Raw genomic sequence first — 57,671 nt, forward strand, 5'->3', positions numbered from 1 at the left:
GAAGGGGCTGAACCTCTATGTAGGCGGCACCCCGGCGCTGGAGCAGGACAGCATCCACAGCCTGTTCGACAAGGCTCCGCTGATGCTGGTGCTGTTGCTCGGCGCCACCATGCTGTTGATGTTCCTGGCGTTCGGCTCGGTGGTGTTGCCCGTCAAGGCCGCGGTGATGAGCGCTCTCACGCTGGGATCCACGATGGGAATCCTGACGTGGATCTTCGTCGACGGTCACCTGTCGGGGGTGCTGAATTTCACGCCGACCCCGCTGATGGTGGTGGTCATCGCGCTGGTTGTCGCCGTCGGTTTCGGCCTGGCCACCGACTACGAGGTGTTCCTGGTCTCGCGCATGGTCGAGGCGCGCGAACGCGGCATGTCGACCGCCGAGGCCATCCGGATCGGCACCGCGACCACCGGCCGCCTGATCACGGCCGCCGCGCTGGTGCTGGCCGTGGTCGCGGGCTCGTTCGTGTTCTCCGACCTGGTGTTGATGAAGTATCTGGCGTTCGGTCTGATGGCGGCGCTGCTGCTGGACGCGACGGTCGTCCGGATGTTCCTGGTGCCGTCGGTGATGAAGTTGCTCGGCGACGACTGCTGGTGGGCGCCGCGCTGGGCCCGGCGCCTGCAGAACAAGATCGGGCTGGGCGAGATCGATCTGCCCGACGAGCGCAAGCGGCCGACGCTCAACGGGCGCCCCGCGCGGCCGCCGGTGGCGGCCAGCCTGGTCGCCGCCGCGCCGCGTCCGCCGCACGACCCCACCCACCCCGCGCCGCTGGAGCCGTCGCGACCGGCGCGCCCGGCGCCGGAACCCAGGCCCGCAAAGGAACCCACCCCGAGCGCGTCGACCACCCGGGCCGACGACAGCGTGGACACCACCCGCATCCCGGCGCGGCCGAACCAGCCGACCGAAGCCAAGACCACACGTTTCGCCGCGCAGGGCGCCCCGGGCCGGGACCGGCCGGCCGAACCGCGCCCCCCGGCCAAGCCCTCGCCGCCGGCCCCGCAGGCACCCCAGCGTCCGCCGACGGCGCCGCCGTCCGGCGATCAGACCCGGGCCATCCCCGTCCCCGGCAACCGGCCCGACGACCCCGACAACGACGCCCCCGGCAACGCGGTGAACCCCCGCGGCCAGGGCGAGAACGGCGACCCGGCGCGGCAGCGGCGCCGCTCGGGCGGCGGGCTGTCCGCGGCGGATCTGCTGCGCCGCGAGGGACGGTTATAGGAAAGCGCCCCGGCGCCCCCTGACGCTGGTATCAGTCGGAGCCCGGTTTGTCCGGCTCGGCCTGCAGGATGGCGTTCTTCTCGTCCGCCTCCTCGGTCTGCTTCTCGGCTTCCGCCTCGGGATTGGGCGCCAGCAGCACCTGGAACGCGTTGTTGAGGAACGCGACCGTCGGGACGGCCAGCAGGGCGCCGACGATCCCGGCGAGCACGCCGCCGGTGGAAATGGCCAGCACCACGGCGAGCGGGTGGATCGAGACGGCGCGGCCCATCACCAGCGGTTGCAGCAGGTGGGCCTCCATCTGGTTGACCGCGATCAACACCCCCAGCGTGATGAGCGCGTACACGATGCCCTTGGCCAACAGGGCGACCACCACGGCCAGCAGGCCGGAAATCAGCGCACCGATCAGCGGGATGAAGGCACCCAGAAACACCAGCGAGGCCAGCGGCAGCGCCAGCGGGATGCCCATGATCGCCAGGCCCGCGCCCACCCCGGCCGCGTCGGTCAGCGCCACCAGAAAGGTGGCCCGCACGTACCCGATCAGCGACCCGTACCCGGCGTTGCCGGCTTCGTGCACCCGGTCGCGGACGTGGGCGGGGATGATCTGCACCACGTACCGCCAGATGTTGCGGCCACCGTAGAGAAAGAAGATCAGCGTGAACAGCACCAACACCGCCGCGGTCACCAGCTCGGTGACGGTCGCCGCGGTGGACAGCGCGCCGCTGGTCAGCTTGGCCTGGTTGTTGTGCAGCGCCTCGATGGCGGCGTTGCCCGCGCTGTCGATCTGTTCGCTGCGCAGATGCGCGGGCCCGTTGATCAGCCACCGGCGGGTCGACTCGATGCTCTGCGTCACCTGTTCGGTCAGGCCGGGCAGGCCGTCGATGAACTGCAGGATGACGAACGCCAGGATGCCGCCCAGGATCGCGAAGCCGCCCAGCAGCACCAGCGCCACCGCGCCGCCGCGGGGCAGGCCCCGCCGGTCCAGCCAATCGACCACCGGCACCAGCAGCGCGCTCAGCAGCAGCGCCACCAGCACCGGAACGACGATGACTTCGAGCTTCTTGACCACCCACAACAGGGCGACCGCGGCGGCCAGGATGACGAGCAAACGCCACGCCCAGGCCGCGGTCTTGCGTACTACGGGTTCAACCGACGCGTCGTCGACGTTTGCTGACATCTGGCCAGCCTATCGGTAGCGGCGCGGCCCCGAATCGGTTCGCAGCGCCTGCCAAAGGCCTACGCGTCGCCCGCAGCCGTCGGAGCCGGCACGATCCGGTTACGACGGCGACACAGTCGGCGGCGCGCAGCGATCGCGGCGCCACCTGCACCGTTACCCTAAATCACGTGTCGCACGACGCACCCGCCCGCAATCTCGACTTCCCGCGCGAACAAACCCCGCGCGGGAAGTACTGGTGGGTGCGCTGGGTCATCCTGGGGATGGTTGCCATCGTGCTTGCCGTCGAGGTTTCCCTGGGCTGGGATCAGCTGGCCAAAGCGTGGATGAGCCTGTACGAGGCGAACTGGTGGTGGTTGCTCGCCTCGGTCGTGGCGGCGGCCGCGTCCATGCACAGCTTTGCCCAGATCCAGCGCACCCTGCTCAAGTCGGCCGGGGTGCACGTCAAGCAACTGCGCTCGGAGGCCGCGTTCTATGCGGCCAACTCGCTGAGCACCACGCTGCCCGGCGGGCCCGTGCTGTCGGCGACGTTCCTGTTCCGCCAGCAACGGCTCTGGGGTGCCTCGACGGTGGTGGCGTCGTGGCAGCTGGTGATGTCGGGCGTGCTGCAGGCGGTGGGATTGGCTTTGCTCGGGTTGGGCGGCGCTTTCCTGCTGGGCGCGAAGAACAACCCGTTCTCGTTGCTGTTCACGCTCGGCGGTTTCGTCGCCCTGCTGCTGCTGGCGCAGGCCGTGGCCTCGCGGCCGGAGCTGATCGAAGGCATCGGCAGCCGGGTCCTGACGTGGGTCAACTCGGTGCGCGGAAAGCCCGCCGACACCGGCCTGGACAAGTGGCGCGAGACGCTGATGCAGCTCGAATCGGTGAGCCTGGGCCGCCGCGACCTGGGGGTGGCGTTCGGGTGGTCGATGTTCAACTGGGTCGCCGACGTCGCCTGCCTCGGCTTCGCCGCGTACGCCGCCGGGGATCACGCGTCGGTGGCCGGGCTGACCGTCGCCTACGCCGCGGCCCGCGCGGTCGGCACCATCCCGCTGATGCCCGGCGGGCTGCTGGTCGTCGAGGCGGTGCTGGTGCCGGGGCTGGTCTCGAGCGGGATGTCCCTGTCGAGCGCGATCTCGGCCATGCTGATCTACCGGCTGATCAGCTGGCTGCTCATCGCCGCGGTCGGCTGGGTGGTGTTCTTCTTCGTGTTCCGCACCGAGAACGTCGACGACTCCGACGACGACCCGATCACCGGTCCGCTGCCGATCGTGCCGCAGCCGGGCGACGCTTCCGCCGACCCGACCGAGGCCGCCCTGCAGGGGCCGCTGCCGCCCGACCGAAACCCGGAGACCGACGGCCGGGACGCCTAGCCGACGGTGTTTCCGCGCGGCGGGCCCGAGAGCGGGTTGGTGCCGGCAGGGAGAGGAGCGGGCTGCGGCGCGGCGGGCGGGGCGCCCGTTCCGCCCAGCGGGGAGGCGCCCGGGGGGTTACCGGGAAGCGCGGGCAGGGCGCCCGCGGCCCCCTGCGCCTGCTGCATCATGCCCATCATCTGCGGGATCGAGATCGGCAGCTTGCACTGCAGCGACAGGCTGGTCAGGGGTTGCGCGATCGACGTCATGTCCCCGGCGACCTTCGGGTTGGCGTCGAAGTAGCTCTTCAGCCCGCTCAGCGACTGCGGCCCCGCCTGCTGCTGCAGCATCGAGGTCATCGTCTGGTTGGTCTCGGGGTGCGAATCCAGATAGTCACCCATCGACTTCGAGACCGAGCCGATGGTGCGGGCGACCTCGCTGGCCGCGCACGGATCGTTGGCGCCGGTCGCCGGCGGACCGGCGAGCACCGCGAGGGCGGCGCCGGGCGCGGCGGCGGCGATCAGGCCGGCCAAGATTTTGCCACGCCGTCCAGCGCTGCCTGTCGTCATCGAGAACTCCTCACAGTTTGCGCGGACCGCCACGGATGAGCGCGTCGCAAACAGCTGCAATGGACGGCCTTACCGATGGCCGGGTCCCCCTGAATCCCCCGAGGACCCGCCAGGCCAACCGACATCCTGCCACCGCCGATATCGCCCGGCCAGCCGCGAACTGCGGATGTGACCGAGATCCCGCTTGGTCACCGGTTCACAACGACTCCGCAGCTTCTTGGCAACGACGCCGTCACCGCAGCTCAGGAACTACATAACCCCACATAAACCACAGCGTGCTCCGGTATCCTCGCCTGCACGCGTTACGCGAGAACCGGGGAGCGAGAAAAATCCAGCAGTTGATGATGCGCCTCAGCCGCAGCCTGCGTAAGTACCGCTGGTTGGTCTTCACAGGCTGGTTGCTGGCGTTGGTTCCTGCGGTCTACCTGGCGCTGACGCAATCCGGCAACCTCACCGGCGGCGGTTTCGACGTGGCCGGTTCCCAATCGCTGGCGGTCCACGACCAGCTCGAGGAGCTCTACCACGACCAGGGCGGGTCATCGCTGGCGCTGGTGGCCGCGCCCCGCGCCGACGCCACCTACCAGGACATGAACGAGGCGGTCGCACAGTTGCGACGGCTCACCGCCGAGGTCCCCGGCACCTCGGAGATCCCCAACCCCACCCAGCGGCCGCCGCAACCCGACCGCCCCTACGTGCTGTCGGTGCGGCTCGATTCCCGCAACACCAGCGACGTCGCCAAGAAGCTCCGCACGAAGGTCGGCATCAAGGGCGACCAGCCCGGCCAGACCGCCAACGGCCGGGTGCGGCTCTACGTCATCGGCCAGGGCGCGCTGAGCGCCGCCGCGGCCGCCAACACCAAGCACGACATCGCCGCCGCGGAACGGTGGAACCTGCCGGTGATCCTCATCGTCCTGCTCGCCGTGTTCGGCTCACTGGCCGCCGCGGCGATCCCTCTGGCACTGGGCGTGTGCACGGTCGTGGTGACGATGGGCCTGGTGTACCTGCTCTCCGCGTACACCACCATGTCGGTGTTCGTGACCTCGACGGTGTCGATGTTCGGGATCGCGCTGGCCGTGGACTATTCGCTGTTCATCTTGATGCGCTTCCGCGAGGAACTGCGCAGCGGGCGCCAGCCCCGCGAGGCCGTCGACGCCGCGATGGCGACCTCCGGGCTGGCCGTGGTGCTGTCCGGCGCGACCGTCGTCGCGTCCCTCACCGGGATCTACGTGATCAACACCCCGGCGCTGAAGTCGATGGCCACCGGCGCGATCCTGGCCGTCGCCGTCGCGATGCTGACCTCGACCACCCTGACACCGGCGGCGCTGGCGACGTTCGGCCGGGCGGCCGCCAAGCGGTCGGGCTTCCTGCACTGGTCCCGTCGGCCCGAAAGCACCCAGTCGCGGTTCTGGAACCGGTGGATCGGATGGGTGATGCGCCGGCCGTGGATGTCCGCGCTGGCGGCGTCGCTGGTGCTGCTCGTGATGGCCGCGCCCGCGGCGTCAATGGTGTTGGGCAACAGCCTGTTACGCCAGTTCGACTCGTCCCACGAGATCCGCGCCGGCGTCGGCGCCGCCGCCCAGGCGTTGGGTCCGGGCGCGCTCGGGCCGATCCGGGTGCTGATCAACTTCCCCGAGGGCGGGGCGGCCTCGCCCGAGCACAGCCACACCGTCGGCGCGGTCCGCCAGCGGATGACGCAGGCGCCGAACATCGTCTCGGTGTCACCGCCCCAGTACGCCGAGGACAACGGCAGCGCGCTGCTGTCCGCGGTGCTGTCGGTGGACCCCGAGGACATGCGGGCCCGCGAAACCGTGGGCTGGATGCGCGCGGAGCTCCCCAAGGTCCAACAGTTGGGGACCGCGCGCGTGGACGTCGGCGGCCCGACCGCGCTGATCAAGGACTTCGACGACCAGGTGTCGGCGACCGAACCGTTGGTGCTGGGCTTCGTCGCGCTGATCGCGTTCGTGATGCTGTTGGTGTCCGTCCACTCGGTGTTCTTGGCGCTCAAGGGCGTCTTGATGACGTTGCTGTCGGTCGCGGCCGCCTACGGCAGTTTGGTGATGGTGTTCCAGTGGGGATGGCTGAAGGATCTCGGCTTCGCCCAGATCAGCTCGATCGACAGCACGGTTCCCCCGTTGGTGCTCGCGATGACCTTCGGGTTGTCGATGGACTACGAGATCTTCCTGCTCACCCGCATCCGGGAACGGTTCCTGCATTCGGGCAACACCCGTGACGCGGTGGCCTACGGCGTCAGCACCAGCGCCCGCACCATCACCAGCGCGGCGCTGATCATGATCGCGGTGTTCGTCGGGTTCGCCTTCGCCGGCATGCCGCTGGTGGCCGAGATCGGCGTGGCCTGTGCCGTGGCGATCGCGGTGGACGCCACCGTGGTGCGGCTGGTGATGGTTCCGGCGTTGATGGCGATGTTCGCGCAGTGGAACTGGTGGCTGCCGCCGTGGCTGTCCCGCGTGCTGCCGTCGGTCGACTTCGACCGGCCGCTGCCGGAGGTCGACCTCGGCGACGTCGTCGTCATTCCCGACGACATCTCGGCGCTGGTGGCGCCCAGCGCGGACCTGCGGATGGTGCTCAAGTCCGCCGCCAAGCTCAAGCACCTGGCGCCCGACGCCATCTGCGTGACCGATCCACTGGCCTTCAGCGGCTGCGGTCGCGGCCGCGGTCAGGCTTCGTCGGGCCCCGACGAGGAACGCACCCGCGGCCTGGGGCCCGGGCAGATCCCCCACCAGGTAGCGCTGGGCGAGGAGAAGGTCGCCGTCGGGGTGACCGCGGGCGACAGGAAGACCGCCACCAACGGCCATGCCAACGGTTCGTCGGGCCCCAAGAAGCTCGTCGGCGGGCTGGCGGCGCGCAACGGGATCGCCAAGGCCATTTCCGGGTCGGACCGGCCCGTTCATCCGGTGACGCTGTGGCGGGGCCGCCTGTCGGTGGCGATCGACGCGCTCGAGACCGACCCGGACGCCGCACCGGCGGGGGCCACCGACCGTCCGAGGTACGCGCGGCGCAGCCCGGTGGAGACGACCCATGTGCAGCTGCCCACCGGCGACCGGTTGCTGGTCCCGACCGGCGCGGAGACCCTGCGGCTCAAGGGCTACCTCATCATGTGCCGTAACAGTCGCCGCGATTATGCCGACTTTGCAGACATGGTGGATGCGATGGAACCCGAGACCGCCGCGGTGGTGCTGGCCGGAATGGACAGGTATTACTGTTGTGAATCGTCCAGGCGGCAATGCATCGCCACCCAGTTGGTCCGTCGACTCGCAGATCCCGATCCGTGCGACTACCCGGAAGACCAGGGGTCGGAAGCCGACGCGAACTCGGACTGGGAGGGGATCAGGGAACGCTGCCTGTCCGTGGCGGTAGCGATGCTGGAGGAGGCGAGGTGACGTTGGCATCCGACCGACGCCCCCCACCGCCGCCCCGCCGGCCGGCCCCCGAACAGCGCAACCGCGGCGGTGGCCCGTCCGAGGGGCCGTCCGGATCCGTTCCGGACCTGGACCAGCCGGTGGAGTTCTGGCCGACCGCCGCCATCCGGTCGGCCCTGCAGGGCGGTGACATCGCCACCTGGAAGCGCATCGCCGGCGCGTTGAAGCGCGACCCGTACGGGCGCACCGCCCGCCAGGTCGAAGAGGTCCTCGGCGGCACCCGCCCCTACGGCATCGCCAAGGCGCTGTGGGAGGTGCTCGAGCGCGCCCGCACCCACCTGGACGCCAACGAGCGCGCCGAGGTGGCCCGCCACGTGCGGCTACTGATCGACCGCTCGGGACTCGCGCAGCAGGAGTTCGCGTCCCGCATCGGGGTCAGCCCCGAGGAGCTGGGCGGCTACCTCGACGGCAGCACCAGCCCGACGGCCGCACTGATGATCCGCATCCGCCGGTTGTCGGACCGGTTCGTGAAGGTGAAGTCCGGCCCCTCGGCCGAATCCAACTGAGCTACCTGATCGGCAGCACGTCGGCGACCAGCCAGTCGCTACCGCGCTTGGTCAGCGTCACCCGCAGCGCCGGCGCCACCTGACTGGGTGGCTGGCCCGGCGCGTTCTGGGTCACCCGCAGGATCACCGCGACGCTGGCCGCCGTCGGCCCGAGCGCCTCGACGCCGGCCGAGACCGTGGCGGCCTGGGCGGTGACCTTGTGCTGGCCCAGCTCGGCGCTGGACTTGGTGTACTGCTCCTTGAACGCCGCCGCATGCTCGGGGACGACCATGGCCGTGGCCCGGTCGATCGCATCGGTCGGGGCGGTGGGGCTGAACGACGCCATGGCCTCGGCCATGCCGGTGGCGATCCGCACGACCTTGCGGGAGTCGTCGGTGAAGTCGCGGTCCGTCTTCGTCCAGTGCGTGTATCCGGTCGCGACGGCCGCCGCCAGGGCGGCCGTGCACAGCAGGGCCACCGCCAACCGCAGCCCCGGCGCGTCGTCGTCGGTGCCGAGGCTGACCGAATCGCGGCGCAGCAGCCAGAAGTTGACCGCGACGCCCTCGAGGGTCAGCAGGACCAGCACCGAGCAGGCCGACACCCACCACAGCGGCCAGCCGAGCACCACCCCGATGGCCACCAACGCGGCGATCGCGGCCAGCGGGGCCGCGATGTCGAATGCGAACAGTCGCCAGATGTTTCTCATCGGATCGAACTCAGTCCGGAAATCATCAGCTTGCCGTCGACGTCGGACACGTCCAGCCGCAGGTTCCAGTGCACGGTCTGCGGCTTGGCGCCGGCGTTTTCGCTGACGGACGTGGCGACCAGCAGCACCGAGTCGGTCCGGCTGGCGAACGGCGGCAGCTTGGTCGTCACCGATTCCGACCCCGGGGGCCTGTCGGCGCCGGGCTGGGCGTCCAGCTCGTGGTGCACGGTTTCGATCGCCACCGCGTCGATCCGCCCGGCGCTCTTGGACTGCAGCTTTTCCACCACCGCCCGGTAGGGCTGCACGGCGGCATCGAAGTAGGTGTTGAGTTCGCCGACCGTGCCGTCGTGCAGCCGCTGCAGGCTGGCGTCGACGTTGCCGCTGTTCATGTTGATCAGCACGTTGGTCCACCCGGCGGCGGTCTGCATGACGCGGCTCAGATAACCGCGCTCGGCGACCTGGTCGCGGTGGCCGGACCAGATGATCACCCCGAGCACGACCGCGGCCACCGACAGCACGCCGAGAACCGTTGACGCCACCCCGTAATGCGAGAAGACCGCTGGGTCGGATTCGGGGCCGGGTTCGCCGTCGTCAGCGTCGTCGGCGGTCGGGTGGCCGCCCTCTTCGGCGTCGTCGCCGGCGTCGACGACATCTTCTTCGGCAGGTGGCTCGGTGCGCGCGCCCTCGGACATGGCCCGATCGTCGCACCCGGGAAAGATGGAAGGATGGCGGGGTGACGAATACGGCCCTCCGCTCGGGCATCGACCTGAGCTACGTAGACGACAGCATCCGCCCCCAAGACGACCTGTTCGGTCACGTCAACGGCCGCTGGCTGGCCGAATACGAGATACCGGCGGACCGGGCCACCGACGGCGCCTTCCGGCAGCTGTACGACCGCGCCGAGGAGCAGGTGCGGGACCTGATCGTCGAGGCCAGCGAGCGGGGTGCGGCCGCCGGCGACGCGGACGCGCAACGCATCGGCGACCTGTATGCGAGCTTTCTCGACGAGGAGACCGTCCAGCGGCGCGGCGTGCGCCCGCTGCTCGACGAACTGGCCGTGATCGACGACGCGGCCGACGCCGACGCGCTGGCCGCCGCCCTCGGCGCCCTGCAGCGCACCGGGGTGGGCGGCGGTGTCGCGATGTATGTGGACACCGACGCCAAGAACTCGGCCCGTTACCTGGTGCACTTCACCCAGTCCGGACTCGGGCTGCCCGACGAGTCCTATTACCGCGAAGAACAGCACGCCGAGGTGCTCGAGGCGTACCCCGGGCACATCGCCCGGATGTTCGGCCTGGTCTTCGGCGGCGACCCGGAAAGCCACATCCGGACCGCCGAGCGCATCGTCGCGCTCGAGACCCGGCTGGCCGAGGCGCACTGGGATGTGGTCAAGCGCCGCGACGCCGACCTCACCTACAACTTGCGCACGTTCGCCGAACTGCGCGACGAGTCGGTGGGTTTCGCCTGGGGCACGTGGGTCGCCGCGCTGGGCACCCAGCCCGAAGCGCTCGCGGAAGTCGTTGTGCGCCAACCGGATTACGTTCGGTCATTCGCCGAGCTGTGGCGCAGCGAGGACCTCGAGGTGTGGAAGAGCTGGGCGCGGTGGCGGGTGATCCGCGCGCGGGCCGCCTGGCTGACCGACGAGGTGGTGGCCGCGGACTTCGACTTCTACGGCCGCCGGTTGACCGGCACCGAGCAGATCCGGGACCGGTGGAAGCGGGCGGTCTCGCTGGTCGAGAGCCTGATGGGCGACGCCGTCGGAAAGCTGTACGTGCAACGGCATTTCCCGCCCGGCGCCAAGGCGCGCATCGACGAGCTGGTGGCCAACCTGCAGGCGGCCTACCGGATGAGCATCAACGACCTGGAGTGGATGACGCCCCAGACGCGGGAGCGGGCGCTGGCCAAGCTCGACAAGTTCACCGCCAAGGTCGGCTACCCGGCGAAATGGCGGGACTACTCCACGCTGGTGATCGACCGCGACGACCTCTACGGCAACTACCAGCGCGGGTACGCCGTCAACCACGACCGCGAGCTGGCCAAGCTCGGCGGCCCGGTGGACAAGGACGAGTGGTTCATGACCCCGCAGACGGTCAACGCGTACTACAACCCGGGGATGAACGAAATCGTCTTCCCGGCGGCCATTTTGCAGCCGCCGTTCTTCGACGCCGAGGCCGATGACGCCGCGAACTACGGCGGCATCGGCGCGGTGATCGGGCACGAGATCGGTCACGGCTTCGACGACCAGGGCGCCAAGTACGACGGCGACGGCAACCTGGTCGACTGGTGGACCGACGCCGACCGCGCCGAATTCGGTGCTCGCACAAAGGCCCTCATCGCGCAGTACGACACGTACATCCCGAGGGGGCTGTCGAGCGGCCACCACGTGAACGGCGCGTTCACTGTCGGGGAGAACATCGGGGATCTGGGTGGGTTGTCGATCGCGCTGCTGGCCTATCAGCTGTCACTGAACGGCCAACCCGCCCCCGTGATCGACGGCTTGACCGGCGTGCAGCGCGTGTTCTACGGCTGGGCCCAGGTGTGGCGCACCAAATCCCGCGAGGCCGAAGCGATCCGGCGGCTGGCGGTGGACCCGCACTCGCCACCGGAATTCCGCTGCAACGGCGTGCTGCGCAACATGGACGCCTTCTACGACGCGTTCGACGGCGCCGACACCGGCGCGCTGTTCCTGGAACCGGAGCGCCGGGTCAAGATCTGGAACTGACCGGCGTCAGCGCCTCGATGCGCGCGGGCACGTGCTTGTGCCACGGCGTGCCCGCGTAGGGGTCGCGCCACCCGATCGAGGTCAGGGCGTTCGGGGCCACTCCGGGCACCACGGTGTGACCGTCGTCGTCGAGATAGTCGAGCCCAAAACCGTTGGGCAGGGCGGCATGTCCGGCGAGCATGGTCTCGGTGATTTCGACGGTGGCCTCGGCGCTGCCGGCCGCGGTGCTGATGCGGGCCCGGCATCCGTCGACGAGCCCTAGGGCCTGGGCGTCTTCCACGCTCACCCGCAGCGCGCCGTCGGCGTCGCGTTTGCGCCAGGACGGGTCGCGGAAGATGTCGTTGGCGGTGTAGGCGCGCCGCTCCCCCACCGACAGCACGATCGGGAAATCGGGCGTGGTCAGCTCGGCCGGGGTCCGGGCCAGCGCGGCCAATTCGTCGAGCATCGACGGGATTTCCAGCGCGATCTTCTGGTCGGAGTGGCTGATCAACGCGAAGTCGTCCTCGTAGTTGTGGACGGTGAACGTCACGCCCGAGGGGTTGTCGAGGATCGCGTCGAACAGCGCGTTGCCGTCGGCGTGACCGGCGCGCCGCACGGCGTCGGGATAGTTCATCGCGGTCTTCTGGGCCAGGCCCCATAGGGCGGCCGCGCCGCGCAGCCCGTCCGGCAAGGTCGGTCCGAGCGTCTCGTAGAGCACGTACGGAAGTAGCTGAGCCACCGTGGGATTGGTGGCGGCGGACAGGAAGGCCTCGGCGTACGCTTGCCGACCCCGCTGGGCGGCTTCGCGCAGGGGCCGCAGATCCGCGTCGTCGACCACGCCGAGCGCCCGCACCAACCGGGCCCAGATCTCGGGCTCGGGCAGTGTTCCCGGCAACGGCTCGAGCAGCGGACGGCGCAATTGGAAAGTGTTGTGCGGGAACTCCAGGTTGAAGAAGGTGGCTTCCGGCTTCTCGAATTGGGATGCGGCCGGAAGTACATAATGGGCGAGCCTGGCGGTCTCGGTCATCGCGACGTCGATGACCACCATCAGTTCCAGCGACTGGAAGGCTTCGCGGCAGGCGGTCGAATCGGCCAGCGAGTGAGCGGGATTGCTGCTTTCCACGATCATGACGCGGAAGCGGTCCGGATGGTCGGTCAGGATTTCCTCGGGGACCACGTTGCTGGGCACCAGCCCGGAGATGATGGGCGCGCCGGTGACCGGGGTGCGGCCGGAGAACTGCCCGAACAGGGGTGCGAACGACGAATGCAGGTGCTGGCCGCCCTTTTTCGCGAAGTTGCCGGTGAGAACCCAGAGCAGCTTGTTCAGGTAGGAGCACAGCGTGCTGTTGGGTGCCTGCTGCACGCCGAGGTCCTCGAAGACCGAGACGCTCGCCGCGGCGCCGATGCGCCGCGCCGCCGCGCGCAGCAGTTCCTCGTCGACCCCGCAGTGTTGGGCGTAGTCGGCGACCGCGACGTCGCGCAACGCGTCGCGGACGGTGTCGGCGCCGCGCACGTGCTCGGCGAGAAACGTCTCGTCGCAGAGGTTTTCCTGGACGAGGACGGCGGCCAGCGCCGCCAGGCACCACCCGTCGGTGCCGGGCCGCACCCGCAGGTGGAAGTCGGACATCTTGGCGGTGTCGGTGACGACGGGGTCGATGACGATCATCGACCGGGCCGGATCCTTGGCGATGTCGTTCAGCACCACCCGGGCGCGCGGAAAGCTCTGCGACATCCACGGGTTCTTGCCGACGAACACCGCCACCTCGGCGTGCTCGAACTCTCCCCTGGTGTGACCGCCGTACAGCTGCCCGTCGACCCAGGACTCGCCGGTTTTCTCCTGCGCCAACGCATTTGAGCGGTACCGTGAGCCGAGCGCCTTCAGGAAGGCGCCGCTGTACGCCCCGCCCAGGTGATTGCCCTGCCCGCCGCCGCCGTAGTAGAAGATCTTGTCCCCGCCGTAGGTGTCGCGGATGTGCTTGAATCCCTCGGCGATCTCCACGATCGCGGTGTCCCAGTCGATTTCCTCGTAGCTGCCGTCGGCGCGTCGGCGCAGCGGGGCGGTCAGCCGGGTGCGGCTGTTCTGGTAGTGATCCAGCCGCAACGCCTTGTTGCAGGTGTAGCCCTGCGATGCCGGGTGCGCCTTGTCACCGCGGATGCGGGCCAGCCGGCGATCGTCGAGCTGAACGACGATGCCGCAGTTGCATTCGCACAGGATGCATGCGGTGGAGTGCCATTCACCGGTCGTGTCTGTGGTCACTGTGGGACATCCTCTCCGGTCACCCGATACGACGACGTAGCCAAGAGCAGTTCGCGCACCTGGCGGCGGACGACGTCGAGGGGCATCAGGTCGCGGCGCACCCGGGCCAACAGGATCGCACCCTCGAGCGCGGTGGTGGCCAGGACCGCCAATTCGCCCGCCCGTTCCCGGGCTACGCCGTCGGCGATGAAGCGCTGGGCGATCAGGTCGGTCCAGCGGTCGAACGCCGCCGCCGCGCGCTCGACGACCGGCGCCATGCGCTCGGCGTCCTGCTCGCCCGCCTCCACGGACACGGCGACGATGGGGCAGCCGGCGCGGAAGTCGCTGTCGAGCAGCTGCTGGCGGAATTTGTCGATCAGGGTGTCGATCAGGTCGAGGCCGCTCGCGGCGTCGGCGATGATCGCGGCGACGTGGTCCGCGGCGTAGTCCACGGCCTCGCAGAGCAGTTGCGTGCGCCCGCCCGGGAAGTAGTGGTAGGCCGATCCGCGCGGCGCGCCGCTGTGCTCGAGGACGTCGGAGATGGCGGTGGCGTGGGCGCCGCGCTCCCTGATCAGCAGGGCGGCAGATACCACCATCCGGTCGCGTGGACCGCGCATCGCCGCTCCTCAGGGGCCGAAGTTATATATGATGCTATACATAACCGCCGCGCCCGCGGAAGGCCCCTCGACAAGGAGATGGCCAACAGACGCAAAATCGCCCGATTTCGCAGGGAAATGGGCGATTCTGCGACTGCTCGCGGGCAGCTAGTTCATCCAGTCGGCGGAGCCGTCGTTCTTCTTGTAGTTGCCGCCGGTGGAGTTCTTCACGATGATCGGGTCTCCCGCGCCGAAGTTGTCGAAAAACCACTTCGCGTTGGAGGGGCTGATGTTGATGCAGCCGTGGCTGACGTCGCGCTTGCCCTGGTCGTCCACCGACCAGGGGGCGCTGTGCACGTAGTCGCCGACGTTGTCGAACCGGACCGCGTCCTCCACCGTCACCTTGTAGCCGTAGGTCGAGTTGACCGGGACCCCATAGGTGGACGAATCCATCACCACCGACGCCTTCTTGTCCTGCACGTAGTAGGTGCCGTTGGGGGTTTGGTGGTTGCCGGACGTCATGCCCATCGACATCGGGATCGTCTTCTCCACCGTGCCGTTGCGGGTGACGGTCAGCTGATGCGTGGCGTCGTCGGCCGTGGCGACCAGCGTGTCTCCGGTGCGGAAGCTCGACACGGTGCCCCCGGCGTCGACGGTCACCGCGGTGTGGGCGGGCCAGAAGCTCAACGGCCGCCAGCGCAGCTGCGTCGGGGTCATCCAGTAGAACTTGCCCGGGACCGCGGGCACCGACGAGACGTGGACCGCGCCCTCCGCGGCGCCGGCGTCGTCGACGCGTCCCGGAAAGTTGATGATGATCGGCTGGGCGACGCCGACGGTCGACCCGTTGGCGGGCTGGATCTTGGGGGGCCCGAACGGGGCCGTCCCGGTGAACGGGGTGGGGTTCTGCCCGGCGGCCGAGGCCGCCGCGGGTTCCGCCATCGGCGGGAGCCATGGTGGCGCCGCCGCCGGGTCGGGCGGGGGCGGCGGTGCCAGCGGGTCGGGCGGGGGTGGCGGCGCGAAGGGATCCGGCGGCGCGGGCGGGCCGGGCGGGGCGGCGACGGCGCCCGGGTCGGCGGGAGCCGGGTCCGGGTCGGCCAGCGCGGGGGCGGCGCTCAGCACCAGCGCCAGGGTCAACACTGCGCCCCAGCCGGTGACGTTCAGAGCGGCGAAGAGACCCTTGAAAGTCCAGGCCTTCGTCCAGCCCGACATATGCATACCTCCACTCGTCTACTCCGACACAGTCTGGCATAGGGCGGGCGCCGTCGACCGTCGCCGGCGGGCGTCCGCTGCCCCGGAGCAGCCAAGAACACGCCTCTGAGCTGGACGGTTATGAATCGAGTGAGCTTGTCGGCCGCGGCGGGGGGACGTCGAGCATCCGCCGGTTGGCGGCGATGCCGACCAGCGCGACCGCCATCAGGATCGCCGAAGCGATCAGCATCATCGTGACGCTGTGCTCGTAGAGCAGCCCGCCCGCCAGCGAGCCGGCCATGATGCCGACCTGGAATGCCGTCACGTAGAGGCCCGAGGCCCCGTCGGGGTCGTCGGCCCCGTTGCGCATGGCGGCGGATTGCATCATCGGCGATACGGCGGTGGCCATGGCCCCCCACAGCACGATGGCGGCGGTGCCGATCAGCGCGGTCGTCGCGCCGGACCGGCCGCCGAACGCCAGCGCCGTCAGCACCACGAAGGCGGCCGTCAGACCCGTCATGCACAGGATGACGGCGCCCTTGGGGCGGTGGTCCAGGGGCCGCGCCACCAGCGGCACCGATAGCAGGCCGGCCAGCCCGTAGGCGGCCAGCACCCAGGCCAGGTTCGGCCCACGCACGCCCAGGACGTTGCGGATGAGCTCGACGATGAACGTGTAGGACACGAAGTGGCCGGTGACCGCGATCATCGCCAGCACGCTCACGATGATCAGCCGCGGGTTGCGGTGATGGCGGGACCGGGGCCCGACGTGGGCCAGCTGATCCTCGGTGAGCACCATCTCCGGCAGCATCAGCCGGGCGGCGACCGTGACGAGCGCGGCCGCGACGGTGACGCACACGACGGCCAGGCGCCATCCCCACATCAGGCTCAGGGCCGCGGTCAGCGGGCTGCCGACGACCAGCGCCAGGCTGGTGCCGACGTAGATCGATGTGGTGGCTCGCCCGGCGTGGCTGGGCGGCACCAGCCGGGTCGCGATCGGCGCGATGACCGACCACAGCAGCCCGTGGGTGATCGCACACAGCACCCGCCCGGCGGCCAGCACCGCGAAGTTGGGCGCCAGCGCCGAGATGAGCTGGGAGGCGGTCAGGCAGGTCAGGCTCGCGACCAGCACGCGGCGGCGCGGCAGGTGCGCGGTCCAGCGCACCAGCGGGATCGTCGTCAGGGCCGCGACCAGGGCGTACCAGGACAGCAGGGTCCCCACCAGGACCAAACTGACGTTGAGGTTGCGGGCGATCGCCGGCAGCGCCCCCACCGGCAGGATCTCGGCGGTGACATAGGTGAAGGCCGCGGCCGCGAGGATGGCGAGCTGAGCCGCGATCCGTGGCGTCCACGTTCGCGCGGCTGCGTTGGCGGTTTCGGCAGTCATCACAGTCATCGCTTGGGTGTGCGCAATCGGCTGAGCAACGTCGCCGAGGTCACGCTCCCCATACCGTACGCACACCGGCTACCGGTTCCTCCAACTTGGCGCGGCAACACGCCCTGCGATCAGGAGCGGACGAGGCGAGCGATCGCGGCGGAGGCCTCGCTGAGCTTCGTGTCGGCCTCGTCGCCGCCCTCGGCAACGGCCCGGGTGACGCAGTGGCTCAGGTGCTCGTCGAGCAAATTCAGCGCGACCGACCGCAACGCGCTGTTGACGGCGCTGATCTGGGTCAGCACGTCGATGCAGTACTTGTCTTCCTCGATCATGCGGGCGATGCCCCGCACCTGGCCCTCGATGCGCCGCAGCCGCTTGGCGTAGTTGTCCTTCTGCTGCGAGTACCCGTGTTCGTCTGTCATCGTCGATTCACCCTGCCGCTCCGTCTGGCCCGCCCATCCCAGCTTATACCCCGACGGGGTATCACCCCGGGAACGGGCATCGCGACTGGCCAGCGCATACTTGAACGATGCCCACCACCGATTCGGCTCGGACCGCCGACATCAAGCCGCGTAGTCGTGACGTCACCGACGGCCTGGAGAAGGCCGCCGCCCGTGGCATGCTGCGGGCAGTAGGCATGGGAGACGAGGACTTCGCCAAGCCGCAGATCGGCGTCGCGTCGTCCTGGAACGAGATCACGCCGTGCAACCTCTCGCTGGACCGGCTCGCCAAGGCCGTCAAGGAGGGGGTGTTCTCGGCCGGCGGGTACCCCCTCGAGTTCGGCACCATCTCCGTGTCCGACGGCATCTCGATGGGCCACGAGGGGATGCACTTCTCCCTGGTGTCGCGCGAAGTGATCGCCGACAGCGTCGAGACGGTGATGCAGGCCGAACGCCTCGACGGCTCGGTGCTGCTGGCCGGCTGCGACAAGTCGCTGCCCGGGATGCTGATGGCCGCCGCGCGGCTGGACCTGGCCTCGGTGTTCCTCTACGCGGGCTCGATCCTGCCGGGGGTGGCCAAGCTCTCCGACGGCAGCGAGCGCGAGGTCACCATCATCGACGCGTTCGAGGCGGTGGGGGCCTGCGCCCGCGGGCTGATGCCGCGCGAGGACGTCGACGCCATCGAGCGGGCGATCTGCCCCGGCGAGGGCGCCTGCGGCGGCATGTACACCGCCAACACGATGGCCAGCGCCGCCGAGGCGCTCGGGATGTCGTTGCCGGGCAGCGCGGCGCCGCCGGCGACCGACCGCCGCCGCGACGGGTTCGCGCGGCGCAGCGGCGCGGCGGTCGTCGAACTGCTGCGGCGCGGGATCACCGCCCGCGACATCCTCACCAAGGAGGCGTTCGAGAACGCCATCGCGGTGGTGATGGCGTTCGGCGGGTCCACCAACGCGGTGCTGCACCTGCTGGCCATCGCCCACGAGGCCGACGTCGCGCTGACGCTCGACGACTTCAGCCGGATCGGGTCGAAGGTTCCGCATTTGGCCGACGTCAAGCCGTTCGGCCGCCACGTGATGTCGCACGTCGACCACATCGGCGGCGTGCCGGTGATGATGAAGGCGTTGCTGGATGCCGGCCTACTGCGCGGCGATTGCCTGACGGTCACCGGTGCGACCGTGGCCGAGAACCTGGCCGAGATCGCCCCGCCCGACCCCGACGGCAAGGTGCTGCGGGCCCTGAGCAATCCTATTCACCCCACCGGCGGCATCACCATCCTGCGCGGATCGCTGGCTCCCGAGGGCGCGGTGGTGAAGTCCGCCGGCTTCGATTCCGACGTGTTCGAGGGCACCGCAAGGGTTTTCGACGGTGAACGGGCCGCGCTCGATGCCCTCGAGGACGGCACCATCACCAAGGGCGACGCGGTGGTGATCCGCTACGAGGGCCCGAAGGGCGGACCCGGCATGCGCGAGATGCTCGCCATCACCGGCGCGATCAAGGGCGCCGGTCTCGGCAAGGACGTGCTGTTGCTGACCGACGGCCGGTTCTCCGGCGGGACGACGGGGCTGTGCGTCGGTCACATCGCCCCGGAGGCGGTGGACGCCGGACCGATCGCGTTTCTGCGCGACGGCGACCGCATCCGGCTGGACGTCGCCAACCGGGTGCTCGACGTGCTCGCCGATCCGGCTGAATTCGATTCGCGGCGAAAGGGTTTCACACCGCCGCCGCCGCGCTACAAGACCGGGGTGCTGGCCAAGTACGTCAAGCTGGTCAGCTCGGCCGCCATCGGCGCAGTCTGCGGTTGATCTCCGCCTGACCGGATCGCCCGGCCAGGCGGCGAATCGACCTGTGCCCTAACCGAGTTCGGGGCTAGGCGTGCGTTCCCGTGGCGCGCGTGCGCATGCCGAAGTAGGTGGCGTTGAGACCCAGGAAGGTCAGCAACGCGCCCGCGACGACATTCGACCAGGTCATGCCGGTGGTCAGCGTGACGTCCGGCAGGATCCACGTCGACACGATGACCCACGCGCCGAGTACCGGCAGCGTCCATGTCATGCCGTGCGCGCGATCCAGCGTCGTGGCGAACCCGTACGCCAGGAACGCCACCGCGATACCGGCGATCAGGTCAGACGTGGCGAGCGACCTCGTCGCGCTGAACCCCACGATCCACGGCGACGCGGCCACATACAGACCCGTCAGCAGCGCCAGGCCGAAGGTGAAATGCGCACTCATCGACTCGGCGACACGCTCGTAGCGGGCGCGCAACGCCATCAAATCGGGGTGGTGATCGATTGATGAATGGACTGTACTCATTTTGTGACCTTTCTGTTATGCAGCAAGCCTTTTGAGCTGGGCTGCACCCATCCATCTGTGATCAACATTACGCTCGATCGCGGCCCAGTTCGAGAAACCGCGTAGCCTCTTGAGGCATGGACCTCGCGGATCGATTGCGGCTCGATCACCCGGTGGGACAGGCCGGCATGGGCGGCGGTCTTGCGGGGGCGGCCCTGGCGGCCGCGGTCGCCAACGCGGGCGGGCTCGGCACGCTGGGCATCGACACCCCGCGCCGGCTGCGCGCCTCGATCGACGAGGTGCGCGAGCAGGCGCCGGGTCGTGCCGTCGCGGTAAACCTGTTGCTGCCCTTTGTGCATCGCCATCACGTCGCGGCCTGCGTCGACGCCCGGGTGGACGCGGTGGTGTTGGCGTTCGGCGACAAGCGGGGCCTCGTCGAGCATCTGCGCGACGCCGGGGTCTTCGTCTTCGTGATGGTGGGCACCGAGGCGCAGGCTCGGGCCGCGATCGCCTGCGGCGCTGACGGTTTGATCGCTCAGGGGCGCGAGGCCGGCGGGCACCTCGTGGGGACCGTGCCGGCCCTGGATTTTCTCCCGCACGCCCTGCGCGCGGCCGGGAACCGACCGGTGTTCCTGGCCGGCGGCGTCGCCACCGCCGCCGACACTCGCGCCGCGCTCGACGGCGGCGCCAGCGGTGTCATCGCGGGCACGCGATTCCTGTTGACGCACGAGGCCAACGCGAGCCGCGAGTATCAGCGGCGAATCCTTCGGGCCGACAGGACGATCGAGACAAACCTGTTCGGCCTGAGCTGGCCGCTACGGCACCGCGTCGTGCCCAACGAGGCGACGCGCCGGTGGTGCCGCGCCGACGGGCGGGCCAAGGCGGTGCCGGCGGCGCTCAACGCGGCCAGTCGTCCCCTGTCGGCGCTGGGCTATTTCGATGCGGGCGCACTGATGCGCCTGCAGTCGCCGGCCCTCCCGTTCTTCACGCCGCTGGCACCGGTGGCCGGTGTGCCCGACTCCTGGCTGGACGGCGCCGCCCTGTACGCCGGTGAAGCCGCCCTGCGGATCGGCGAACTCACCTCCGCCGCGCAGGCGGTCGCCGACCTGTCCCCGCGCTGAGCTACTGCACCAGCGCCAAGGCGAAGCCGTCCCAGTGCTTGGCCCCCACCGTCTGGATCACCGCGGTGTCCAGCCGCGGGTGCTCGCCCATCGCCTGCAGCGTCTCGCGGGTCGCCCGCACCCTGGCATCGTCGGAATGCGGCCGCAGAATCTGCCCGTCGCGAATCACGTTGTCCACCACCACCACCGCACCGGGCCGGGCCAATCGGACCGCCCACTCCACATAGGCCAGGTTGTTCTCCTTGTCGGCGTCGATGAAGATCAGATCGAAGGGTCCGGTGACCGTCGGCAGTGTATCCAGCGCCGCGCCGACGATCACCTCCACCCGATCGTCGACGCCGGCGCGCTTCAAGTTGCCCCGCGCCACCTCGGCGTGCTTCGGCTCGTACTCCAGCGTCACCACGCGGCCCTGCGGCCCGGCGCCACGCGCCAACCAGATGGTGCTGAAGCCGCCCAGGGTGCCGATCTCGAGGATGCGCCGCGCGCCGATGGCGCCGGCGAGCAGGCTCAGGAACTTTCCCTGTTGCACCGACACCGCGATCGGCGGTAGGCCGGCCGCGTTGCTGGCCTCGAGCGCCGCGGTCAAGGACGGATCGTCGCCCACCACCGTGCTGTCCAGGAATGCGTCGACGTCGTGGGGGGTCGGTTTCTCGCTCATGACGTCAACGCTAGCCGCGCCCGCCGGGCCCCCGCACGACAGCCGTCCCCGCCACGAAACCCGTCGCGACCGTTTACGCATACCCATGGGGGGTATATAGTGGGGGTGCGGCCGAACCGCGCCGCACGAGTCACACCAGGAGAAAAAGGGTGAGTCAAATGGCAACTTACGAAGCCGGGACCCTGCTGACGTGCGGTCACGAAGGCTGCGGCTGCCGTGTCCGCATCGAGGTGCCCTGCCATTGCTCGGGCGCCGGCGAGGGCTACCGCTGCACGTGCGGCGACGCGCTGACCCCCGTCGAGTAACGCCTCGGGCCGGTCGTACGTTCGGGCGTCAGCCCGAGGGGGTCATCGCCCGAACGTACGGCCGGTCAGTTCGACCCCCGCCGCGAGCCGCATGGCCAACGCCGAAATGCCCACGGCCGCCGTGTAATCGCCCGCCTCGATCCGCCAGCATCCGGCGCCGCCGTCGTAGCGTGCGAGCAGGCGCGGATCGGCCTCGATCCTCAGCCGGCGGCTGGCGCCCGGTTCTAACTCGATCCGCTCGAATCCCAGCAGCCGCAGGCACGGTCCGCCGGGCTCCGCCGTCACATACAGCTGCGGCACGTCGGCCCCGGCGCGGTCGCCGGCATTGACGACGGTGAAACTGGCCGTGATGGTCTCCCCGCCGGTGACCACCAGGTCACGGTAGTCAAACCTGGTGTAGGACAGGCCATGACCGAAGGCAAACATCGGGACGTGGCCGTTGGCCGCATACCATCGATAGCCGACATCGGCGCCCTCGAAGTATTCGATCGTGCTCGCGGTCCCCCACGGCGTGCCGACACCGGGTAGCCGCGGGCGAGGCGTCTGGTCCAGATCGGCGGGAAAGGTGATCGGAAGCCGGCCCGAAGGATTGACCCGGCCGGTGAGGATCTCGGCGCTCGCCCGGGCGCCGGCCTGACCCGGATACCACGCCTGCACAACGGCATTCACCGCGTCGCGCCACGGCATGCTCACCGGGTTGCCGGTCTCGAGCACCACCACGGTATTGGGGTTGGCCGCCGCCACCGCCGCGATCATTTCGTCCTGGCCCCAGGGCAGCGACAGGTCGGCGAGATCGTATCCCTCCCCTTCCGCGCGCACCGCGAACACGATCGCGACATCGGCGAGCCGCGCCGCCAGCGCCGCCTCGGCCGGACTGATGCCGGGGTCGAATTCGATCTGCGCCCGCGGCAACTGGTTTCGCAACTCCTGCAACGGCGACGACGGCAGCAGGTACAGGTTGCGCAGCCCGGCCTCCAGCCCCGCGCCGCCGATCGGGACCACGCCCGCGTAGCCGCCGTCGGGAACGACGGTGCTCGAACCATAACCGGCCGGCACGCCCAGGTGCGCGTATCCGCCGATGACGGCGATGCGCGTGCCCGGCTCGGGCGTCAACGGGAGCGCTCCCCGGTTGGTCAGCAACACGACCCCCTGGCGGGCGATGCGCAGCGCAATCTCGTTGTGCGCGGCCCGATCCGGCTCCGGCGGCGCGGCGTCGCGGTCGATACCGACGGCGAACATGGACCGCAGGATCCGTCGGACCATGTCCGACAACCGCTCCCTGGGTAGCCTGCCCTCGGCGTACGCGTCGCGCAGCGGCGCGCCGAAGGCCTCGGCCTGCCACAGCAGCGCGTCGATCTGGGCGCCGCACTCCTGATCGAGGCCGGCCAGCGCGCACTCCCAGCTCGGCGTGGCGCCCCAGTCGGACATGACCCAACCGCGATACGCCCAGGCGCCCTTGAGCACCTCGTTGATCAGGACATCGTTCGCCGCGGCGTAGACGCCGTTGACCTTGTTGTAGGCGGTCATCACGGCGCCCGGTTGCGCCCGCTCGATCGCGATCTCGAAGGCGAGCAGGTCGGACTCGCGGTGCGCGTCGGGATCGATGACCGCGTCCAGGAAGTGCCGATTGGTCTCGTTGCAGTTCAGCGAGTAGTGCTTGACCGTCGAGATGACGCCGTGGCGCTGAATGCCGTCGATCGACTCCGCGATCATCGCGGCGGTCAAAAGCGGGTCCTCGGAAAGGTATTCGAAGTTGCGGCCGTTGCGCGGGTCGCGCGCGAGGTTCATCGCCCCGGCGAGCTGCACGTTGAATCCGCGGCTGCGCGCCTCTGAGCCGATCACTTCGCCTGCGGACCGGGCCAGCGCCGGATCGAAACCCGCGGCCAGCGCCAGCCCGGCGGGCAGCGCGGTGGCCGTGTCGCCCGGACGGTAGCCGGGGTTGGTGACGCCCAGGCCGGCATCGCTCATCCGCAGGGGCGGCACCCCGAGGCGGGGAATCCCGGGCACGTACCCCGCGCTCATCGGCGTGTCCGCCGGGATGCGTTCGTCGCGCACCGGCCACAGGTCGCCGGCGCCCATCACCGAGACCAGCAGGGAGAACCGCTCGTCGTCGGTCATCTGGGCTTCGATCTCGCGGGCCCTCTCGTCGGGATCGCTCACCGCACACCCTCTTTGGCGTAGACGACGCGCAGCACATGCCCCACTTCGGGTCCCATCACCAGCTCCGTCAACTCGCAGATCGTCGCGACGAACTCGCGGCCGTGCGGCGGCTCGGCCCGGCACAAATGATGCGCCACTTCGTGCAACATCACCAGCTCACGCAGCGCCCAGTCGGCGGTGTCACGGTCGGGGACCGCGATAACGCCTGCGCCGTCCTGGTTTTCGTAGTGCGCGGCGGTGGCGGCCCGGCGCGGCCGGACCCGCAACGGGGCCACCCCCGGCCACCGGCTGCGCACCGCCGGCAGCGCCAGCACGTCGTCCACGTAGCGCTGGGCGGAGGCCACCGAGCCGAAGCGGCCCTCCGGCGGCAGCGTCAATTGTGTGCCGAAGAAGTCCACGGCGGGTGAACCGTGCTGGGCGGCGCGGTCGAACAACGTGCGGACGAATTCCTCGGCCGCATAGACCCTGGAGCGTTGAGAATCCCGCCGCGGGAAGTTCCCGGGAGTCACCCGCTCAGCGCGCTCCGCGCCCCGGGGAGTTCCGGGCTGTTGCCGAGCCGCGCTCGCTTGCCGGCCCGGTCGCCCGCGCGCCGCGCCGCCGAGGAATACCCGGCCGAGGCTCGACTGGCCTGCCAGGTGCCGCGCGCCTTGGACGCACCGCGGTAGTAGTCCACGAGCTCAACCTCCTTGTCCCGCAAGGCGATAGCGGTTCCCGGCGCACGTTGCCGGTCCTTGGTGGCTTCTCGCCGGGCCTCGTCGCGGGCCTCGGCCAGCCGTTGGCCCACGCGCGCCCCGAAGGCCAGCTGAAAGTTGAGCCGGGCGGTGATCGTCGGCGTGGGACGGTGCGCGCCCGAGGCGAGGTAGGCGTCCGACGCGCGCACCATTTGCACGACCAGGCCGGCGTACAGGGCGTGGCTGGCGTCGATGTCCTCGGCAAACCCGTAGGCGTAGACGAACGTCGAATTGGACGCGACGTCGCACCGCACGTCGTTGGCCGCGGCGATCAGCACGAAGAGCTGAACGTAGGTCCGCAACCCCTTGGTGCCCGCCGCGCCGATGGTGATGGTGCGCTGCGTCGGGGCCTGCGCGGCCGAACGCTGGGCCGAATGGGAGCGCGCCACCGCGAGGTCGATGGACGCGGCCGTCGCGAGCCGCTGCGCGGCCGACATGAACGCGTCGGCCTCGTGGGAGTTGTCGGTGCCTTCGGCCTGACGCAGCAGCGCGGCGATGCGCGCCAGCATCTTGTCGTCAGTCATTAGCGCCGTTCCTCCTCATCGCTGCGCTCTGCATCGTCACCGGCGCGAGTCATTAGCGCCGTTCCTCCTCATCGCTGCGCTCTGCGCCTCATCGCCCGTGCGGGTCATTAGCGCCAACGTACGGGAGCGGTCCGACACGCCCGCTCACAGCCGAGCGGTGATCCAGGAGACGACATCGTCGAGCACCTGCTCGCGCTCGGGCTCATTGAAGACCTCGTGATACAGGCCGGGATACACCTTCAGCTCGACGTCGGTGGACCCGACGCACTCGACGAGCCGACGGCTGCCGGCGACGGGAATCAACCGGTCCTCGGACCCGTGCACCACCAGCAACGGCGCCGTCAGCGCCGGCGCCCGCTGCGGCATCGTCTCGCCGACCTGCAGCAACGCGCGGCCGATGCCGGCCGGAACCTTGCCGTGGTACACCAGCGGATCGCTCTTGTAGGCCGCCACCACCGCGGGATCGCGCGAGATGGCGTCGACGTCGAGGTCCTGCGCCGGCAGGCCGGGCACGAGGGCCCCCAGCACCTTGGCGGCCAGGGCCAGCAGCGGTGACACCTGGTCCTGGGCCGCCACCGCGGGCCCCGACAGCACCATCAGGTCGTAGTTGTCCGGGCGCTCGACGCCGTAGGCGAAGACGATCCCCCCGCCCATGCTGTGGCCCAACACGACGCACTTGAGGCCGTGGTGTTCGCGCGCGGCGATGCCGACCAGGGTGTCGAAGTCGGTGGTGTACTCGTGGATGTCACGCACCACCGCCCGTTTGCCGCCCGAGCGGCCGTGCCCGCGATGGTCCAGCGCGTAGGTGACCAGGCCCGCCGCCCCGAAGCACTGGGCGACGTGGTCGTAGCGGCGGGCGTACTCGCCGAGACCGTGCGCCAGCACCACGACCGCCCGTGGCGGCGTGTCGGGGGTCCAGACGTCGTAGACGATACGCACACCGCCGAATCCGTCGAAACTGCGTTCGGTGCGGTTCATCGGCTGGTCCTAGTCATTGAGGTGCAGCGTAATGGCTGGGATCCCGGCCGGGGTTGCGGACACTGCGTAGGCTCATCCGCGTGAGTCTTCTCGCCCAAGACCCCGAAGGCGACGCGGTGCTGGGGACCGATTTCTCGGCCCAGGCCGAGCCCTATCGCCGCGAGCTGCTCGCCCACTGCTATCGAATGACCGGGTCGCTGCACGACGCCGAAGATCTGGTGCAGGAGACGTTGCTGCGGGCCTGGAAGTCCTACGACCGTTTCGAAGGCAAGTCCTCGCTGCGGACCTGGCTGCACCGCATCGCCACCAACACCTGCCTGAGCGCGCTGGAGGGCAAGGGGCGCAGGGCGTTGCCGGTGGGCCTGGGCGCCCCGAGCTCGGACCCGACCGCGGAGCTGGTGGAGCGCCGCGAAGTGCCCTGGCTCGAGCCGCTGCCGGAGTTGACCGATCACCCGGCGGACCCGTCGGTGGTCGTCGGGTCGCGGGAGTCGGTACGGCTGGCGTTCGTGGCTGCGCTGCAATACCTTCCGCCGCGGCAGCGGGCGGTGCTGCTGCTGCGCGACGTGCTGCAGTGGCGCTCCGCCGAGGTCGCCGAGGCGGTCGGCACCACCACGACCGCCGTCAACAGCCTGCTGCAGCGGGCCCGGTCGCAACTGGATGCCGTCGGTCCCAGCGCCGACGACCAACTGGCGCCGCCGGATTCGCCCGAGGCCCAAGACCTGCTGGCCCGCTACATCGCCGCGTTCGAGACCTACGACATCGACCGCCTGGTGGAGTTGTTCACCGCGGAGGCGATCTGGGAAATGCCGCCGTACGCCGGCTGGTATCGGGGCGCGGCGGACATCGTGACCCTGATCCACCAGCAATGCCCGGCCGAGGCGGGCGGAGACATGCGGCTGCTGCCGCTGGTCGCCAACGGTCAGCTCGCCGCCGCGATGTACATGCGCGCCGGCGACGTGCATGTCCCCTTCCAGTTGCATGTGCTGGATGTGCACGGCGAGAAGGTGTCTCACGTGGTGGCGTTCCTCGATGAGACGTTGTTCACGAAGTTCGGGCTGCCCGGTTCACTGTCCGCCGGTCAGGAGTAAGAAGGTTGCGCACATGACGAATTCCACCGCCCTGGTCACAGCCGCGCCCGGAAAGCCGCTGCTGCTGCTGAGCGCCTATGACCTCGCCGACGTGGGCTACCGCGTCAAGGAATTCTTCGTTTCCGCGACGGCCTCGTCCTATACCCCGGTGACCGAGTTGGGACCCGATGGCCGCTGGGACGTAACACCCTCGGGCTCCGCCGATTTCACGACGCGGATCGTGGTGTTGACACCCACCGATCCGGCCCGATTCAACGGAACAGTGCTGGTCGAATGGCTCAACGTGAGCGGCGGCATCGACGCTCCCGCGGTATGGATGATGGCGCACCGCGAAATCATCCGGTCGGGCTACGCCTACGTCGGGGTCTCGGCGCAGCGGGTGGGGGTCGAGGGCGGCGACAGCCTGCTCGGCGCGGACATGTCGCTGAAAACCCAGGACCCACAACGGTATGCGCCCCTACACCACCCGGGCGACGCCTTCTGCTACGACATCTTCTCCCAGATCGGCGGCCTGCTCAAAAGCGACGAAGGCCGGGCCCTGCTGGGGGATCTGCCCGTGCGGCGCGTCATCGCTCTGGGCGAATCGCAATCGGCCATGTTCCTCACGACCTACATCAACGCCGTCGACCCGTTGGCCCGCAGCTACGACGGGTTCCTCGTCCATTCCCGTTTCGGCTCAGCCGCCCCGCTCGACGGAACCTCGATCTTCGCGGAAACCGAAGAGCCGCAAGGGGTTGCGTTCCGCCCGGAGCTGCGCGTCCCGCTGCTGACGGTCGTCACGGAAACCGACGTGTTCGGCGGAGCCCGGCAGGGCTACTACTTCGCCCGCCAGCCCGACAACCAATACCTGCGGGTCTGGGAGATCGCCGGCGCCGCCCACGCCGACAACTACACCATCCAGGTCGCGTTCATCGACAGCGGGTCGGCGCCGCTCGCGGACATCGCCGCCGCCTACACGCCGACCAACATGCTGATGGGCCAGCAGTTGGCGCACTGCATCAACTTCGGGCCGCAACACCACTATGTGGTGCAGGCCGCGCTCACCGCCCTCAACACGTGGGTCGCCAGCGGCGAGCCGGCGCCGAGCGCGGAACCCCTTGAGGCCCGGGAAACCGAAGGGCCGCAACCGGTTCTGGATGGCAACGGCCTCGCCCGCGGAGGGCTCAGGACCCCCTGGGTGGACGTGCCGGTCGCCCGGACCTCGGGGCTGGGTGGCGAGGAAAGCATCATGTCCATGATCTTCGGCTCCGGCGAGCTTTTCGACGCCGCCACGCTGCGCCGGCTCTATCCCGGCGGGAGCACGGAATACCTGGAGCGCTTCACCGGCGCGCTCGACGCGGCGATCCGCTCCGGATTCATTCTGGCGGCCGACCGCGCCGAGATCCTGGAGCTCGCCGCCGCGACGTACCCCGGCGCGCGGTCCTAGGCAGGATTGCCCGCCTCCTCACTCGCGCCGTTCCGGCGCTAGAACAGCCGGCTGTCGGGCGGCGGGCCCGGCACCGGACGCAACAGGCCGGTCCCGGTGATCAGCGGCAGATCCAGCGCGGAAAGCAGCCCGGGCGGGGCAGCGCACACTGCGGGGATGGCGTTGACCATCCGCGAGGAGCCGGCGATGCGCGCCCCCAGATCGTGATCGTGGTCTTCGGCCATCTCGAATTCGCACCGCATGCTCGGGGAGCCCTCAATCTCGACGCGGTACAACCCGCGGCCGGACGCCATGCCGTAACCGAGGTCCTTCGGCGGGATGCAGATGCGCGGCTGGGGCCAGTCCGGCGCGACGTCGTCGCGCATCCGGGTCACGTGGTCGAGGACGAAGGTCGGCTTCCCACCGACGTAACCGGTCAGCGTCGAGCGCATGGCCACGATCGTTCCGGCCGCGATGTGCCCCGTCGGCGTGTCGAACGATTCGTCGGCGGGGATCCGCGCGTTGGCCTCCTCGATGTTGTCGATCTTGACCCCCAGCCCGGCGGCGAGCTGATGCAACACCGGCCCCCAGCCGAAGGTGAAGATCCCCGGCTGCGCCGCGAAGGCCGGGTAATCCGGCTGCTGCCCGAAACCGAGGATCTCGTAGACGGCGGAGCGGTCGGGATAGGTCGCGTAATTGAACATCTCGGTCACCCGCACCGAATCGATCACGCGTGACACGCCGGTAAGCGCCAGCGGCAGAACGTCATTGGCGAACCCGGAGTCGATGCCGGTGGTGAAGAACGATGCCCCGCCGTCGATAGCCGCCCGGCGCAGCGGCTCGGTGAAGGCGGAGTCGACGCCGTCGGGAAAGACCAGCGGCACCACCGAACACGACACCACGTTCTTTCCGGCCCGCAGGATCGACACCATGTCCTCGACCGCATCCAGCGGCCGCAAGTTGGCGGCGGCGGCGTACACCACTGCGTCGGCATCGCCGGCCAGCATGGCCGCCGGGTCCTGGCTGGCCACCACGCCCACCGGCGCGATGCCGCACAGCTCCCCGGCATCGCGGCCGGCCTTGGCATCGCTGTGCACCACCACGTCGAGCAGTTGCAGCTCCGGATGGTCGATCACCCCGCGCAGGGCGACCACGCCCATGGAACCGGGCCCCCACACTCCCACCTTCAACACGACATTCTCCTAATACTAGGATCTATATGCTTGCATTTTGGACGGATCGTAGGGAGGCGGCGGTGGATACGTCAATGGCGCAGGCGCCGGTCGAATCACGCGTCAAATCACCGCCCACCGCCCGGGTGATGGATGTTCTTGCCGCCCTGTCGCATTCGCACGGCGGACTGACATCCGCCGAGCTGGCGAAGCGCTGCGCGATCAGCACCTCGACGTGCGCGCTCGTGCTGGCCGAGTTGGAGCGGCGCGCGTGGGTGGCGCGCCACGGGGATCGCCGCTACGTCTTGGGCAGCGGGCTGTTCGGGCTGGTGCACGGGCTGCGCGCGCACTTTCCGCTGCTGGACCGCGGGCGTGACGCGCTGCACTTCCTGCACGACACGCTCGGCGCGGGCTGCTCCATGTCGAAGATCGGTGCCCGGCACCTGACCACCGTCGACACCGTCGGGCACGGCACCGACGGCGAACACGCTGTGGGCCAGCGCTTCCCCATCGACCCGCCGTTCGGCCTGGTCGCCATGGCCTGGCGCGACGAGGATTTCGTCCAGGCCTGGTTGCGGCGCGTGACGCCCCGGCTCACCCATGCCGAAATCTCCGAGCACCAACGGGTGCTGGCCGATATTCGCGCCCGTGGCTATGGCGCCTGGCGGTTCGACGACACTCACAAGTCGCTGCACCATCGGCTGGCCGAGGTGCTGGCCTCGCTCGAGCCGACCGCCCACGTCACCCGTCAGCTCACCACACTGATGACGATAGTGACACTGCGGTCGGTCACCGACGTCCTCGAAACAGACTTGGCCACCGCGGAATTCGTCGTGCTGCCGATTTTCTCTTCTGATGGCCAGCCGGAATACCAGATCGAAATCCACCTGGGTCACGCCACCGGGCTCACCCTGCCCGACCTCGACGCCGCGCTCCGTGATGCCCAAGGGCTGCTCACCGCCGCGGTCGCCTGACGACGCCGCGGATTACGCTGGGATCATGCCTACCGCGGAGATCAGGCGTGCGGCCGATCGGGCCGTCACCACCACACCCTGGTTGACGTCGCGGCACTCGTTCTCCTTCGGCGACCACTACGACCCGGGCAACACCCACTACGGGCTGCTGTTGGTCAACAATGACGACATCGTCTCCCCGGGAACGGGTTTCGACACGCACCCGCATCGGGACATGGAAATCGTGACCTGGGTGCTGCGCGGCGAGCTTTCCCATCACGACTCCACCGGCAACCGCGGGGTCATCTATCCCGGCCTGGCGCAACGCATGTCGGCCGGCAGCGGCATCCTGCACTCCGAACGCAACGACTCCGCCAGCGAGCCGGTGCATTTCGTGCAGATGTGGGTGATTCCCGACGAGTTTGGCATCGACCCGGGCTACCAACAGCACGAGATCGACCAGAAACTGTTGGACGACAACCTTGTGACGATCGCCTCAGGCACCTCCACCCACGACGCGGCCATCACCCTGCACAACCGCAACGCCGCGCTGCACGTCGCACGCTTGCGGCCCGGGGCGGCCATTAGCCTTCCCCCGGCCCCCTACCTGCATCTTTTCCTGGCCCGCGGCCGCGTCAGCGTCGAAGGGATCGGGGAGTTGAACGAGGGGGACGCGGTGCGATTCGCCGACGCCGACGGCCGGCGCGTGGCGGCGGGCGAGCCGTCGGAACTGCTGATCTGGGAGATGCACGCGAAGCTGGGTGACTGAGACCATAGAGGGCCGGCGAGGTAGCCCATAGAGTGGGCACGACAGACAGGAGTCGGCATGCCTCACTCGCACCCGCAGCACGCGGCGCCCAACCCCAAGCACAACATCAAGGCGATCCGCACCGTGCGATTCTGGGCGGCACCCCTGATCATCACGTTGGCGTTGATGTCGGCGCTGTGCGCGCTCTACCTCGGCGGCATCTTGAACCCGAGCACCAACCTGCGCCACTTCCCCATCGCGGTGGTGAACGAGGACGCCGGCCCCGGCGGCGCTCAAATCACCGACCGGCTGGTCAATGGGTTGGACAAGAACAAGTTCGACGTCCGGGTGCTCTCCCGCGGCGAGGCCAAACGGCAACTGGACACCGGCCAGGTGTACGGCTCGGTGGTGATACCGCCCAGCTTCTCGTCCAAGCTGCGGGACTTCGCGACGAGCGCGGTGATGCCCGCCCGCGCCGAACGGCCGTCGATCACCATCTCCACCAACCCACGGGCCGGCACACTCGGCGCGAGCATCGCAGGCCAAACCCTCAGCATGGCCATGGGCATGGCCAACGGCATTGCGGGGCAATGGGTTACGGCGGAGGTGGCCGCGCAGACCGGCGGCGCGCCCCTGCCCGGCGCGGCCCAGGTGGGCCTGAGCGCCCCCATCGAGATCCAGACGGTCGTCTACAACCCGCTGCCCAACGGCACCGGCAACGGACTGTCCGCCTTCTATTACGCGCTGCTGCTCCTGCTGGCCGGATTCACCGGCAGCATTGTGGTCAGCACGCTGGTCGACGCGCTCCTCGGCTATGTGCCCGCCGAATTCGGCCCGGTCTACCGATTCGCCGAGCAGGTCAGGATCTCGAGATTCCAGACGCTGCTGCTCAAGTGGGCCATGATGGTGCTGCTCGCGCTGGTCACCTCGGCGGTGTACCTGTGGATCGCCGACGCGCTCGGCATGCCCATCGATCTCAGTTGGCAACTCTGGGCGTTCGGCGTGTTCGCGATCGCCGCGGTGGGCATCACGTCCAGTTCCCTGCTCTCGGTGCTGGGCACGGCGGGGATGCTGGTCAGCATGCTCATCTTCGTGATCCTCGGCTTGCCGTCGGCCGGTGCCACGGTGCCGCTGGAGGCGACGCCGTCCTTCTTCCGCTGGCTGGCCGCATTCGAGCCGATGCACCAGGTTTTCCTGGGCGCTCGGTCGCTGCTGTACTTCGGCGGCCGCGGGGATGCGGGCCTGACCCAGGCGCTGACCATGACGTCGGTGGGCCTCGTCATCGGGCTGCTGCTCGGCGGCATCGTCACGCACCTCTACGACCGCAAGGGCTTTCACCGGATTCAGGGTGCGGTCGCCTTGGCGATCGCGCAGGAGCACCAGGCTCAGCACAAGGCGCGCCGCGGCAAGCCGGCGGAGCCCGCCGTCACCGGGCCGGAGCCCACCGCGCCGGATCCGACCGCCACCGAGCCTGAAAGCTCAAGCGAACAAACGTAATTCGCGCGTGGCCCCAGCGTCATCGGCCCGTTATCTTTGTTGACAGTGTGACTTCTGAGACTGATGATGTCTCTGTTGCATCCAGATCATGGCCGAAAGGGCTATCGTGCTGACCCGACGCGCCAGCTTCCGCCGGCTGGCGGCGTGCTGCACCGCCCTCCTCGCCTGCTTCACGCTGGCCGTCACCTCGGGGCAGCCCCTTGCGCGGGCCGCCGACGGACGCGATCTACTCGCCAACGCCATCGGTAGCACCCGCGGTTCTTACCTGGTCTACAACTTCGGCGCCGGTCACCCCGCGCCGATGCTCAACGCGGGCGGCAGTTGGTATGAGATGAACAACGGCGGTCACCTGATGATCATCAAGAACGCGGCCGGACGGCTCAAACCGCACCTGCTCGTCGACACGCACCAGGGCGACCAGGCCCGCTGCGAAAACAATCCCGGCGCCCGCACCGGCGAGGGGCTGTGGCAGGCCTCGGAGCTCTACGCGCCGCTGCAGGCGTGGCAACGCATGGGCCAGCCGACGATCGCGATCAACGCCAACTTCTTCGACGTGCGCGGGCAAAAGGCCGGTTCGTGGCGCCAGACCGGCTGCAGTTCACCGTTGGGCGCCTTCGTCGACAACACCAACGGGAGGGGCCGCGCCAACCAGGCGGTCACCGGCACGCTCGCCTACCCCGGCAAGCAGGGTCTCTCCGGCGGCGGCGAGAGCTGGAGCGCGCTGACGACGATGATCCTGCCCTCGGGCGGGGCGCCGTATGTGGTGTGGCCCAAGACAAAAAAGGATTACGACGCCGCCACCCCGGTCGTCCAGGACCTGCTCAGCAAGAACGAGAGGTTCGTGGCGGTGTCGGGGATCGGGCTGCTGGCGCCCGGCAACACCGAACAGCTGCACGACGGCGGTCCCAGCGCGGCGCGAACGGCGCTGGCCTACGCGCGGCAAAAAGATGAGATGTACATCTTCGAGGGCGGCAACTACACCCCGGACAACATGCAGGATCTGTTCCGCGGGCTGGGCAGCGACAACGCCGTGTTGCTCGACGGCGGCGGCTCCTCGGCGATCGTGCTGCGCCGTGACACCGGCGGCATGTGGGCCGGCGCCGGCTCGCCCAGGGGGTCGTGCGACACCCGGCAGGTGCTGTGCGACTCCCACGAACGGGCACTGCCGAGCTGGCTGGCCTTCAACTAGCCTCGATCTTTCGTGAGCGGGTTTGGTTGTAACCGGTTTGAGTTGTTTGGCCGCTGTGGTGGGTAGGGCATGGGCGCTCCCCGGCGCTGTCTCGCCGGTTCTCCTGGTCCTCGGTGGTTGGGCTGGTTCTTTGGATTCAGTTGAGTGCCGCGAGGTTTCGCTGACCGTCTAGCAGCAGCTCCGACCACGGCCATCGTCTGCTCAGGCGCAGGATGGCGCGGCGGCCGGTGGTGATGATCCGGCCGGCCACGCTGAGCAGTCGCAGGCGCAATCGCTTGGGTTCCCAGCTGCGGGCGGGATGATCGTGCCAGGCCAGCAGCTGAGTCCAGGTCAGCAGCTCATAGGCCAGGGCGGCCAGCTCGAGCCAGATCTCGTTTTTGCCGAAGGCCTGAAGCGGCAGGTTGGTCAGCCCGGTGTCTTTGAGGGCGCGGATACGGTCCTCGGCGCGGGCCCGCAGTCGGTGGCGTACTTCCAGGTCGGCGATGCGCCCACCGGTGGTGTTGGTGGCGAACAAGGTGATGCGCCAGCCCTCGGCGTCGGTGATACGCAGCTGGGCGCCCGGATGTGGACGTTCTCGACGGGCGATCACCCGCATCCCGGGCGGCCAGCCCACGAAGGTCGCTGGAAGCCAGCGGGTCAGCTCGGCCACCTGCGCGCCCTCGCGCAGACGCCCATCGGCGTCCTTGGCGCGGCGCCACGCCTGACGCGGGAGTGCGGCCAAGGCGTCGCGCACGGGTTGACGGCCGTAGACACCGACCGAGTAGGACAAGCCCAGGTGGTGGATGTGCCAGAGGAACTCCTTGACCCCGGACCCGGTGTCTCCGCGCACCAGCACCCGATCCCGCGCCGCCTCGGGCAGTTGCGCCAACGCGGCGTCGAGGACCGCGATCTGATCGGCGGCGTCGCTGGCGTTGGCCCGGCCCGGTCGCAGCATCGCTGCCAGCGGCTCCCCGGTCCCGCCGGGGCCGTGATCAACGAACGCCATCATCGGGTGCAACCCGTAGCCCCGTTTGAAGTTCGGGGTCGCGCCTTCCTTATCCGAGTGCGCCCCGATCAAGGTCGCATCCAGATCAACCACCACCTCCCCGGCGGCGGCAATCGGCCAGGACCGCTGCCAGACCACCGAGCGTGCGCCCGCCCGCGCCCGCCGGATCGCGGCAATCGCCGCGGCGGGATCAGCACCGAGCGCCTCGACGAGACGGCTGATCGTGGGATCAGAAGCCACCACGCCGAACAGCTCGGGCTGAGCACGCAACAGCGCCGCATCAGCCAAGCAGTCATCACCCAAGGCGATCGTCACCGCCAGATCCAGCACCGTCTTGCCCGGATCGTGGACCCAACGCACCGACCGCCACGGCCCCAACTGCTGCGACAGTCCCCGCGTCAAGCCGCTGACCTGCGCAGTCTGCAGCAGCAATGACGCACCGGTCGACGAAATCAACGACTCGCTACCGGATTCAACCCGAAACCCCCAACAACGGCTACGCTTCACCTACGGAGTGCCTTCCCGCTTGCAGAACATGGACCCTCGACAAGTCACATATTCTCAAGCAGGACAGGCACTTCCGTGCATTACACGCCCGCCATCAACCACCATCACGAAAGATCGAGGCTAGCCGCCACCGCAGCGTTTTTCGTCGGGGCGGGACCGCGCCTGAAGATCATCAGGCTCGTTCCTATCACAGCCGCGGCCACCGCGAACACCGGGGCGACCGTGTACCTCGACATCGTCGCCCCGACGAACGCGCCGGCGCACATCATGACGACGACGCCGATGCGCAGCCTTTGGCGTTCACCCGTGCCGCCGGCCAGCCGGCTGTCCAGGCCCAGACTGACGATCGTCGACGTCAGCACCGTGGTGGAGAGTTCCGGGATGCCGAACTGGCGTGCGCTCGAGTGTTGCAGCCCGAATGTCACGGCCAGCATGCCGATCATGATGAGTGTGGAATTCCGTTGATAGGGCAGCACTCCCGCTCCCGCCAGTATCGACAATGCCACCAGCAGAACGATTTCCGTGGCCAGCACCGTGGTGATCCACGCCCGCGTCCGATCACCGAAATGCCGGGACAGCCGGCCGCTGAGCACGGTAGTGCACACGAAGGTCGGCAGGGCGACCACGACGGCGGTCAGGTCGATGCTGGTTTTCGGCGCCAGCCAGAAGCCGAGGAAGATCACGTTGCCGGTCATGTTGGCGACGAACACGTGGCCGAGGACCAGGATACTGATCGAGTCGGCCAATCCCGTCGCAAACGTCAGCAGCAGCAGCGCCGCCACCGTCGATCGTTGTGATACCGGCGAGGTAACAGCCATGGGGTGCAGTCTATTTCGGCGCGGCCCGCTGCGGCGCTACGTTTTCGGTGTGAGATCCAGCGAGGTGATCGTCGTCATTCTGGTCACAAGCCAGCGGCTCTTTGATCGCTTCAGGAACAGCCGGTAGGACAGGTACTTCAGCGACGGCACGTTCTTGGTCAGCGGGCTGGTGGACGTCGTGTTGGTGTAGATGATGACCACGGCGTTGGTGTCGTCGAGCGATTCGACCGCCGCGCCGGTGACGTCGGTGTGGTTGGTGATCTTGGCCTGCTTGTTCGGCGCCACGATGGCGTCGACGAATTTGCGGTACTGCGCCGCGAAATCGCCGGTGAGATAGGCGGATGCGCGGTCGGCGAGGGTGTCCATGTTTTCCGGGGTGTAGGTCCACAGGGTGGTGATCGCGTTGGCCGCGGTCCGCGCGACGTTGAGTTTCGTTTCGGCGACGGCCCGGTCGGCCAGGTAGGGCTGCACCATCGCGCCGCCGAATCCGGCGGAGCCGACGAACAGCACGGCGGCGACCAAGGCGACGATGGCCCACGCCTTGCCGGCCAGGCGTCGCTTGCGCGCAGCGGCGGGCGGCGGCGTGTCGGCTGCCTGCCCGGCGACGTCCTCGGTGTCCTCGGCGTCGGTGTCCTCGGCGTCGGCGACGGTGTCTGGTGCCGCAGCGGTCGCCTCGTCCTCGGGGGCCGCTGGGTTTTCCTCGGCGGTCAGATCACCTGCTGCAGGTTGCTGATCTTCCACTGGTTACCTTCCTGCGTCGCGGTTGCCGCCCAACGGTTGGCGTTTTCCAATACTTGCTTCTGATCCGGTGACTTCGTGGTGATGGCCGTGGCCACCATGACATTGGCGCTGCCATCGTCGTTCCAGCGCTCCAGGCCGGCGCCGAGGACACTGCCGGTGGCCGGTTCGGCCCGGGCGACCTGAAGCAGGATCTCGTTGGCGTTCTTCTGGTACTGCTTGGCGAAATCTCCGGTCGCCTGGGCCAGGATCCGGTTCACGTAGTCGTTGGCGTGAAAGGGGTCAATCGAGGTGAACTGCGTCATGAAGCCGCTCACGTAGGTCAGCACCTCGCGGTCGCGCGAGGCGGCGCGGGCCCGGGATTCATGCGACACCCACACCAGCGCGCAGGCGCTGATCGCCGCGACCATCAGCACCGCCGCGACCGTGCTGGCCAACGGCGCCAGCCATCCCCGCTGCGGGGCGACCGGGCGCTCGACGAGCAAGGGCCGCTCACCGGGCACGAACTTGCGGCGCGGGCTCATTTGCCGCTCGCCGGCGGTTTCGGCTTGGACAGCACGGTGAGATCATCGACGCGCCAAGCGTTTCCGCCGTCCTTGGCGAAACTCACCCGCACGGTTGCGCTGATGTAGCGCACCTCGGGCGCCGCGCCGCGCCGGCCCTGCATGAACAACAGCATGGTGGCGCGCCTCGGGGCCGCCGATTCGATCGAGCTGTTGGTGACCCAGTACTCGTTGATCACCGGGGTTCCCTTGCGCACCAGGTCTTGCTGGGCCGCCAACTGTCCGCGGTATTTGTCGGTCGCCAGCGATTGGGCCCGGGTGAAGTCGTCCTGCAGGGACTTGGGGTCATACGTCAGCATCTGGGCCACGATTTTCGGCCCCTGCGTCGAGAGCTGGGCGCGGGTCTGCTCGCTGGCCCGCTGCGGGGCGTACACCGCGCCGTAGCTCAACGCGGCACCGCCCACGCATGCCAGCGTCGCGGCCGCCACCGCGGCCGCGGCCCAGCGCCGGACGTTCGGGGGCGCCTGGTCCGGCTGCAGGCGTCGCGCCTCGGTGCGCGCCACCATGTCGGCGAACGTGCGGCGACGCGAATCCCACAGCGGCCACAGCCATCCCACGGTCGTCGCGGTGTCGAGCAGGTGGGCGACGTCGCGCAGCAGCAGCGTCCACGGCCCCGCGGCCTCACCGCCGCGACGCGTCACGGCGATGCCCGCCACGGCGCGGCCCAGGCTCCAGCCAAGGATCGTCGGCAGCAGCAACCGGTTGACCAGCATCGCCAGGACGGCGAGCCCCATGACGCAGATGGACACCCACCACCACAGGCCGCGCGCCGGCACCGTGAGCGACACCAACGCCAGCGTCGCCAGCACCGCCACGCCCGGCAGCACGTCGATGGCGAAGGCGCCGACGCGAGAATGCCAGGGCGCCAAGGCTTCCCGCGGTGGCTCTGGGACGTCCGTGGGTGCAGTCTGTTCGACCACCACCGTCACTTCGTCACCTGGTCGAGTTTGGAGATCCTGTATTGCCCCTCGGCGAATGCCATCTTCACCCGCAGGCGGTAGCCGGTCTCGTTCTCAGTCTGATCGCTGGCCACCTTGACGCGGAGCGCGACAAGGATATTTATCGACCCGTCGGGGTTGTTGCGCTCGACCGCCGCCCGCACATCGGACACCTGAACGTGGATGTTCGCGGCCTGGTACGCCTGAACGAGCATGCTGGTGTACAGCAAGGCCTGCGTGCGGAAAGTGTCTGTGCCACATTCGATGATCTTCTGCTCAGCCGCGGTCATCGCGTTGGTGTCCGGCGCCTGCGTCGCCGTGACGCATTCGACCGCCGCCTTGAGCGCGGTGGCATCGTTGCGGGCGATCACCAGGCTGTCGCGGTGATAGCGCTGCGCGAGGTAGCCCCCCGCCCCGATCGCGCCCGCGCATAGCACCAGCAGCACCGCGATGGCGGCCAGCCACCCGCGTCCCACTCTTGACGCGCCGCGCGGCGCGGTCGCACCGGGCTCACCGGATTCCACCGGATCCTGGGGGTCACCCTGCGGATCGGCCTGCTCGGCTACGCTGTCGGGTGCCGTCGAATCCTCGTCCTTGTCTTCGGGGCTCAACGAATCGTCGTCCGTGTCGATGGGGTTCAGCCGGCTGGTGCCAGCATCTCCTTCCATCCGTCGTCTCCTGTTCTGGTCGAATTCTCGACGGAGTATTTAACCCCGTCTGGCCCCACCAGTTCACCGCTTTGGGGACTGTAGACCGCCGTGGGAGGCCCGCTGGGGGTGTAGACACACGGGTTGGGTTGCTGGCCGTTGCACTGCACGCTACCCGACCCCGGCCGCGACAACGGATCGCTGGTGGGCGGGGGCGTCCCCGCCACCCGGTCCGAGGGCGCGGGGTTGAGCCCGTTGTTGATCGACGGCGCGGGGATCACCATGCCCGGGCGCACCGACTGATCGCATCGCGCTCCCGGCGCGGGGCAGGTCAGGATCTGGTTGGGGTCGCCGTACCAGGGGTTGGTGCCCGCCGGGACGTACGGCTTGGGGTCGCGGCATTCCCGCGGGGTGGCCGCCCGTTTGCCCGGGATGTCCGTACAGGGGATGTTGCGCGACCCGCGCACGCTGTTGGCCGGGGTCTCCATCGGGATCTTGCAGTACGTGCCCGTCGGCAACGGCTGAATGCTGGTGTCCGCCGGGGACCGCCACTCCGAGGCCGGGATGAAGCCGGTCAGGCACGGCGGCGGCTGGTTGATCGACAGCGCCAGGTCGAGCGCGGCCATGTTCGGGAATGGGGCGGCCACCGTCTGGGCGATCGACGCGCCCTGCGGAAGGAACACCAGGACCTGCTCGACGCCGGTGTGGTAGCGCTTGAGCAGGTCGAAGACGACCTCAAGATTGGCCAGCGTCTGCGGCAGCGACTCCCGGACGCCGCTGAAGAGGTCGTTGACCTGATCGGCCGTCGGCGCCGCCTGGTGCAGCAGGCTTTTCAGACGCTGGTCCTGCTGCGCGGACTGGGCGGCGAGCCTGTTCAGGTTGCGTGCCCAGCGCTCGATGTTGTCGCGCGATTTGACCTGGCTGTCCAGCACCGGGCCGGAGTTCTCGATGATGTCGTTGACGTCGGTGATCTGGGTCTTGAAATCGCCGACGATGGCCTGGGTGGAGTCGACCAAGCGCTGCAGGGCGGGACCCAGCCCGCCGACGGATTGCGCCGTCTCGTCGAGCAGCTGGCCGATCTTCTCCTTGGGCAGCACCGCCAAGCCGCGGTTCGCCGTGTCCAGGGCCGGCCCGATTTCGGCGGGCACCGTGCCCTTGGTGATGGTCTGTCCGTCCGCGAGGTACTTGCCGGGGTTTCCGCTCGACACCAGGTCCAGGTATTGCTCACCGACGGCCGAGACCGAGTGCACGTTGGCCGTCGCGTCGGTCGGGATCTTGTAGTGGCTGTCGATGCTCATCGTCGCCTCGGCGCCGCGCTCGGTCGGCTCGACATCGGTGACCTTGCCGATGGTGATGCCGCGATAGGTGACATTGGCCGTCGGATACAGCCCGCCCGAGGCGGGCAGCTCGGCCTTCAGCGTGTACCGCCCGATGCCCATCAGGCTCGGGATCTGCAGGTAGTACACCCCGAGCACGAGCAGCGAGATGACGGTCAGGATCCCGAAGGCGATCAGCTGGCGTCGGATGAAGGGAGTCAGCAATTCCTGTCCCCCCTTTCCACCAGCGGTCCACCCGGCGCGTCATTCGGGTTCGGCGTGTAGCGCACGTCGGGGATCATCGTCTCGGGGTCACGCCCGAACGACTGCTCGAGCGCCCGCAGGGCTCCCGACAGCCCGGTCCCGGTCAGGAACGCGTTGTCGACCGCGCTGTAGGTCAGGTCCAGCGTCAACGAGATGTTGATGTAGTCGCCGCGGAAGATCTTCGGCACCGTGTCGATGTCGAACGGCTGCGTGAGGATCAACTTCAGCGCGCCGATGAGATACGGCGAGGCCCGGCCGAGCTCCTTCAACGGGCATTGCAGCGCCTGCAGGTCGGTGTACAGCGGCGCGCGCGCCTCCGACAGGTACTGGTCGGCGACCTGGCTCAGGCGCCCCACCGAATCGACGGCGTTGATCAGCAGGTTTTGCGTGTCGGCGAAGTGTTTGATCAGCGGCGGGATGTCGGTGAGCACCCGGTCCAGGACGTCCGCCCGCCCGCCGACGTAGGTCAGCAGCCGGTTGGTGGAGTCTATGGCGTGGGTGATGTCGTCGCGCTGCGCGTTGAGCTGGGTGGTGAAGGTGTCCAGCTTGCCGAGCAGGGACCGGATCGCCTCGCCGCGGCCGTTGAAGATGTTGTAGATCTCGTTCTGCAGCACCTCCAGGTTGGGGATGCCGCCGCCGCGCAGGATCAATGAAAGGCTGGCCAGCGTCTGCTCGGTGGTGGGGTACGACGACGAGTTCTTCAGCGGAATGGTGTCGCCGTCCTTGAGCAGCTCGGGCGACGGGTTCGGCGGCGCCGCGAGCTCGACGTGCTGCGAACCCAGCAGCGAGGTCTGGCCGATCTTGGCGGTGGCGTTCTTGGGCAGCTTGGTGTGCTTGTCCAAGCCCAGCGTCAGGGTGGCCACCCAGTTCTTCAGGTTGATGGCCTTGATCGAGCCGACGAACACGTCGGCCACCATCACCTTGCTGTTGCCGTTGATCGCCAGGGTGTCGGGCACCTGCACATAGATGGTCATGGACCCCGCCCCGCTGCCGGGGCCGCCCGGAATCGCGACGTTGGAGATGCCCTTCCAGCCACACGAGCTCAGCACCATCGCGGCCACCAGCAGCACCAGCGTCTGCCACGCACGGTGGCGGATCAGCCTCATCGCGCTCGTCACTGGCCACCTCCGAAGTCAGCGGCCGACGCCGGCCCGCCAGCGTTCGGCGCGGGCGCGGACACCGGCGCCGGGGTCGGCGCCACGGGACCCGGGGCCACGCCCGGCCCGGGCGGCGGCGGCTGGATCGGCACCGGGGCGTTCAGTCCCATCACCGGCAGGATCGGGTTCTCGTCGTAGGCGTTCGGCGGACCCGGCGGGGTCTGCAGGTTCGACTGGACGGGTTCGATGTTCGGGCCACCCATGAGCTCTTCCAACGACTCCGGCGTCATCAGGCCCGCGGTGATCGGCCCGACCTGCTGACCCTGCATGCCCGGGGCGACGATCCAGCCCGGCTGGGTGTTGCGGTGCGAGGTCGGGGTGTCGGGCACCCAGATGCCGGGGACGGTCGTGTCCTTGTACCCGTTGGGCGGCTGCAAGCGCGGCTCGGAGTAGGCCACTTGCTTGGGCAACGTCTCGGCGGTGCTGAACAGGTTCAGGCCGAACGGCGGGTAGTTGAACTTGATCGCGTCGAGGATCGGCGCCAGGTACTGCGCGCACAGTTCGGCCGACTCTTGGTAGCCAAGCCGGCTGCCGGCCTGGATCGCGCTACAGATGAACTGCATCGGGTTGGCGAAGTTGGTGATCGACGTGATGGCGACCAGCGATCCGTGCGACGGGTGATAGATCTGGTTGATGTTCGCCGCGGCCGTCGGCACGACGTGCAGCGCGGTCTCCAAACCGTTCAGCGGATCCGGTTGCAGCAACGCGTTCGTCGCGGTCTCGAGGTTGTTGACGTCGTAGGTCAGCACCCCGGCGTTCTTGTCGAGCCAGGGGCGCACGGTGGTGAGCAGGCTGTCGAACTGCTGGATCGCGTTGGACAGGTCGGTGTCGTTGTGCGCGAGCCGGGTGGTGAAATCGGCCAGGTTTTGGTTGAGCGCGACGAACTGCGCGTCGTCTTGGTGCAGCGCGTTGACGAACAGCGCCAGGCTGCGCACCACGGCGAAGAAGTCGCCGCGGCCCTCGTTCAATGCGGTCAACGCCTGCGACAGGTTGCTCAGCGTGGTGTTGAACTGCTTGCCCTTGCCGGCCAGCCCGTTGGCGAACGACTCGATGACCTCACCGAACGGGCCCTTCGGCTGCTCGGCGGTGGGACCCAGTTTCGAGATGATGTTGGTGATGCTGTTGCGCAGCTGGTCCCATTCGACGGGAACCTGGGTGCGCTCTTCGGGGATCACGGCGTTATCGGCCAGCACCGGACCGCCCTTGTACGGCGGCTCCAGCTGGATGGCGCGCGAGGCCACCAGGGTGGGGTTGAGGATCACCGCCGACGCGTTGGCCGGCACCCGGTATTTGTTCTCGTAGTGGAAGGTGACCTTCATCTTGTCGCCGCTGGGCTCGATCTTGTCGATCGCGCCCACCCGCAGGCCCATGATCTGGACCTTGTCCCCCGGATACAGGGCGTTGGCCGCCGGGAAGTAGGCGACCACGGTGTTGTTGGTGAGCTTCTCGTAGAGCCGCCAGCCGACGTAGCCGACGACGAGGGCCAGCACGATCACCAGTGATCCGATGATCACCGACGCCCGGGACAGCTTCGGGAGCCGAATGTTGCGGATGTCGAAGATGGTGCTCAATTCTGGCTACCTCCCGTGACACCGCTGCCTCCGGCTCCACCGGGGTTGATGAACGGCGCCGGCAACTGGTTGCCCGGCCCGGGCGGTGCCGGCGGACCCGGCGGCAGCCCCGGCGCGAACGTCGACGGCGGCGGCACCGGTCCGGCCGGCGCCAGGTTCTCGGTACGCGCACCCGGGGGCGCCTGCGTCGGCAACGGGACGGGTGTCCCGGGCACGTCCGGCGGCGGGTCGCCCGGCCGGCCCGCGATATTGATGCCGGGCGTGGGTGGCAGGCCCGCGGGGTTCGGCGGTGACGTCATCACGTCCACCGGCGCCGGGAAGCCCGGACCACCGAACGGCCCGGACACCGCACCCGCGCACGGCAGCGGGTTGTCGGGCCGGGGCAGCCCGTCGGCCGCCGGCGTGTATGAGCACGGCGATCCCGGTGGGACGGCCGGGCCCGGGTGGTCGGGCGTGCCCTCGAGCACCGGGGGCGCCGGCGGCGGCGCGCCGTTGGGGAACCGGGTGCCGTTGGGGTCGGGGAACCGGTACGCCGGCAGACCCGCGCTGCGCCAGAAGTCCTCCGGATCGATGCCGCGCTTCTTGAACGCCGCGTCGACCCACGGCTGGGAGATCTGGTACAGGGCCAGGTTGTGCAGGACCACCTTGAAGAACGGCCCCGAGGCGATGGCCTCGTTCAGCGACGGCAGGAACTTGCCGACCTCGGTGAGCCCGTTGGCCAGGTCGTCCTTGCGCTGCACCAGGATGTCGCTGACCGTGCGCAGCTGCTCGAGCACATGGTTCAGGTTCGGGTTGTCGTTGATCAGCCCCTTGACCTGTTCGGAGAACGCGGCGACGTTGGCCAGCAGGGCGTTGATGGCCCGGCCGCGTTCGTTGAAGGCGGCCAAAAGCGTTTTCGCGTTGACCAACGCCCGGTCGACCTGGTCGCTGCGATCACCCAGCACGCCGGCCACCTGGTTGGCCTGGGCGAGCAGGTGCTTGACCTGCTCGTCGCGCTTGCCGATGGTCTCGGAGAACTTGGCCACGCCGTCGAGCGCCGGGCTCAGGTGCGGGTAGGTCTGATCGATGGTCTCCGAGAGCACGTGCAGCGACTGCTTGACGGTGTCGATGTCCCAGCCCTGGGCGGCCTTGGTGACGTCGAAGAAGGCGTCGTAAATCTGATACGGCGTGGTGCTCTGGCCCAGCGGCAGGGTCTGGCCGGGCCGCAGCGGCTGGTTGCCGCGGGTCTCGACGTCGAGGATCTTCTTCCCCAGGATGGTGTCGGTCTTGATCGCCAGCCGGCTCTCGGTGCCGATGGTGTTGGTGCCGACGGAGAACTTCAACCGGATGTGGTCCCCGTCGATCTTGAGGCCCTCCACCTTGCCGACGTCCAGCCCGGCGATGCGCACTTTGTCGCCGGTGTTGATGCCGCCGGAGTCGGTGAACTGGCCGTAGTAGCTCGGCCTGGCGAACAGCATCGGAACGCTGGTGAAGCTTTGGCCGACGCCGATCACGAGCACCGTCACGATGATGCCCATCAGCCCGATGCGGATCCGGTTGGGTGGTTCCAGTGTTCTCATTGGGGCGTGCACCTACCCGTCGGCTGCTGGAACAGCCGGACCGTGCGGACCGGGCCACCGGCCTGCAGGCCGTTGATCTTCAAGGTGATGTCGCAGGCGTAGAAGTTCACGAAGTCCCCGTAGGACCCGATGGCGCGCCCGATCATGTTCAATGCCGTCGGCACCTTCTTGAGGTAGTCCTGCAGTTGGTCTTGCTGGTCGATCAGCGGCTGCTGAACGGCGTCCAGGTAGTTGATCGTCTTGTGCAGTAGCGCTCGGTCCTCGGCGAGCAGGTCGGCGACCGTCCCGGCGGCGTTGCTGATGTGGGCGAACCCCGCGGCCTGCGAGTCGCCGTGGTTCTTGAGGCCGGTGATCAACACCTCGAGCTTGTCGACCGTCTGGTCGAATTGCTGCCGGTGCCGGACCGTGGTGTCCAAGACGATGTTCAGGTTCTTGATGACCTCCCCGATCGCTTGGTCGCGCTCGCCGAGTTGGTTAGTCAGCTGCGCGGTGTTGTCGAGGATGTCGTTGATGGTGCCGCCCTGGCCCTGGAACACGGTGACCAGCGCGGTCGCGATGGTGTTGACCTTCTGTGGGTCGAGCGCCCGGAACAGTGGCTTGAAACCGCCGATCAGGGCGTCGAGGTCGAGCGCCGGCGTCGTCCGCGACAGGGGGATGAACCCGCCGGGCGGCAGGACCTTGTCCGCGCCTTCGCCCTGACCGCGTTTGATCTCCAGGTAGCGGTTACCGATCAGGTCGAGGTAGCGGATCTGGGCGGTCGTCGACTGGTACAGCGGGATGGAGCGGTCGACGTTGAATTTCACCCGGGCGCGCTTGCCGCCGTCGACCAGCTCCACCTTGTCGACCTTGCCGACCTCGACGCCCGAGGCGCGGACGAACTGGCCCGCCCGCAGGCCGCTGATGTTGCTGAATTCCGCCGAATACCCGTTGGTGCGGTCGAAGCGCATCTGACCGAACACCACGAAGATCATCACGGTGAAGATCAACAGCACCACCGAGAAGATGCTGAGCCTGGTAATGGTTCCGGAGATTTTCATGGGTTGATCGTGTTATCCCCTACCTGGCGGCCCCAGACATACTCGATCGCGTACGGCGATCCGGTGTCCAGGTGGTTGTACGGCGCGAGGCTGTTGCCGGAGTCCATCACCAACTCCGGTGCCGGCCACAGATCGTGGGTGAGCGGCTGCCAGCAACCCGGGGCGCCGCCGGGGCCGCCGCGGGCGTTCACGCGCGGCAGGTTCTCGGGCCAGACGTAGGGGTTGGGCGCGCCGCCGACCAAACCTGCCGTGGCACCGAGCCCAAGCGTGAGCGCGGCGACGGCCACCAACGACAGCGGGTTGGCGATCAGGCCCAGCCCGGACAGGGCCTGGGTGTGGCTGTTGAGCGAGTAGCCGTTGCCGCCCAGGAACGTGGCGGCCTTGGGCTCGATGTCGTGGTAATTGCGGACCGCGCAGAACAGTTCGGGGCTGTAGGTGTCGAGCAGCTGGGCCGTGGGCACCAGATCGGCGGCCCCGCGCGCCAGATACGGGCCGCCCTTGGTGAACAGGTCCGCGCCGGTGTTGCCGAACCCGGCCGCCGACAACAACGCCTGATCCAAATCCTTTTGCTGCGCGTTGATCGTGCGCGAGGTCACCACCGCGTTGTTCAAGAAGTCGAACAGATCCGGCGAGGCGTCCGCATAGGTGTCGCCCAGCGCCGCCAACTGCTGAATGTCCTTGCGCGCCTGCGGCATCCGCGGATTGACGTCGTCGAGGAGTGTATTGGCGTTGATCACCGACTGCCCGAGCTTGTCCCCCAGCCCGGCCAACGACTGCGCCGCCGCGCTCAACGTCAGATTCAGCTTGACCGGATCGACCTTCTGCGCGATCGAGGTGATCGTCTGAAACAGCGTGTTGATCTCGGTGGTCACCGAACGCGCATCCAGCACGGTGTGCGCCGAGATCTTCTGCGGCGACGGGTGCGCCGGCGTCGTCAGCGACACGTACTTGCCACCGAACACCGTCGTCGCCTTGATATCGGCATTCACATTCGACGGGATCAGCTTCAAATACCGCGGATAGACCTCGAGCGTGAACTTCGCCGCCGGCTTGCCGTCGCGCACGGTCTCCGCGATCTTGCCGACACGGCCGATCTCCACCCCGTTGTAGGTGACCTTCGACCCCGGATCCATCACCAGACCGGCCCGCGACGCCAGCATCGTCAGGTTGGTCTTGGGGGTGAAGTCGCCGCGGAACTGGCCGTAGACGAAACCGAGGACCAGCGCGGCGATCACCAGCGCCGCCAACCCGGCCCACTTGTACGGCGGGGTCCGGGGAGCATTGGTCTGGATCGGCGCTGGCATGGCTACACCGTGAGCGCGAAGTTGGGGTTGACGCCATAGAGCGCCAACGCGGCGGCCAACACGACAACCTGCACCGACACCAGCGAGAAGCGCATCGATCGGCCGACGGCCTCGCCCACGCCGACCGGCCCGCCGCCGGCGTTGTAGCCGTAGAAGCAGTGGGTGATCATGACGACCGCGGTGATAAGGATGGCTTCCAGGAACGACCAGAAGACGTCGTCGGGGCGCAGGAACGTCCGGAAGTAGTGCTCGTAGGTGCCGTTGGATTGCCCGTAGAGCACGGTCGTAGTGATCTGCGGCGACAGGAACGACATGATCATCGCCAGCGCGTACAGCGGGATGATCACCACCAGCCCGGCCATGATCCGGGTGGTCGCCAGGAACGAAATCGACTTGATACCCATCACTTCCAGCGCGTCGATCTCCTCGCTGATGCGCATCGCGCCCAGCTCGGCCGTCGCGCCGGCGCCGACCGTGGCGGCCATCGCGATGCCGGTGACGACGGGCGCGGCGATGCGCACGTTGATCAGCGCGGCGAAGAATCCGGTGAACGCCTCGACGCCGATGTTGCCCAGCGAGGCGAACCCCTGGATCGCGACCAGGGAGCTACCGGACAACGTCACGAAGCCGACGATGGCGACGGTGCCGCCGATGACGGCCATGGCGCCGGTGCCCATCCCGATCTGGGCGACCAGACGCAGGGTTTCCTTGCGGTAGTTGCGCAGCGCGTGCGGGATGTGCGCCAGGGCCACCCCGCCAAACCACGCCATCTGGCCGATGTCGTCGAGCCCGCGCGCCGCGGCCAGGCCGTAGCGGTTGAGATTCTCTGCGGCCCGCGGGAAGCGGGAGCGAAAGACGGTGGTCGTTGACATGTCAGTGCCCCGTCCCGAATCGCACGCCGATCGTGGTCAGCACGACGTTGACCGCATACAGCGCGACGACGCAGAGCACGACGGTCTCGTTGACGGCGGTGCCCAGGCCTTTGGATCCGCCGCGCACCGTCAGCCCGCGGAAGCAGCCGACCAGTCCGGCGATCAGGCCGAAGACCGCGGCCTTGACCGTCGCGATGACGACCTCGGGCAGGCCGGTGATGGTGGTAAGGGTGGCCAGGTACGCCCCACCCGACACGTTCTGCAGGTAGACGCCGAACAGGTAGCCGCCGACGAGGCCGACGGTGATCACCAGGCCGTTGAGCAGGGTGGCGACCAGGGTCGCGGCGATCACCCGGGGCACCACCAGCCGGTGGATCGGGTCGATGCCGAGCACCTCCATCGCGTCAATCTCTTCGCGGATGGTGCGCGCGCCCAGGTCGGCGCAGATCGCCGTCGACCCGGCCCCGGCGACCACCAGCACCGTGGTGAGCGGGCCGAGCTGGGTGACCGCGCCGATCGCGGCTCCGGCGCCGGACAGGTCGGCGGCGCCGAACTGCGCCAGCAAAACGTTGAGGGTGAAGATCAGCAGCACCGTCAGCGGGATCGACACCATGATCGTCGGCAGGAACGCCACCCGCATGATGAACCAACACTGCAGGACGAATTCGCGCCACTGGAACGGCCAGCGGAACAGCGCTTTCCCGGTGAGCACGCACATCCGGAAGAACCCGCCGACAAGCTCCAGCGGGGTTTGCAGTTGATCGCGTACATAGCCGACCAGGTAGGGGCCCCGTCGACTAGTCGACGTCGAAGTCACCGCTGCCCCCTCTGGCCGTCACCGCGCGCCGTCCGGCGCCGCGGCGGAACATATAGCACGCCCCCTCCTCGCCCCGACTCAACGTCTGTGACCATCGGCTCCCTACTGGCAAGTAGTAACGGAGACCACAGGAATGTACCCGATGGCCAAGCACGTGTGAACCGCATCCGCACAATTAACCCTTCGCCAACGACTGGCAAACGTTACAGCCCCTGCCCAATTTCCTTTCTGGTCCTAAAACCTCTTGCCCTAGAATGGATTTAGTCGATTTTTACGGCCCCGTAGCGGATCCGCAGCTCAGTTTTGAGCACCTTGCCGGCCGGGTTGCGCGGCAGCGCGTCGACGATCTCGAGCGCCTTCGGGTGCTTGTAGCGCGCCAGTCGCTCGGTCAGGAACTCGTCCAGCTCGTCGAGCGCCAACCCCTCGCCCGCCACCGCGGCGACCGCGATCGGCACTTCTCCCCACTTGTCGTGGGCCCGGCCGATGACGGCGACTTCGACGATGCTCGGGTGGCTGGCCAGGACGTTCTCCACCTCGGCGCAATAGATGTTTTCGCCACCCGAGATGATCATGTCCTTCTTGCGGTCGACCACCCACACGTAGCCGTCGGAGTCCATCCGGACGAGGTCGCCGGAGTGGAACCAGCCGCCCGCGAACGCTTCCGCCGTGGCCTGCGGGTTGTTCCAGTAGCCGCTCATCAAAGTTGGTGCGCGGTAGACGATTTCACCAACCTCGCCGATGGGCACGTCGTTCATGTTTTCGTCGACGACGCGGGCGGCCACGGTGGGGATCACCTTGCCGACCGAGCCGCGTTTGCGAATGGCGTCCTCGCCCAGCAGCATGCAGGTCACCGGCGACATCTCGGTCTGGCCGAACGCGGCCAGTATCTGGGCGCCGGGGAACCTCGCCGACATCTCCCGCAGCAGCGCGTCGGGGGCCGGCGCTGCGCCCCAGGAGATCACCCGCAACTTCAGGTCGCGCGGGCGCGCGTGTTGCTCGGCGCAGACCGCCTGCCATTGCGCGGGGACCAGGAAGATTCCGGTGACCTTCTCCGCGGCGAGCACGTCGAGCAGTTGCCCGGGCTCGAACGCTCCCAGTGGGTAGATCACCGTCGGGATGCCCAGCAGCACCCCGGTCAGCAGGTTGCCGATGCCCGCAATGTGGAAGAACGGCACCCCGATGAACCCGACGTCGTTGTTGATGTCGGCGCCGTTGGTGTACAGCCCGGTCATGGTCTGGCCGGTCAGATTCGTATGGGTCAGCACGGCGCCCTTCGGCCGCCCGGTGGTGCCCGAGGTGTACATGATCAACGCCGGGGAGTCGTTGGGGATGTCGACGGGTTGGTGCTCCTGGCCGGGCTCGTCGATCAGGTCCTCGTAGCCGAGCACGTTGGCCCTGTCGTCGTAAGTTGAGCCGCCCGCAACCACGACGGTGGCCAGCATTGACTCGATGTCGCGGACCCCGGTGGCCACCGGGGCCAGCACCGATTCGGTGACGATGACGCGCGCCTCGCAGTCCTGGACCAGGAAGGCGATCTCGGCCGGGGTGAGCCGGAAGTTCAGCGGGACCGCGATGGCGCCGAGCATGTTGACGGCCAGCACCGATTCGACGAATGCGGTGCGATTGAGCATCAGGATCATTACCCGGTCGCCGAAGCCGACACCCCGGCGGCTCAGCGCATCGGCCAGCGCCGCCACCCGGCGGCGCAAGTCACCCCACGACAGGCTGTTGCCCAGGAACCGCAGCGCGGTCGCGTTCGGCTGCATCAGCGCGTGCCGTTCCAGTTGGTTCACCCAGTTCTGTCGCCGGGCCAGGTACGGCTGCTCGCTCGCCTGTGTCGGATGGTTCGCCAATTGCGCGGTCAAACTCAACACTTCCCTTCACTCGCGCACCGCTTGCGCCAGGTTGATATTTGATAAAACTTAGTGTTGTGTGGGTCACACTATGGCGTTGACGATCCACTGACAAGTCCCCGTTAACACCCGTCAAAACTTAAACCCCGTCCCGCCAAGCCCACGAAAGCGCTGGCAGCGCCCGTGAACGCACCGATGTCAATGCAGCCGAGGAGTCGGCGGCCGCTGCGCCGGGCGCAGTTGTCCGACGAGGTGGCCGGGCGTCTGCGGGCGGCGATCATGTCCGGCTCGCTGCGGCCGGGGACGTTCATCCGGCTCGACGAGACCGCGGCCCAGCTCGGGGTCAGCGTCACCCCCGTGCGTGAAGCCCTGCTCAAGCTGCGCGGCGAGGGCATGGTGCAGCTCGAACCGCACCGCGGCCACGTCGTGCTGCCGTTGACCCGCCAGGACATCGAGGACATCTTCTGGCTGCAGGCATCGATCGCCCGCGAGCTGGCGGCGGCGGCCACGGACCACATCACCGACGCCGAGATCGACGAGCTGGACCGGATCAACGACTCGCTGGCCACCGCCGTAGGCTCCGGCGACGCCGAAACCATCGCCGGCATCGAGTTCGCGTTCCACCGCGTCTTCAACCAGGCGAGCGGCCGGATCAAGCTGGCCTGGTTCCTGCTCAACGCCGCGCGCTACATGCCGGTGCTGGTCTACGCGGCCGACCCGCAGTGGGGTGCGGCCGCGGTTGACAACCATCGCAAGCTGATCGCCGCGCTGCGCCGGCGCGACACCGCCGCGGTGATCGAGCACACCGTGTGGCAGTTCACCGATGCGGCGGCCCGGTTGACCGAGATGCGCGAGCGCACCGGGCTCAGCGCTTCCTGACGGTCGCGAGCGTAAGCACACCGCGAATTCGGGGGCGCCTTTGCGCAGCGGGCTTACGCTCGCGGCGAGAACGGGCTGTCGCGGCGGTTAGCTCGCGGCGAGCTGCTCGGCGCGCTGCTTGAGGCTTTCGGCCAGGTGGTCCAGCACGTTGTTGAGGAGTTGCTTCACCATGGGCGCCGGGACCGGCATCGAGGTTTCGACGTCCAGGTCCACGGTCAGCAGGCTCGAAGCGCCCAGCGACACCACCGAGAACAACTGTTCCTGCTTGGTGAACAGGTCGCCCTGCTGCAGGACGGTCTGGATTTGGTTTTCGCCCGGGTAGTACACGGCCTGGATGAACATGCTCTGCATGCCTTGGTAATCGGTGTCGAGCCGCAGCTGGCTGGGGCGCCCGTCGTCGTAGCGCGCCAGCACCCAGAGGCCCTTGATCTCCTCGTTCCACTGCGGGTAGGCCTCGAAGTCGCCGACGATCTTCATGATCAACGCGGCGTCGGCGTCCACTTCGACGGTCTTGCTCATCACGGGCATGCGCGAAGCATATCGGGGGCGTACCGGGCCCCTATTGGTCTACGGTGGCCGTCGACAGCAGCGCGCGGACGGCGTCGGGAATGGGGACGGATTTGCGGGTTTCCCGGTCGATGTAGACGTGCACCCAGTGCCCCAGCGCGGTGATCGGCCGCGCCTGATCCTGCGCCGGCCCGTTCTCGGCGCGGAACACGCCCAGCCGGTAGGTGACGCTGCTGCGACCCAGCCGGGTGACGGCCAGGCCCACCACGAGGTGCTGGGGAAATTGCAGTTCGGAGAAGTAGCGGCAGCCCGATTCGGCGACGATGCCCAGCGCGGGCGTGGTGATCGGGTCCAGCCCGGTGCTGGTGTTGATCCAGGCGTTGATCGCGGTGTCGAAGAGTTGGTAGTACACGGCGTTGTTGAGGTGGCCGAACATGTCGTTGTCGGCCCACCGGGTTCCGACCGGCCACAGCACCGGAAAGTCGTTGCTGGTCAGCCCGTCCGGTGCGGGCGGAACTACGGAAGCCGACGCCATGGTTGTATTCCAGCATGTCTGGAATACGGGGCGCGGTCCTGGAGCACATCGGGTCACCCCGGCCCTACGCACAGTCGCGCCCGATCGCCATCACCGACCTCGACCTCGCACCCCCGGGCCGCGACGAAGTCCTGGTCCGCATCGAGGCCGCCGGCATTTGCCACTCCGACCTGTCGGTGGTCGACGGCAACCGGGTGCGGCCGGTGCCGATGCTGCTAGGCCACGAGGCCGCCGGGATCGTCGAACAGATCGGTGACGGCGCGCTATCAAGCGGGGCCGACCTGGCCGTGGGCCAGCGGGTCGTGCTGGTCTTCCTGCCGCGGTGCGGTCATTGCGCGGCGTGCGCGACCCAGGGCCTGACGCCGTGCGAACCGGGCAGCGCGGCCAACGGCGCCGGCACCTTGCTCGGCGGCGACATTCGGCTCAGCCGGGCCGGGCGCCCGGTGTATCACCACCTCGGTGTCTCGGGTTTCGCGACGCATGCGGTGGTCAATCGGGCCAGCGCGGTCCCGGTGCCGTCCGACGTGCCGCCCGATGTCGCGGCGCTGCTGGGCTGCGCCGTGCTCACCGGCGGTGGCGCCGTGCTGAACGTGGGGCATCCGCGGCCGGGCCAGACGGTCGCCGTGGTCGGGCTGGGCGGCGTCGGGATGGCGGCGCTGCTCACCGCCCTCACCTATGACGACGTGCGCGTCGTCGCCGTCGACCAGTTGCCCGACAAGTTGGCCGCCGCCCGCGCCCTGGGCGCCCACGAGGCGTACACGCCGCAGCAGGCCGAGGACGCGCGGGTGAAGGCGGCCGTTGTCGTCGAGGCCGTCGGCCACCCCGCCGCGCTCGAGACCGCGATCGCCTTGACCGCGCCGGGCGGGCGCACCATCACCGTCGGCTTGCCCCCGCCGGACGCCCGGATCACGGTGTCGCCGTTGGGTTTTGTGGCCGAGGGCCGGTCGCTGATCGGCAGCTACCTCGGTTCGGCGGTGCCCAGCCGGGACATCCCGCGGTTCGTCGAGCTGTGGCGTTCCGGCCGGCTGCCGGTGCAATCGCTGGTGTCGTCGACGATCGCGCTCGACGACATCAACGAGGCGATGGACCATCTGGCCGACGGCACCGCCGTGCGCCAGCTGATCCGATTCGACGCCTAGCCGCCGTGCAGCGCGCCGGACAGCGCCTCGCCTTGCAGCGCGAACAGGCGTTGCGAGCCCGGCCATTCCGGCAGCAGTGAGTCGAATCCATGGCAGGCGCGCACAAACACGTGCAGCTCCGCCGAGACGCCGGCGCGCAGCAGCCGCAGCGCATAGTCGATGGCCTCGTCGCGGAAGGGATCGATCTCCGCGCAGGTGATCAAAGCCGGTGCCAGCCCGGCGAATTCGGGTCGCCGTGCGGGCACCGCGGCCTCCGGCGCAGCCGTTGGGTCCAGGTAGTGGCGCCACATCAGCTCGGCGCCCTCGCCGTCGAAGGCGGGACTGGTGCGGAACTCCGACTTCGATCCGGTGGGCCGGTCGTCGAGCACCGGCTGGTGCAGCAGCTGGAACACCAGCGGCGGCAAGGATCCGTCGGCGGCGCGCTGCGCCAGGCATGCGGCCAGGGCGGCGCCGGCGCTGCTGCCCGCGACGGCCACCCGCGCCGGGTCCACGCCGAGCGACGCCGCATCGTCGATGGCCCAGCGCAGCACGGCGCTCGCGTCGTCGAGCGCGGCCGGATAGGGGTGCTCCGGAGCCAGCCGGTAGTCCACCGACACCACCGTGCAGCGCCCGCGGCGGGCGAGCTCCACGCACTGGCGGTGATCGGTGTCCAGGTTTCCCAGCGCGAAACCGCCGGCGTGGCAATACACGACGGCGGGCGCCGGGGCCGGGCCACCGCGGTAGATGCGCACCCCGACGCCGGCCGCGTTGTCCTCGTCGATCCGGACGTCACCGGCGTCGGTCTGCTCGGCGGTGATGCGGCGGCGTTCGTTGAACGGTCCACGCGTCAGCTGGATCGCGGCGGCCGAAAAGTCCGTGCGGGTGGTCGCGAGTGCGCGCAGCGCCGGATCGAGGCGGTCAGCGCCGTCGAGCTCCATCATCGAGTGCCCCGCTCGGGCACGGCGACCGGGGACGCGGCGGAGGTGGCGGGCGGTTCGAAACGGAAGTCGGCGGGCCTGAACCTGCGCGTCATCCCCCAGAAGGTTCGGGCGCTGCGCGGCCACTGGGTGACCACGCGCCCGTTGGGGGCGCGGAAGTAGTTGCTGCACTGGGTGGTCCAGACGGTGCCCACCATCCAGCGGTCGATCTTGGCGACGAACTCGGCCAGCGCCGAGGCACGCACCGCGACGTAGCGTTTGCGGTGGCGGCGGAGGTGCCGCAGCGCCCGCACGATGTAGCGCGCCTGGGCTTCGAGGATGAAGATGACGCTGTTGGAGCCGACGTTGGTGTTCGGTCCGTACAGCATGAAGAAATTGGGGAAATCCGGCACGGCCATGCCGAGGTAGGCGTGCGCGCCGTCGCGCCAGACCTGCCGCAGCGTGATTCCGCGTTCGCCGGAAACGTCCAGCTCCCCGAGATAGTCGGCGGCGGCGTAGCCGGTGGCGCACACCACCAGGTCGACCTCGCGTTCGGTGCCGTCTTCGGTGACCAGGGACCGGGCACGCAGGGAGCGCGCCGGGCTGGTCAGCACCTCGACGTTGGGGCGGGTCAGCGCGGGCAGGTAGTCCGACGAGAACACCAGCCGCTTGCAGCCCATCGGGTGGTCCGGTGTGAGCTTGCGGCGCAATTCCTCGTCGTCGACCGTGTTTTCGAGCAGCCGCAGGGCGAGGGCGGTGAATTGCTCGGTCTTTTCGCTGCCGTGCTCGATCACCGCGATGTTGGATTCGCTGCGCAGCCACAGCCGGGTGCGGTAGACCTTCTTGGCGAACGGGAGGTGCGCGAAGGCCCAGCGCTCCCCCCGGGTGTAGTGCCGGTCGGGCTTGGGCAGTATCCAGGTGGGCGATCGTTGCACCGAATACACCGTGTCGGCCACTTTGGCCAATTCGGGGATCAGCTGGGAAGCCGTCGATCCGGTGCCGAGCACCGCAATCTTCTTGCCTTCCAGCGGGATCGAGTGGTCCCAGCGCGACGAGTGCATCACCGTTCCGGTGAAGGGCTCTTCCTCGACGAGGTCGGGCATCAGCGGCCGGGTGAACAGGCCCACGGCCGAGACGACGACGTTGAAGTGGTGCTGTTCGCCGGTCGCGGTGGTCAGGCACCATCGCTGGGTGTCCGAATCCCAGTGCGCGGAGCGGATTTCGGTGCGCAGTTTCAGGTGCGGCCCCAGGCCGTGCTTGTCGGCGCTGCGCTGGAAGTAGTCCAGGATTTCGGGTTGGCCCGACCACAGCCGTGACCAGTGGGCGTTCAGGTCGAACGAGAACGAGTAGAGGTGCGACTTGACGTCGCACGCCAGTCCCGGATAGGTGTTGATCCGCCACGTGCCCCCGACGCCGTCCTCGCGGTCGAAGATGGTGAAGTCACGAAACCCGGCGCGTGACAGCATGATTCCCAGCGCCAGACCGCCCGGGCCGGCGCCGATCATGCCGATGGACAGGTCGGTCATCGGATCTGCAGGCATTGACCACCGTCGATGATGAGTTCGGAGCCGGTGATGAATGACGCCTCGCCGGAGACCAGGAACGCCACGGCGTCGGCGACTTCGTCGGCGCGGCCTATCCGCCCGAACATCGATGCCGCGGCGAGCCGGGCTTGGGTGGTCTCGTCGAGCATCGTGGTGGCGATCGGCCCGGGGAACACGGCGTTGACCCGGATGCCGGAGGGCGCGAGTTCGGCGGCGGCGGTCTGGGTGAGGCCGCGCAGCGCCCACTTCGACGAGCCGTAGGCGCCGTGCTGGGGGAACGGGCGGATCGCGCCGGTGCTGCAGATGTTGACGATGGAGGCGTCCGGCGCCGCGCGCAGGTGTTCGAGCGCGGCGCGCATGCCGAGGAACGCGCCCAGACAGTTGACCCGCCACGTGTTTTCGAATCCTTCGGCGGTCTCCTCGGTCAACGACGCGCGGTGCAGCACGCCGGCGCAGTTGACCAGCGTGCTCAGCGCCCCGAAGCGGTCGACGACGTGTGCGACGGCCGAGTCCCATTGCTGCTCCGAGGTGACGTCGAGCTCCACCGCGATCAGTTCCTCGTCGCCCGATTGGCGCACCGCGGTGGCGAGTTCGTCGGCCCGCCGATCGCAGGCGGCCACCGAAAACCCCTTGGCGCGTAGGCGTTCGGCGATGGCCCGGCCCTGCCCGCCGGCCGCGCCGGTCACGAGTGCGACACGTGGGTTCATGCCGGCGCGCCCTCGGGGCTGTCGGCCAGCCCGCCGCTGGTGACGAAGCTGCACCGGCGCCGCGCGAAGCGCCACCGGCCGTCCACGCGGGTCAGCTCGTCGTCGTAGAGGGCGGGCCGCAGCTGGAGGTCGCCGGCCCGGACGAACAGCACCTGCGATCGGGCGGTGGCGCGCTCCCCGTCCACCGCGACCCGCGAGACGCCGGTCAGATGCAGGCCGCGCGCCGCGGCGCGGAACATGTCGGCGATCCCGTCATGG

Annotated in this window: 53 protein-coding genes (2 of these 53 running past the window's edge); 16 read left to right on the forward strand and 37 right to left on the reverse strand. The window is 68.8% G+C overall.

The features are described 5' to 3' along the window. A protein-coding gene (locus K883_RS07485; protein WP_008261885.1) for a trehalose monomycolate exporter MmpL3 crosses the window boundary here: on the forward strand, nt 1–1,216 show its end. It extends 1,637 nt beyond the left edge of the window; the window shows 1,216 of its 2,853 coding nt (coding positions 1,638–2,853); its start codon lies beyond the left edge, outside the window; its stop codon occupies nt 1,214–1,216. Between the two features lie 31 nt (nt 1,217–1,247). Here the strand turns inward: K883_RS07485 and K883_RS07490 are convergent, their stop codons facing one another. Next, a complete protein-coding gene (locus K883_RS07490) occupies nt 1,248–2,390 on the reverse strand; it encodes an AI-2E family transporter (protein ID WP_008261889.1) in 1,143 nt (380 codons plus the stop codon). Nucleotides 2,391–2,557: 167 nt separating this feature from the next. Between K883_RS07490 and K883_RS07495 the strand changes: the two genes are divergently transcribed. After that, nucleotides 2,558–3,736 carry a lysylphosphatidylglycerol synthase transmembrane domain-containing protein gene (locus K883_RS07495; RefSeq protein ID WP_008261900.1) on the forward strand — a complete coding sequence of 393 codons (1,179 nt, stop codon included), beginning with the start codon at nt 2,558–2,560 and terminating at the stop codon, nt 3,734–3,736. On the opposite strand, the gene K883_RS07500 is transcribed toward K883_RS07495, so the two are convergent. Then, the gene (locus K883_RS07500; protein WP_008261902.1) at nt 3,733–4,284 is read right to left on the reverse strand and encodes a hemophore; all 552 of its coding nucleotides are present in this window, start codon (nt 4,282–4,284) and stop codon (nt 3,733–3,735) included. The two genes, K883_RS07495 and K883_RS07500, sit on opposite strands and share 4 nt — an antisense overlap. A 341-nt stretch (nt 4,285–4,625) precedes the next feature. Here K883_RS07500 and K883_RS07505 point away from each other — a divergent pair, with 341 nt between their 5' ends. Beyond that, on the forward strand, nt 4,626–7,682 hold the full coding sequence (locus K883_RS07505; protein WP_008261904.1) for an MMPL family transporter: 3,057 nt from the start codon (nt 4,626–4,628) through the stop codon (nt 7,680–7,682). Further along, complete coding sequence (locus K883_RS07510; RefSeq protein WP_008261906.1) at nt 7,679–8,227, forward strand: helix-turn-helix domain-containing protein; 549 nt, start codon at nt 7,679–7,681, stop codon at nt 8,225–8,227. Before K883_RS07505 ends, K883_RS07510 begins: the two co-directional genes overlap by 4 nt. A gap of 1 nt (nt 8,228) precedes the next feature. On the opposite strand, the gene K883_RS07515 is transcribed toward K883_RS07510, so the two are convergent. Beyond that, nucleotides 8,229–8,912, reverse strand: a complete 684-nt coding sequence (locus tag K883_RS07515) for a hypothetical protein (protein WP_008261908.1) — start codon at nt 8,910–8,912, stop codon at nt 8,229–8,231. After that, a complete protein-coding gene (locus K883_RS07520) occupies nt 8,909–9,604 on the reverse strand; it encodes a hypothetical protein (RefSeq protein ID WP_008261909.1) in 696 nt (231 codons plus the stop codon). The genes K883_RS07515 and K883_RS07520 overlap by 4 nt, the downstream gene beginning before the upstream one ends. A gap of 41 nt (nt 9,605–9,645) precedes the next feature. On the opposite strand from K883_RS07520, the gene K883_RS07525 reads away from it, so the two are divergent. Continuing rightward, complete coding sequence (locus tag K883_RS07525) at nt 9,646–11,634, forward strand: M13 family metallopeptidase (RefSeq protein ID WP_008261910.1); 1,989 nt, start codon at nt 9,646–9,648, stop codon at nt 11,632–11,634. Here K883_RS07525 and K883_RS07530 read toward each other — a convergent pair. From K883_RS07530 to K883_RS07550, 5 genes are all read right to left on the reverse strand, one after another. Further along, nucleotides 11,618–13,870: a molybdopterin-dependent oxidoreductase gene (locus K883_RS07530; protein WP_008261911.1), complete on the reverse strand. Its 2,253-nt coding sequence runs from the start codon at nt 13,868–13,870 to the stop codon at nt 11,618–11,620. The two genes, K883_RS07525 and K883_RS07530, sit on opposite strands and share 17 nt — an antisense overlap. Continuing rightward, nucleotides 13,867–14,466 carry a TetR/AcrR family transcriptional regulator gene (locus K883_RS07535; RefSeq protein WP_008261912.1) on the reverse strand — a complete coding sequence of 200 codons (600 nt, stop codon included), beginning with the start codon at nt 14,464–14,466 and terminating at the stop codon, nt 13,867–13,869. Before K883_RS07535 ends, K883_RS07530 begins: the two co-directional genes overlap by 4 nt. A gap of 147 nt (nt 14,467–14,613) precedes the next feature. Then, nucleotides 14,614–15,654 carry a L,D-transpeptidase gene (locus K883_RS07540; RefSeq protein WP_008261915.1) on the reverse strand — a complete coding sequence of 347 codons (1,041 nt, stop codon included), beginning with the start codon at nt 15,652–15,654 and terminating at the stop codon, nt 14,614–14,616. 118 nt (nt 15,655–15,772) lie between these two features. Beyond that, complete coding sequence (locus K883_RS07545; RefSeq protein WP_008261916.1) at nt 15,773–17,017, reverse strand: MFS transporter; 1,245 nt, start codon at nt 17,015–17,017, stop codon at nt 15,773–15,775. 119 nt (nt 17,018–17,136) lie between these two features. After that, nucleotides 17,137–17,427 carry a copper-sensing transcriptional repressor RicR gene (locus K883_RS07550; RefSeq protein WP_008261917.1) on the reverse strand — a complete coding sequence of 97 codons (291 nt, stop codon included), beginning with the start codon at nt 17,425–17,427 and terminating at the stop codon, nt 17,137–17,139. A 107-nt stretch (nt 17,428–17,534) separates the two neighbouring features. Here K883_RS07550 and ilvD point away from each other — a divergent pair, with 107 nt between their 5' ends. Next, the gene (gene ilvD / locus K883_RS07555; protein ID WP_008261918.1) at nt 17,535–19,247 is read left to right on the forward strand and encodes a dihydroxy-acid dehydratase; all 1,713 of its coding nucleotides are present in this window, start codon (nt 17,535–17,537) and stop codon (nt 19,245–19,247) included. A gap of 64 nt (nt 19,248–19,311) precedes the next feature. Here the strand turns inward: ilvD and K883_RS07560 are convergent, their stop codons facing one another. Further along, nucleotides 19,312–19,752, reverse strand: a complete 441-nt coding sequence (locus tag K883_RS07560) for an SPW repeat protein (protein ID WP_008261919.1) — start codon at nt 19,750–19,752, stop codon at nt 19,312–19,314. Nucleotides 19,753–19,868: 116 nt separating this feature from the next. Here K883_RS07560 and K883_RS07565 point away from each other — a divergent pair, with 116 nt between their 5' ends. Continuing rightward, entirely contained in the window at nt 19,869–20,852 is a 984-nt protein-coding gene (locus K883_RS07565) for an NAD(P)H-dependent flavin oxidoreductase (RefSeq protein WP_008261922.1), read from the forward strand. A 1-nt stretch (nt 20,853) separates the two neighbouring features. On the opposite strand, the gene K883_RS07570 is transcribed toward K883_RS07565, so the two are convergent. Then, the gene (locus tag K883_RS07570; protein ID WP_008261924.1) at nt 20,854–21,510 is read right to left on the reverse strand and encodes an O-methyltransferase; all 657 of its coding nucleotides are present in this window, start codon (nt 21,508–21,510) and stop codon (nt 20,854–20,856) included. A 158-nt stretch (nt 21,511–21,668) separates the two neighbouring features. Here K883_RS07570 and mymT point away from each other — a divergent pair, with 158 nt between their 5' ends. Further along, nucleotides 21,669–21,815 (forward strand): copper-binding metallothionein MymT, encoded by a 147-nt coding sequence (gene mymT, locus K883_RS26550; RefSeq protein WP_008261926.1) that lies wholly within the window; start codon nt 21,669–21,671, stop codon nt 21,813–21,815. 42 nt (nt 21,816–21,857) lie between these two features. Here mymT and K883_RS07575 read toward each other — a convergent pair whose 3' ends face one another. The 4 genes from K883_RS07575 to K883_RS07590 form a co-directional block, all read right to left on the reverse strand. Further along, nucleotides 21,858–23,975: a glycoside hydrolase family 3 protein gene (locus tag K883_RS07575; RefSeq protein ID WP_036429559.1), complete on the reverse strand. Its 2,118-nt coding sequence runs from the start codon at nt 23,973–23,975 to the stop codon at nt 21,858–21,860. After that, nucleotides 23,972–24,484, reverse strand: a complete 513-nt coding sequence (locus K883_RS07580; RefSeq protein ID WP_014386021.1) for a TIGR04338 family metallohydrolase — start codon at nt 24,482–24,484, stop codon at nt 23,972–23,974. The genes K883_RS07575 and K883_RS07580 overlap by 4 nt, the downstream gene beginning before the upstream one ends. Then, nucleotides 24,481–25,230, reverse strand: a complete 750-nt coding sequence (locus tag K883_RS07585) for a DUF2786 domain-containing protein (RefSeq protein WP_008261931.1) — start codon at nt 25,228–25,230, stop codon at nt 24,481–24,483. Before K883_RS07585 ends, K883_RS07580 begins: the two co-directional genes overlap by 4 nt. 144 nt (nt 25,231–25,374) lie before the next feature. Continuing rightward, complete coding sequence (locus K883_RS07590) at nt 25,375–26,208, reverse strand: alpha/beta hydrolase (RefSeq protein WP_008261933.1); 834 nt, start codon at nt 26,206–26,208, stop codon at nt 25,375–25,377. A 35-nt stretch (nt 26,209–26,243) separates the two neighbouring features. Between K883_RS07590 and K883_RS07595 the strand changes: the two genes are divergently transcribed. After that, nucleotides 26,244–27,296 (forward strand): sigma-70 family RNA polymerase sigma factor, encoded by a 1,053-nt coding sequence (locus tag K883_RS07595; RefSeq protein WP_369751755.1) that lies wholly within the window; start codon nt 26,244–26,246, stop codon nt 27,294–27,296. A 13-nt stretch (nt 27,297–27,309) separates the two neighbouring features. Further along, nucleotides 27,310–28,722, forward strand: coding sequence for an alpha/beta hydrolase domain-containing protein (locus K883_RS07600; protein ID WP_036454145.1), 1,413 nt, complete (start codon nt 27,310–27,312; stop codon nt 28,720–28,722). Between the two features lie 38 nt (nt 28,723–28,760). On the opposite strand, the gene K883_RS07605 is transcribed toward K883_RS07600, so the two are convergent. Then, a complete protein-coding gene (locus tag K883_RS07605) occupies nt 28,761–29,894 on the reverse strand; it encodes an NAD(P)H-dependent amine dehydrogenase family protein (protein WP_081656353.1) in 1,134 nt (377 codons plus the stop codon). 74 nt (nt 29,895–29,968) lie between these two features. Between K883_RS07605 and K883_RS07610 the strand changes: the two genes are divergently transcribed. The 4 genes from K883_RS07610 (at nt 29,969) to K883_RS07625 (ending at nt 34,260) form a co-directional block, all read left to right on the forward strand. Then, the gene (locus K883_RS07610; protein WP_020823810.1) at nt 29,969–30,847 is read left to right on the forward strand and encodes a MarR family transcriptional regulator; all 879 of its coding nucleotides are present in this window, start codon (nt 29,969–29,971) and stop codon (nt 30,845–30,847) included. A gap of 22 nt (nt 30,848–30,869) precedes the next feature. Beyond that, entirely contained in the window at nt 30,870–31,595 is a 726-nt protein-coding gene (locus K883_RS07615; protein ID WP_086427225.1) for a pirin family protein, read from the forward strand. A 57-nt stretch (nt 31,596–31,652) separates the two neighbouring features. Beyond that, nucleotides 31,653–33,071: a YhgE/Pip domain-containing protein gene (locus tag K883_RS07620; RefSeq protein WP_036454148.1), complete on the forward strand. Its 1,419-nt coding sequence runs from the start codon at nt 31,653–31,655 to the stop codon at nt 33,069–33,071. 79 nt (nt 33,072–33,150) lie between these two features. Then, nucleotides 33,151–34,260: a phosphodiester glycosidase family protein gene (locus tag K883_RS07625; protein WP_086427148.1), complete on the forward strand. Its 1,110-nt coding sequence runs from the start codon at nt 33,151–33,153 to the stop codon at nt 34,258–34,260. Between the two features lie 136 nt (nt 34,261–34,396). Here the strand turns inward: K883_RS07625 and K883_RS07630 are convergent, their stop codons facing one another. The 15 genes from K883_RS07630 to fadD5 form a co-directional block, all read right to left on the reverse strand. After that, complete coding sequence (locus tag K883_RS07630) at nt 34,397–35,752, reverse strand: IS1380 family transposase (RefSeq protein ID WP_141244938.1); 1,356 nt, start codon at nt 35,750–35,752, stop codon at nt 34,397–34,399. 104 nt (nt 35,753–35,856) lie between these two features. Beyond that, the gene (locus tag K883_RS07635; protein WP_020823815.1) at nt 35,857–36,534 is read right to left on the reverse strand and encodes a YoaK family protein; all 678 of its coding nucleotides are present in this window, start codon (nt 36,532–36,534) and stop codon (nt 35,857–35,859) included. Nucleotides 36,535–36,606: 72 nt separating this feature from the next. Then, on the reverse strand, nt 36,607–37,311 hold the full coding sequence (locus K883_RS07640) for a hypothetical protein (protein ID WP_020823816.1): 705 nt from the start codon (nt 37,309–37,311) through the stop codon (nt 36,607–36,609). Continuing rightward, on the reverse strand, nt 37,278–37,832 hold the full coding sequence (locus tag K883_RS07645) for a hypothetical protein (protein ID WP_020823817.1): 555 nt from the start codon (nt 37,830–37,832) through the stop codon (nt 37,278–37,280). The genes K883_RS07640 and K883_RS07645 overlap by 34 nt, the downstream gene beginning before the upstream one ends. After that, entirely contained in the window at nt 37,829–38,800 is a 972-nt protein-coding gene (locus K883_RS07650) for an RDD family protein (RefSeq protein ID WP_020823818.1), read from the reverse strand. The genes K883_RS07645 and K883_RS07650 overlap by 4 nt, the downstream gene beginning before the upstream one ends. Next, entirely contained in the window at nt 38,797–39,477 is a 681-nt protein-coding gene (locus K883_RS07655) for a hypothetical protein (protein WP_008261956.1), read from the reverse strand. The genes K883_RS07650 and K883_RS07655 overlap by 4 nt, the downstream gene beginning before the upstream one ends. Beyond that, nucleotides 39,447–40,997 (reverse strand): virulence factor Mce family protein, encoded by a 1,551-nt coding sequence (locus tag K883_RS07660; protein ID WP_008261958.1) that lies wholly within the window; start codon nt 40,995–40,997, stop codon nt 39,447–39,449. Before K883_RS07660 ends, K883_RS07655 begins: the two co-directional genes overlap by 31 nt. Next, complete coding sequence (locus K883_RS07665; RefSeq protein WP_036455308.1) at nt 40,991–42,142, reverse strand: virulence factor Mce family protein; 1,152 nt, start codon at nt 42,140–42,142, stop codon at nt 40,991–40,993. Before K883_RS07665 ends, K883_RS07660 begins: the two co-directional genes overlap by 7 nt. Before the next feature lie 8 nt (nt 42,143–42,150). Then, the gene (locus K883_RS07670) at nt 42,151–43,764 is read right to left on the reverse strand and encodes a virulence factor Mce family protein (RefSeq protein ID WP_020823820.1); all 1,614 of its coding nucleotides are present in this window, start codon (nt 43,762–43,764) and stop codon (nt 42,151–42,153) included. Next, nucleotides 43,761–45,323, reverse strand: a complete 1,563-nt coding sequence (locus K883_RS07675) for a virulence factor Mce family protein (RefSeq protein ID WP_020823821.1) — start codon at nt 45,321–45,323, stop codon at nt 43,761–43,763. The genes K883_RS07670 and K883_RS07675 overlap by 4 nt, the downstream gene beginning before the upstream one ends. Beyond that, the gene (locus K883_RS07680) at nt 45,320–46,360 is read right to left on the reverse strand and encodes a virulence factor Mce family protein (RefSeq protein WP_009957839.1); all 1,041 of its coding nucleotides are present in this window, start codon (nt 46,358–46,360) and stop codon (nt 45,320–45,322) included. The genes K883_RS07675 and K883_RS07680 overlap by 4 nt, the downstream gene beginning before the upstream one ends. Continuing rightward, nucleotides 46,357–47,664 carry an MCE family protein gene (locus K883_RS07685; RefSeq protein WP_020823822.1) on the reverse strand — a complete coding sequence of 436 codons (1,308 nt, stop codon included), beginning with the start codon at nt 47,662–47,664 and terminating at the stop codon, nt 46,357–46,359. Before K883_RS07685 ends, K883_RS07680 begins: the two co-directional genes overlap by 4 nt. Nucleotides 47,665–47,666: 2 nt before the next feature. Next, on the reverse strand, nt 47,667–48,536 hold the full coding sequence (locus K883_RS07690; protein WP_008261964.1) for an MlaE family ABC transporter permease: 870 nt from the start codon (nt 48,534–48,536) through the stop codon (nt 47,667–47,669). A gap of 1 nt (nt 48,537) precedes the next feature. Further along, nucleotides 48,538–49,353: an MlaE family ABC transporter permease gene (locus K883_RS07695; protein WP_014381458.1), complete on the reverse strand. Its 816-nt coding sequence runs from the start codon at nt 49,351–49,353 to the stop codon at nt 48,538–48,540. Between the two features lie 260 nt (nt 49,354–49,613). After that, the gene (fadD5, locus tag K883_RS07700; protein ID WP_036455311.1) at nt 49,614–51,218 is read right to left on the reverse strand and encodes a fatty-acid--CoA ligase FadD5; all 1,605 of its coding nucleotides are present in this window, start codon (nt 51,216–51,218) and stop codon (nt 49,614–49,616) included. Nucleotides 51,219–51,401: 183 nt separating this feature from the next. Here fadD5 and K883_RS07705 point away from each other — a divergent pair, with 183 nt between their 5' ends. After that, nucleotides 51,402–52,085: a GntR family transcriptional regulator gene (locus K883_RS07705; RefSeq protein ID WP_179945051.1), complete on the forward strand. Its 684-nt coding sequence runs from the start codon at nt 51,402–51,404 to the stop codon at nt 52,083–52,085. A gap of 87 nt (nt 52,086–52,172) precedes the next feature. Here K883_RS07705 and K883_RS07710 read toward each other — a convergent pair whose 3' ends face one another. Further along, the gene (locus K883_RS07710) at nt 52,173–52,613 is read right to left on the reverse strand and encodes an SRPBCC family protein (protein WP_020823825.1); all 441 of its coding nucleotides are present in this window, start codon (nt 52,611–52,613) and stop codon (nt 52,173–52,175) included. 31 nt (nt 52,614–52,644) lie between these two features. Beyond that, complete coding sequence (locus K883_RS07715; RefSeq protein WP_020823826.1) at nt 52,645–53,127, reverse strand: acyl-CoA thioesterase; 483 nt, start codon at nt 53,125–53,127, stop codon at nt 52,645–52,647. Nucleotides 53,128–53,141: 14 nt separating this feature from the next. Here K883_RS07715 and K883_RS07720 point away from each other — a divergent pair, with 14 nt between their 5' ends. Then, a complete protein-coding gene (locus K883_RS07720; protein WP_036454152.1) occupies nt 53,142–54,266 on the forward strand; it encodes an alcohol dehydrogenase catalytic domain-containing protein in 1,125 nt (374 codons plus the stop codon). On the opposite strand, the gene K883_RS07725 is transcribed toward K883_RS07720, so the two are convergent. The 4 genes in view from K883_RS07725 to K883_RS07740 are tightly spaced (each overlapping or abutting the next) and all read right to left on the reverse strand, a layout consistent with a single transcriptional unit that may run on beyond the window. Further along, complete coding sequence (locus tag K883_RS07725; RefSeq protein ID WP_020823828.1) at nt 54,263–55,186, reverse strand: alpha/beta hydrolase; 924 nt, start codon at nt 55,184–55,186, stop codon at nt 54,263–54,265. The genes K883_RS07720 and K883_RS07725 overlap by 4 nt on opposite strands. Then, entirely contained in the window at nt 55,183–56,703 is a 1,521-nt protein-coding gene (locus tag K883_RS07730; protein WP_086427149.1) for a flavin-containing monooxygenase, read from the reverse strand. The genes K883_RS07725 and K883_RS07730 overlap by 4 nt, the downstream gene beginning before the upstream one ends. Then, nucleotides 56,685–57,413: an SDR family NAD(P)-dependent oxidoreductase gene (locus K883_RS07735; RefSeq protein ID WP_036454155.1), complete on the reverse strand. Its 729-nt coding sequence runs from the start codon at nt 57,411–57,413 to the stop codon at nt 56,685–56,687. Before K883_RS07735 ends, K883_RS07730 begins: the two co-directional genes overlap by 19 nt. After that, a protein-coding gene (locus tag K883_RS07740) for a nuclear transport factor 2 family protein (protein WP_014712526.1) crosses the window boundary here: on the reverse strand, nt 57,410–57,671 show its 3' portion. The gene runs 149 nt beyond the window's last position; the window shows 262 of its 411 coding nt (coding positions 150–411); its start codon lies beyond the right edge, outside the window; its stop codon occupies nt 57,410–57,412. The genes K883_RS07735 and K883_RS07740 overlap by 4 nt, the downstream gene beginning before the upstream one ends.

Origin of the sequence: Mycobacterium sp. TKK-01-0059, assembly GCF_000709305.1 — a bacterium.
GTDB classification, from domain to species: Bacteria; Actinomycetota; Actinomycetes; order Mycobacteriales; family Mycobacteriaceae; genus Mycobacterium; species Mycobacterium intracellulare.

Bases quoted from the DNA above. Each gene is read 5' to 3' on its own strand.
- K883_RS07490 (WP_008261889.1), bottom strand. From the start codon at position 2,390: ATGTCAGCAAACGTCGACGACGCGTCGGTTGAACCCGTAGTACGCAAG.
- K883_RS07500 (WP_008261902.1), bottom strand. From the start codon at position 4,284: ATGACGACAGGCAGCGCTGGACGGCGTGGCAAAATCTTGGCCGGCCTG.
- K883_RS07505 (WP_008261904.1), top strand. From the start codon at position 4,626: ATGATGCGCCTCAGCCGCAGCCTGCGTAAGTACCGCTGGTTGGTCTTC.
- K883_RS07515 (WP_008261908.1), bottom strand. From the start codon at position 8,912: ATGAGAAACATCTGGCGACTGTTCGCATTCGACATCGCGGCCCCGCTG.
- K883_RS07520 (WP_008261909.1), bottom strand. From the start codon at position 9,604: ATGTCCGAGGGCGCGCGCACCGAGCCACCTGCCGAAGAAGATGTCGTC.
- K883_RS07535 (WP_008261912.1), bottom strand. From the start codon at position 14,466: ATGCGCGGTCCACGCGACCGGATGGTGGTATCTGCCGCCCTGCTGATC.
- K883_RS07540 (WP_008261915.1), bottom strand. From the start codon at position 15,654: ATGTCGGGCTGGACGAAGGCCTGGACTTTCAAGGGTCTCTTCGCCGCT.
- K883_RS07545 (WP_008261916.1), bottom strand. From the start codon at position 17,017: ATGACTGCCGAAACCGCCAACGCAGCCGCGCGAACGTGGACGCCACGG.
- K883_RS07550 (WP_008261917.1), bottom strand. From the start codon at position 17,427: ATGACAGACGAACACGGGTACTCGCAGCAGAAGGACAACTACGCCAAG.
- ilvD (WP_008261918.1), top strand. From the start codon at position 17,535: ATGCCCACCACCGATTCGGCTCGGACCGCCGACATCAAGCCGCGTAGT.
- K883_RS07560 (WP_008261919.1), bottom strand. From the start codon at position 19,752: ATGAGTACAGTCCATTCATCAATCGATCACCACCCCGATTTGATGGCG.
- K883_RS07565 (WP_008261922.1), top strand. From the start codon at position 19,869: ATGGACCTCGCGGATCGATTGCGGCTCGATCACCCGGTGGGACAGGCC.
- K883_RS07570 (WP_008261924.1), bottom strand. From the start codon at position 21,510: ATGAGCGAGAAACCGACCCCCCACGACGTCGACGCATTCCTGGACAGC.
- mymT (WP_008261926.1), top strand. From the start codon at position 21,669: ATGGCAACTTACGAAGCCGGGACCCTGCTGACGTGCGGTCACGAAGGC.
- K883_RS07585 (WP_008261931.1), bottom strand. From the start codon at position 25,230: ATGACTGACGACAAGATGCTGGCGCGCATCGCCGCGCTGCTGCGTCAG.
- K883_RS07590 (WP_008261933.1), bottom strand. From the start codon at position 26,208: ATGAACCGCACCGAACGCAGTTTCGACGGATTCGGCGGTGTGCGTATC.
- K883_RS07600 (WP_036454145.1), top strand. From the start codon at position 27,310: ATGACGAATTCCACCGCCCTGGTCACAGCCGCGCCCGGAAAGCCGCTG.
- K883_RS07610 (WP_020823810.1), top strand. From the start codon at position 29,969: ATGGCGCAGGCGCCGGTCGAATCACGCGTCAAATCACCGCCCACCGCC.
- K883_RS07620 (WP_036454148.1), top strand. From the start codon at position 31,653: ATGCCTCACTCGCACCCGCAGCACGCGGCGCCCAACCCCAAGCACAAC.
- K883_RS07645 (WP_020823817.1), bottom strand. From the start codon at position 37,832: ATGAGCCCGCGCCGCAAGTTCGTGCCCGGTGAGCGGCCCTTGCTCGTC.
- K883_RS07655 (WP_008261956.1), bottom strand. From the start codon at position 39,477: ATGGAAGGAGATGCTGGCACCAGCCGGCTGAACCCCATCGACACGGAC.
- K883_RS07665 (WP_036455308.1), bottom strand. From the start codon at position 42,142: ATGAGGCTGATCCGCCACCGTGCGTGGCAGACGCTGGTGCTGCTGGTG.
- K883_RS07675 (WP_020823821.1), bottom strand. From the start codon at position 45,323: ATGAGAACACTGGAACCACCCAACCGGATCCGCATCGGGCTGATGGGC.
- K883_RS07680 (WP_009957839.1), bottom strand. From the start codon at position 46,360: ATGAAAATCTCCGGAACCATTACCAGGCTCAGCATCTTCTCGGTGGTG.
- K883_RS07685 (WP_020823822.1), bottom strand. From the start codon at position 47,664: ATGCCAGCGCCGATCCAGACCAATGCTCCCCGGACCCCGCCGTACAAG.
- K883_RS07690 (WP_008261964.1), bottom strand. From the start codon at position 48,536: ATGTCAACGACCACCGTCTTTCGCTCCCGCTTCCCGCGGGCCGCAGAG.
- K883_RS07705 (WP_179945051.1), top strand. From the start codon at position 51,402: ATGTCAATGCAGCCGAGGAGTCGGCGGCCGCTGCGCCGGGCGCAGTTG.
- K883_RS07710 (WP_020823825.1), bottom strand. From the start codon at position 52,613: ATGCCCGTGATGAGCAAGACCGTCGAAGTGGACGCCGACGCCGCGTTG.
- K883_RS07715 (WP_020823826.1), bottom strand. From the start codon at position 53,127: ATGGCGTCGGCTTCCGTAGTTCCGCCCGCACCGGACGGGCTGACCAGC.
- K883_RS07720 (WP_036454152.1), top strand. From the start codon at position 53,142: ATGTCTGGAATACGGGGCGCGGTCCTGGAGCACATCGGGTCACCCCGG.
- K883_RS07725 (WP_020823828.1), bottom strand. From the start codon at position 55,186: ATGATGGAGCTCGACGGCGCTGACCGCCTCGATCCGGCGCTGCGCGCA.
- K883_RS07730 (WP_086427149.1), bottom strand. From the start codon at position 56,703: ATGCCTGCAGATCCGATGACCGACCTGTCCATCGGCATGATCGGCGCC.
- K883_RS07735 (WP_036454155.1), bottom strand. From the start codon at position 57,413: ATGAACCCACGTGTCGCACTCGTGACCGGCGCGGCCGGCGGGCAGGGC.